This window comes from Actinacidiphila glaucinigra (genome assembly GCF_900188405.1).
In the GTDB taxonomy this organism is placed as follows: domain Bacteria; phylum Actinomycetota; class Actinomycetes; order Streptomycetales; family Streptomycetaceae; genus Actinacidiphila; species Actinacidiphila glaucinigra.
Genome location: NZ_FZOF01000003.1, coordinates 340,286 through 397,956, shown reverse-complemented (window position 1 = coordinate 397,956; position 57,671 = coordinate 340,286). Strand labels below are relative to the sequence as shown.

The window sequence follows — 57,671 nt, the reverse complement described above, 5'->3', positions numbered from 1 at the left end:
CTCCCTGATCCTCGCGGGCCGCGCCGACCTGTGCGCGCTCGCCCGCCCCCACCTCTACGACCCCAACTGGACGCTCCACGCCGCCGCCGAACAGGGCTACTCCGGCCCCGGCGCCCCCTGGCCCCTCCCGTACCAGGCCGGCAGCCGCCGCCCGCCCACGGGCCGCACGGACGCCCCCCGCCCCCGGCTCACGCTGGACGTGTGAGGGGCGGCCGGCCGCGGGTCAGGCGAAGAGGGAGGTGTCGAGGGCGAACGCGAACGGCTCGGGGAGGTCGAGTTCCTTGCCGAACAGCACCCGCACATCCTGACGGTAGTCCTCGGCGTCCGGCTCGCTGTACAGAGTGACGGTGCCCTCGGTGCGGTCCACCAGCAGGTGGAAGGGGATGCCGGCAGCGGCGTAGCCGCCCCGTTTCGGGCCGCGGTCCTTGTCCGGGCCGGAGGACGTCACCTCGACGGTCATGACGACGCCATCCGCGTCTGCCCACGAGTCGAGACCACGGAAGAAACCCCGGGGAGCCACCGAGGCGTCGGGGACGAATCGGCCGAGCGGGGTGATCAGCCCCATGGTGCCCACGCCGTACAGCTCTGCGGCGGACTTCCTGGCGATCTGCCAGAGCAGTTCGCCTACGGCGTCCTCGTGGTCTCCGTCGGGCGGCGGGGTCACGACGATCTCCCCCTCGATCAGCTCGGCGCGGTACCCCTCGGGCACCGTGAGGTCGAGGAAGGCGGCGAGCACGGCGTCGCCGCCGGAGCCCGAGCGTTCGGTCGCGGGCAGTGCCATCTCGCGTACCTCCTCGACCGTCATGGTTCCGCTCCGACGTGGTCAGGTTATGCCCCGCCGGGTGGCATGGGCCTACATCCTTCCAACGATCATCCGAGGAGGCCGGTCACGCCGCGGGGTCGGCGGACCGCGCGAACTGCGCGCCCGCGTCGCGCAGCCGGGTGTGCAGCTCCTCGAAGACCGCCGCCGCGCGGGCGCCGGGCCAGTCGGGCGGCAGCAGGGCGGACGGCAGGCCCGGGTCGGCGTAGGGGAGGCGGCGCCAGGAGTCGAGGGCGCGCAGGTAGTCGGCGAAGGCCTCCTGCGGCGGGGTCGCCTCCCGGGCGGCCCAGGCGCGCAGCACGGGCTCGTGGGAGTCGAGGAAGGCGTGGTGGCGCTTGGCGACGGCGTCGAGGTCCCACCAGCGGCGCACGGCCGCGGCTGTCGGCTCGAAGCCGAGGTGGGTGCCGGCGAAGAGGTCGACGTAGGTGTCCAGCCCGAGCCGGCGCAGGGTGTGCAGGGCCTCCTCGTGGAGGCGGGCGGGCGCGATCCACACGCCCGGCGCGGCGGTGCCGAAGCCCAGGCGGGCCAGGCGAGAGCGGAGCAGGTGCCGCTTGTGGCGCTCGCTCTCCGGGACGGAGAAGACCGCGAGCACCCAGTCCGGGCCGCCCGTTGCGCCGGCCGGCTGACCGTAGATGCGCCGGTCGCCGTCGGCGAGCAGCTGCCGGGCGTCCTCGGACAGGGCGTAGCCCGCGGCGCCGCCGACCCGGTCGGGTTCCAGCAGGCCGCGGCGCTTGAGCCGGGAGACCGCCGAGCGCACCGACTGCGGGTCCACGTCGACGGCGCCCATCAGCCGGATCAGCCCGGCGACGGGTATCCGCCCGTCCCAGCCGTCGGCCCGGCCGTAGGCGCCGAAGAAGGTCAGGATCAGTGAACTGGGGGTGTGCTCGGTCACGCGATCACTGTAGGTCGCGCAGCCGGAAGCGCTGCAGTTTCCCGGTGGGCGTGCGGGGCAGGGCGTCGATGAAGACGATCTCGCGCGGGCACTTGTAGCTCGCGATCTCCTCACGCGTGAAGGAACGCAGCGCCTCGACCGTGTGCTCGTCGCGCGGCGGGCCGTCCCGCAGCACGACGAAGGCCCGGACGATCTGGCCGCGCTGGTCGTCCGGTACGCCGATGACGGCCGCCTCCCGCACGTCCGGGTGGCGCAGCAGCGCCTCCTCGACCTCGGGGCCCGCGATGTTGTACCCCGACGAGATGATCATGTCGTCGGCGCGTGCCACGTAGCGGTAGTAGCCGTCCGCCTCGCGCACATAGGTGTCGCCGGTGATGTTCCAGCCGCCCCGCACGTACTCGCGCTGCCGTTCGTCCGCCAGGTAGCGGCAGCCCGTGGGGCCGCGCACCGCCAGCAGCCCCGGCTCGCCGTCCGGCAGGGGGGACAGCGTCACGGGATCGACGACCCGGGCCTGGTAGCCCGGTACCGGCAGGCCCGTGGTGCCCGGGCGGATCACGTCGTCGGCGGCGGAGATGAAGATGTGCAGCAGCTCCGTGGCCCCTATGCCGTTGATGATCCGCAGACCCGTCGACTCGTACCAGGCGTGCCAGGTCGCCTCGGGCAGGTTCTCGCCCGCCGACACGCAGCGCCGCAGCGAGGACAGGTCCCGGGAGCCGTGCGAGGCGAGTATGGCCCGGTAGGCGGTGGGCGCGGTGAACAGCACGGTCACCTTGTGCTCCGCGACGGCCCGGGCGAGCTGCTCGGGGCCGGCCTGCTCCAGCAGCAGCGCGGACGCCCCCACGCGCAGCGGGAAGACGACCAGGCCGCCCAGCCCGAAGGTGAAGCCCAGCGGCGGGCTGCCGGCGAACAGGTCCGCGGAGGTGGGCCGCAGTATGTGCGCGGAGAAGGTGTCCGCGATCGCCAGCACGTCCCGGTGGAAGTGCATGCACCCCTTGGGCCGACCGGTCGTGCCGGAGGTGAAGGCGATCAGCGCGACGTCGTCGGACGAGGTCTCCACCGCGGCGAAGGAGTCCGGCCGGCCGGCGGCGAGCCGCAGCAGGTCGTCCGGCGCCTCGCCGCCGTACGTGGCGATGCGCAGTCCGGGCGCCTCGCACTTGGCGAGGTCGTCGACCGCGCGGATGTCGCACAGCGCGTGCCGGACGGAGGCGATCTCGCAGATCGTCGCCAGCTCGTGCGGGCGGTGCGCCGCGAGCACGGTCACCGCGACCGCGCCCGCCTTCATGACGGCGAACCAGCACGCCACCAGCCAGGGCGTGGTGGGCCCGCGCAGCAGCACGCGGTTGCCGGGCACCACCCCGAGGTCGTCGGTCAGCACGTGCGCGATGCGGTCGGAGGCGGCGCGCAGGTCCGCGTACGACCAGACCTCGCCGCCCGGCATCCGCAGGCAGGGCGCCTCGGGCCGTCCGGCGGCGAGGAGTTCGGTACCGCAGTTGAGCCGGCCCGGATAGGCCAGCTCGGGGAGGTCTTGGGTCAGGACGGGCCACTGGTCACGCGGCGGGAGGTGATCCCGCGGGAAAGTGTCCACGTGAGCTGATGGCAGCAGGTCCATGGCGGGTTCGCCCCTCGTTGGCCCCTGGTTGCGGACGGATTCAGCGTAACGTGTTTGTGACGGCAGTCAACGGTACGCGATACGGGAGGTGCCGAGTGGCATCGTTCGCGCTCGACCCGGAACAGCTCAAGTGGTGTGCACAGGTCCGTGATTGGGCCGCCGAACGGCTGCGGCCGCTGGCGGAGGCCGGCGAACCCGGGCGGGTCAACCGCCCGCTGCTCGCCGCCCTCGGCGAACTCGGCCTGCTGGCACGCCTCTTCCCCGGCACCGCCCTGGAGCTGTGCCTGCTCCGGGAGTCCCTGGCCCGCGAGTGCACCGAGGCCGAGACGGCACTCGCCCTGCAGGGCCTGGGCGCCCACCCCCTGCTGGAGTCCCCGGAGCTGGCCGCCCGCTGGATCCCGCGTGTCGTCTCCGGCGAGGCCGTCGCGGCCTTCGCGCTCACCGAGCCTGGCGCCGGTTCCGACGCGGCCGCCCTCGAACTGGCCGCGGAGCCCGCGCCCGGCGGCGGATGGCGGCTCACCGGCGAGAAGTGCTGGATCTCCAACGCCCCCGAGGCCGACGTCTACACGGTCTTCGCCAGGACCACCCCCGGTGCCGGGGCCCGCGGCGTCACCGCGTTCGCCGTCCCCGCCGACCGCCCCGGCCTCGGCGGCGAACACCTCGACATGCTCTCCCCGCACCCCATCGGGCGGTTGCGCTTCGACGCCGTACCGGTCGGGGAGCAGGACGTGATCGGCGAGGTCGACCGGGGCTTCCGGGTCGCCATGACCACCCTCAACCGCTTCCGGCCCAGCGTCGGCGCCTTCGCCGTCGGCATGGCGCAGGCCGCCCTCGACGCGGCCACCGCCCACGCCGCCTCCCGCACGGCCTTCGGTGCGCCCCTGAAGGAGCTCCAGGCCGTCTCCCACTCCCTGGCCGAGATGGCCACCCGCACCGAGGCCGCCCGCCTGCTGGTCTACGCCGCCGCCGAGGCCTACGACTCCGGCGCCGCCTGGACCGCCCGCAGCTCCGCCATGGCCAAGCTCTTCGCCACCGAGACCGCCCAGTACGCCGTCGACGCCGCGGTCCAGATCCACGGGGCCCGCGCGCTGGAGCGCGGCCACCTCCTGGAGCACCTCTACCGCGAGGTCCGCGCACCGCGTATCTACGAAGGCGCCACCGAAGTCCAGCGGTCGATCATCGCCAAGGAGCTCTTCGCATGACCCTCAACCGGATCAACCCGCCCGAGCTGTCCCCGCCCACCGGCTTCAGCCACGCGGTCACCGCCACCGGGCACACCCTCGTCCTCCTCGCGGGCCAGACCGCGCTGGACTCCGGGGGCAAGGTCGTCGGGGAGACGCTTCCGGCCCAGTTCGAGCACGCGCTGATCAACCTGCTCACCGCCCTCCAGGCCGCCGGCGGCACCCCCGCCGACCTCGCCCGGCTCACCGTCCACACCACCGATGTCGCCGCCTACCGCGACCACGCGCCCGAACTCGGGCGCATCTGGCGCGCCCTGGCCGGCCGCGACTACCCGGCGATGGCGGTCATCGGCATCACCCGCCTGTGGGACGAGGAGGCCATGGTCGAACTCGACGGCCTCGCCGTGCTGTCCTGACCGGTCCGGTGAACCGGGCGCCAGGGGCATCAACAGCCCCTGGCGCCGTGCCCGGTGCGACCACGCGAGGCCCCGCGGGCCGCGGTCCCGGCGGCCCGCACGCTCGCGCCGTGGAGGTCAGCCCCCGCGGCGCGAGGACACCTCGTCGCGGACCCGGGCAAGGATCCCGGCCGCCTGGTCGAGCCCCGCCTCCCGGCAGCGGTTGATGGCGGCGCGGAGCCGTGACAGGGCCGCGTCCGGCCGGCCGAGGCCGTTCGCCTCGACCAGCGCCGCGACCCGGACGGCCTCGGCGCGCGGCGCCTCGCCGCGAGGCCCGCCCTCCTCGTGGGCGGCGATCGCGAGCTCCAGTTCGGCGAGCGCCTCGGGAAAGCGCTCGGCGCCCGCGTAGGCCCGGCCGCGCTGGTAGTGCGTGGCGCCGCTCTGGTACCAGCGGGCGACGTCCTCGTCGTCCCCGGTCAGGGCCGCCAGGACCTCGTCGGCCCGGCGCAGGTGCTCCAGGGCGTCCTCCAGGCCCTCGGCGCCCCCGGCCGACACGGCGTACGCGGCGAAGTCCCGCATCATCTCCGCGACCGCGTGCGGGTTCGGCCCCTTGGCGTGCGAGGCGACGGCGCGGTCGTACGCGGAGCGCGCCGCGTCCTCGTTGCCGGCCCCCAGCAGGGCGACGGCGGCCTCCGAGGCGACGAGCGTGTGCGTGAACTGCTCCTCCCACGGCTCGACGGCGTCGGCCAGCAGCAGGAACTGCTCGGCGCTCGCACGGTGCTCCTCCAGCTCCCGCAGGCCCCGCGCCAGCAGCAGCCGGGCCTGGGCCAGGGCGCGTTCGTCCATACCGGCCGCGGCCTCGTCCGTGACCAGCGACTCCAGCACGGCGACGGCGTCCGCCTGGCGGTCGGCGCGGGCGAGCACGTCCGCCAGCTCCACCCGCAACTCTGCGGCGCCCGACGCGTCGCCCTCGCGGTCCAGCCGTGACGCGCCGTCGGACAGGTGGCGCACGGCCGCGCCCGGGTCGCCCGCGTGGTCGGCGGCGTGGCCGAGCAGCGCGTGGGTGCGCGCCACCGGGAACGCGGTGTCGCCGTGCGCGGCGGCCGAGGCGAGCGCGCCGTGGAACTGCTCCATGGCCTCCTCGGGGCGGTGCTGCTGCAGCAGCACCTGGCCGAGCAGCCCTCGCGGGCGCGTGGCGCGCCAGGGCGTCGCGGCCGCCTCCACGACCCGCAGCACGTTCCGCAGCTCCCGCTCGGCCCGCTCCGGATCACCGGAGCGGGCCGCGATGTCCGCGGCGTACACCCGGGTGTTGACGGTGCGCTCCGGGGCGCCGAGCCGTTCCGACTCCGCCACGGCCTCGGCCACGGCGGCCTCGAAGCGCTCGCGCAGCTCCGCCGGGACGTCGGGCAGCGCGGCCATCGCCTCGGTGTGCGCGAGGAACGCACGGCACTGCAGCACGACGAAGTAGGCGCGCCGGACCTCGGTTGTGGCCGTGCCCTCGTCCGCCAGAGCGCGGGCCTCGGCCAGTACGGTGTCCAGCTCCGCCCGGCCCTCGTCGGCCTCCGGGCCGGGCTCCACGCCCACCGAGGCCAGCCGCGCGCGGGCGGTCAGCACGCGCTCGGGCATGCCGGCCAGGGCGAACAGCTCGCGTGCCTCGGCGAGGGCGGCCTTGACCGCCGCCTTGTCCTCGTCCTCCATGGCCGCGAAGGCGCGGTGCTCTGCCAGTTCGCCCCGCAGCCGCTCCTCCGGGCCCAGCCGGGCGTCGTGGACATGGCCGTCGGCTCCGACGCGCTCGGCGATCCGCAGCCACAGCTCCTCGTCGCCGGGACGGCCCGCGTCGGCCAGCTCGCGTGCCTTCTCGACCAGTTCCACGAAGTCCTCGGGCACCTCCCGTGCGGAGGCGGCCACGGGCGGGGCCGTCACCACCGGCTCGCCCTCCGGCGACGGCACCGCCGCGGTGCGCAGCCCGAGCGCCAGCGGTTCGGCGAGCGGCGGCCGCCGGGCGAGCCGCGCCCGGCGGCGCTCGCCGACGGCGCCGGTGCCGTTGCGCCGGTCGAACGCGGCGGCCAGGGCGTCGCCCCGCTCGCTCACGTGGTCCAGCAGTTCCCGCGCCGTCCAGGTGCGCCCCACCGGCCCGGCGACGGGAGTCGTGTCGTACCCCTGCTCGACCAGGCGCCGGGTGAGGACCTGGACACCGGTGAGGAAGCCGAGCAGCGAGAGCGGGGCTCCGGCGGTGTCGAACAGGGCGCGGTTCTCGGCGAGGATCTCCAGCGCCCGCCCCTCGTTGCCGGACAGCGCGCAGAACTCCACGTGCAGTCCGGTCTCCTCGGCCATGCCGACGCGGCCCCGGGCGTGCCGGTAGCCGGTCAGGTGGTACGAGCGGGCCTCGTCGGTGCGGCCGAGGCGCAGCAGCGGCAGCAGGGCATGGGCCTGGGTGACCCAGGGCTCCTCCTCGCAGCTCTGGACGCCGCCGAGGACCGGTTCCCAGGTGCGCAGGGCCTGTTCGTCGTCGCCCGCGTCGAGGTGGTGCAGCCCCTGGTGCCGGGTCTCGCAGGCCAGGCAGTCGCTGAGCCGCTCCCGGGGCCGGGTGACCCACAGGTCCCAGGCGCTCTCGCGGTCCGCGCCGGTGTGGGCGGCGATCCGGTGCCGCATCGCCGCCACCGGCTGCAGGCCCTCACCGGCGGCGCGGTAGCGGTCGCCCATCCGGCCGACCCACCCGTCGACCGTCGCCAGCGGGACGTCCGGCACCTGGAGCAGCGAGGTCGTCACCCACTTGTGGCGCCACAGCACCTGGCGGGCCTCCCACTCGCTGAAGGAGCCGGGCACCTCCTCCCACAGCGTGAGGATCCGCGCGAAGACGACCGGGGACTTGCGGTGCTCGGCGGCGTACTCGTACGCCGACATGAGTTCGAGCAGCGCCGTCACGAGGACGTCCTTCTCCTCGAACTGCTCGGCCGCCTCGACCAGTTCCTCGGCGGTCACGGTGCGGGGCGTTCCGTAGGGGCGCTCGTTGTTCTCGCGGAGCGCCTCGAACACGGCCTCGGGGGTGTCCAGCATCAGTGCTCCTTGGCGTCCGGCCCGGACCCGGGGGTGTCCTGGTCGTGCATGGCGTGGGTGAGCAGGCCGATGAAGGCCCGGTTGAGCAGCGCGCTCTCGGAGGACTTCAGCGGCCGCCGGGTGAGCAGCAGTGCCTGCCCGTACAGGGCCTCGGCGGTGGTGAGGGCCAGCCCCCGCTCGGTGACGGTGGCGGCCCTGCGCACCAGCGGGTTGAGGTGGTTGAGGACGAGCTGGGCCCGCGGGGCCTCCGTGCGCAGCGAGCCGAGGATGTCCGCCCACAGGCCGTCGCTGCTCTGCGCGAGACCGGCCCGGGTGCGTTCGTGGCGTGCCTCGCGGTCGTCCAGGAGCAGCGCGGGCGCCGTGACCGGCTGGAAGGCCCGCAGGACGACGTCGCAGTCGTACTGGCCGACGACCTCTCGGGCGACCGCGAGGAAGGCGGCTGCGGCGAGTTCGGCGGCCGAGTCGGCGGGGTCGAGGTGCGCGGTCACGGTGGCCGGGTCCAGGTCGGTGACCGTGGTGCCCGGACGGATCTCGGGCAGCCGGTGCACCAGGTCCCGGTCGTAGGTGTAGCCGCCGTTGACGACGCCGAGGCCGGCGGCCGCGGCGATCGGGGCGACCTGCCGGAACTCGTCGACGCTGCGGGTGACCAGCACCGTGGGGTGGGCGCGGGCGAACTCCTCCAGCGTGACGTTGCCGTCCGTCGTCTCGAAGGGCAGCCACGGCAGCAGCATCCGCAGCAGCGCGTCGTCGTAGCGGGCCAGTGCCTTGACGGCGAGGTGGTGGCTGTCGATGAAGCGCCGCAGCAGCACCGGGTCGCTGGCGGCGAGCCCGGTCAGCCAGTCCCGGATGCGGGCGCCGAGGGCGTCGCGGACTGCGGCCAGCGTCTCGTCCTCGTACAGCGCCTCGCGCGAGGCGGTCGGGCGCAGGCTGGTGACGTCCACGACGCAGCGGACGAAGAAGGCCCATTCCGGGAGGAGTTCGGCGGCCCGGTCCGAGAGCAGCATGCCCTTGAGGTGCACCCGGTGCCCGGCCCGCTCCGACGGGTTGACGGCGGTCGGCAGCACATAGGCCACGCCCCGCAGCCCGGCGACGGGCAGGTCGAGGTCGATGGTGTCGAGCGGGGTGAAGCCGAACGTCGCGCGGCAGTGCTCGGCGAGCGCCTCGGCGCGGGCCAGCGGGGAGCCGTGGCGGCGTTCCCACGGCGGGGTCTCGTTGACCGTGGTGCTCTCGCCGCGCGGGTCGACGACGGTGACCTCGTGCCGCAGCAGACTGCCGTAGTGCCGGGCCAGGGAGGTCACCCGCTCGGGCTCCGTCCACTCGCCGGCGTCGGCGCGCGGGGTCAGCGTCACGCGGGTGCCCGGCTCGGGCAGCGCGTCGGCGGGGAGGGTGCGGATCGTGTAGCTGCCGTCGGAGCGTCCGCGCCATTCGACGGCCGGGGCGCCGGGCGAGGCCGCCGGGCGGCTGACGACCGTGATCTCGTCGGCGACCACGAAGCAGGCCAGCAGGCCGATGCCGAACTGGCCGATGAAGTCGCCGCGGGCGGCCTCGATCTCCCCGTCGGCGGCGCGCTTGGAACTACGCCCGATGGTGGCGAGGAAGGTGTGCACGTCGGCCTCGCTCAGCCCGACTCCGGTGTCGGTGACGCTGAGCGTGTCACCGGTCCGTACGGTGATCCTGGCCGGTGCGCCCGGCTGGACCGCCTGCCGGGCGGTGATCGCGTCGACGGCGTTCTGCAGCAGTTCCCGCAGGTAGACGCGGGGGCTGGAGTAGAGGTGGTGGGAGAGCAGGTCGACCAGGCCGCGCAGGTCGACCTGGAACGTGTGCGCTGACGGGGACTGGGACACCGAAGGGGCCTTCCGGGCGGTGCGCGGACGGGGAACGGGACGCGTGACGGTCAGGGACGTCCGGCGCGGAACCGCATGGTGCGGTAGGGCGACACCGGGACGTCGCCGTCGAGGTACTGCCACGGGAACTCCGTGACCAGCCCGCCGGTGGCGGTGAAGGCGGCCGCGGCCGCCTTCTTCTCGCCGGCCAGGACGAAGGCCAGGGCGAAGGTGTTGAGGGTGCCCAGCCGGCTGACCGGCTCCCCGTACGCGGCGTGGCGGTACGAGCGGTCGGCGGCCTCGTGGAGTTCCGCGACGACGCGGCCCGACCGCATGTACGGGCTGTCGGTGGCGCCGTGGTCGAGGTCGAGCCAGTGCTCCAGGTGCGCGACCGCGACCAGCACGCCGAGCGCGCTCCCCTCGGGGGCGTTCAGCGCGGACGCGCGCGCGAACGCGTGCATCTCGTCGTGGGAGCCGCCCCATTTCGCGCAGACCTGCTGCAGTTGCTGCTGGTGCGCGCCCAGGTGCTCCGGGAACCGCCGGGTGGCGGCCTCGAAGCGCAGGCGGGAGATGTCCTGGCCCAGCTGCAGTCCTCGGGCGGACATCTGCAGGAAGTACCAGGGGGACGCCCAGCCGGGCTCGAGCTCGGCGGCCCGGTAGAGCAGGTCCTCGGCGACCCCCAGGCGCTCGTGGAAGATCTGGAACTGCTCACGCGAGACGTGCTTCGCCCGCAGTCCGGTCCGTGCCTCCCAGGCCCAGACCACCTGGCGGGCGCCGGCCACGAGCAGCGCAAGGCCCGACTCGGGTTCGTCCGCGACGGCCTTGGGCATCCACTGCTCGTAGCCCGCGACCTCCGTGGCGTTGGCGATCAGCCAGCCGCGCTCCCCGTCGTCGGAGACCGCCGACAGCTCGTCGCGCATCGCCGGCCAGTCGGCCGCCTTGGCCGCCGCGAGCAGCCGCGCGAGCCGCGGGTTCCCCATCGCTGGGCTCATCCGCGCCACGGGACGTGGCGCCCACCGCTTCAGCGAGAGACCCGATCCGCTCCTCGTACCGCCGCCGATCGTCCCGTCCACGGGACCACGTCGGACCGCCACCATGAAGACCCCCTCCTGGCCTGGCCGTTTCTCCCCCATGGGCCATGATCCGCGGCCCGGAGCATGACTATCACGGCCACCTTGCGGGGGAGTAGCCGGTTTGCCGGCCAGGAGGGGCGGGACGGGTCAGATGTCGCGGAACGTCTCGATCTGCGCCCCGATGGAGTTGAGCCGCTCGGCCAGCTCCTCGTAGCCGCGGTTGATGACGTACACGTTCCGCAGCACCGAGGTGCCCTCGGCGGCGAGCATCGCCAGCAGCGTCACGACGGCGGGCCGCAGGGCCGGCGGACACATCATCTCGGCGGTGCGCCAGCGGGTCGGGCCCTCGACCAGCACCCGGTGCGGGTCGAGCAGCTTGACGTTGGCGCCGAGCCGGGTCAGCTCGGTGAGGTAGATGGCGCGGTTGTCGTAGACCCAGTCGTGGATGAGGGTCGAGCCCTGCGCCGTGGCGGCGATGGCCGCGAAGAAGGGCACGTTGTCGATGTTGAGGCCCGGGAAGGGCATGGGGTGGATCTTGTCGATGGGGGAGCGCAGCTTGGAGGGGCGGACGGTGAGGTCGATCAGCCGGGTGCGGCCGTTGTCGGCGGGGTACTCGGCCGAGCGCTCGTGGTCCAGCCCCATCTCCTCCAGGACGGCCAGCTCGATCTCCAGGAACTCCACCGGCACCCGGCGGATGGTCAGCTCGGACTCGGTGACCACGGCCGCGGCCAGCAGGCTCATAGCCTCCACCGGGTCCTCCGACGGCGCGTAGTCCACGTCCCGGTCGATCTCCGCGACGCCGTGCACGGTCAGCGTGGTGGTGCCGATGCCGTCCACCCGCACACCCAGCTCCTCCAGGAAGAAGCACAGGTCCTGGACCATGTAGTTGGAGCTGGCGTTGCGGATGACGGTCACCCCGTCGTGCCGGGCGGCGGCCAGGAGCGCGTTCTCGGTCACGGTGTCGCCGCGCTCGGTCAGTACGATGGGCCGCCGCGGGGCCACGGAGGGGGCGACCCGGGCGTGGTACATCCCGCTGGTGGCGGTCACGTCCAGCCCGAAGTGCCGCAGGGCGGTCATGTGCGGCTGGACGGTACGGGTGCCGAGGTCGCAGCCGCCCGCGTACGGGATGCGGAAGCGGTCGGTGCGGTGCATCAGCGGGCCGAGGAACATGATCACGCTGCGCGTGCGGCGGGCCGCGTCGGTGTCCATGGCGTCCAGCTCCAGCCGCGCGGGCGGGACGATCTCCAGGTCGTTGCCGTCGTTGATCCAGCGGGTGCGCACGCCGATGCTGTTCAGCACCTCCAGGATGCGGTAGACCTCCTCGATCCGCGCGACGCGGCGCAGGGTGGTCCGCCCGGAGTTCAGCAGCGTGGCGCACAGCAGTGCCACGCAGGCGTTCTTGCTGGTCTTGACGTCGATGGAGCCGGACAGGCGGCGCCCGCCGACGACGCGCAGGTGCATGGGACCCGCGTAGCCGAGGGAGACGATCTCGCTGTCGAGCGCCTCACCGATTCGGGCGATCATCTCAAGGCTGATGTTCTGGTTCCCGCGTTCAATGCGGTTCACCGCGCTCTGGCTGGTCCCGAGCGCCTCCGCAAGTTGCGACTGGGTCCAGCCCCGGTGCTGTCGGGCGTCACGGATGAGCTTGCCGATGCGTGCGAGGTAGTCGTCTCCCATGGGGAGAGACTATCTCACATATGAGATGTCAACCCGAGTTCGAGGTCAAGGAGGTACCGCTTGCGCTCCAGACCGCCCCCGTATCCGGTGAGACCGCCGGAGGCGCCGACCACCCGGTGGCAGGGCACGATGATGCCGACCGGGTTCCGTCCGTTGGCGAGCCCGACGGCGCGCGACGCACCGGGGCTGCCGAGCTTGTCCGCCAGCTGACCGTACGTCATCACCGTGCCGTACGGGATGGCCCGCAGACCCGCCCAGACACGCTGCTGGAAGGGGGTGCCGCGCAGGTCCAGCGGCAGGTCGAAGGCGGTCAACCCGCCCGCGAAGTACGCCTCCAGCTGTTCGGCGGCGAGCGCGAACGGTGACTCGTCCGGGGCGCGGCGCGCGCCGAAGGACTCCTCCGGTGGCCGGTGGCGCTGCGCGGTCATGTAGAGACCTGACAGGACACCGCCGGTCGCGACCAGGGTCAGCGGCCCGACCGGGCTGTCGACGAGGGCGTGTGTGCGAAGGGACATGATCATTCCTCAGACTCGGTCGGCGGGCAGGACGTTGACGGGGTGGTCGCCGGTGGCCCACAGGTGCTGCACGGCGTACGCGCGCCACGGCCGCCAGGCCGCGGCCCGCCGGACGAGGGCCGCGGGGGTCGTCGGGAGGCCGAGTTTTTCCGCGGCCAGCCGTACGCCCAAATCGGTGGCGGGGAAGGCGTCCGGGTCGCCGAGCGCCCGCATCGCCACCACCTCGACCGACCACGGGCCGAAGCCCGGGAGCGCCTCGAGCTGCCGCCGCGCCTTCTCCCAGTCGCTGCCGACGTCCAGGTCGAGGCCCCCCTCGGTCAGCGCGGCGACCAGGGCAGTCAGCGTGGCCCGCCGGGTGCGCGGCATCGCCAGGGACTCCGGGTCCAGGCCCGTGAGCGCCCACGGGGAGGGGAACAGGTGGGTCAGCCCGCCCCCGGGGTCGGCGACGGGCTCCCCGTGCGCCGTCACCAGCCGGCCGGCCAGCGTGCGCGCCGCGGCGGTCGACACCTGCTGCCCCAGCACCACGCGCACCGCGAACTCCGGCCCGTCCACCGTACGCGGCACCCGGCGCCCGGGATTCGCGTCCACGTACGGGGCGAGCAGCGGGTCCTGCCGGAGCAGCCCGTCGACGGCGACCGGGTCGGCGTCCAGGTCGAGCAGCCACCGGCAGCGGCTGATCGCGTGCGACAGGTCCCGCCAGTCGGTGAGGGAGAGCCGGCAGGCGACGTGGTCGGGCTCGGGCCGCAGGGACACGGTTCCGTGGCCGTGGGGCAGCCGCAGCGTGCGGCGGTAGGCCCCCTCCCGCCACTCCTCCACACCCGGCACGGCGGTCGAGGCCAGGTGCCCGAAGAGGTTGCCGGGGCACAGCGGGGCCCGGAAGGGCAGCCGCAGCGTCAGGGAGCCCGAGACGTCGGCGGCGGGGACGGGGTGCCGGCCCCGTGCCGCCCGCGTCCGCAGCTCGCTCGGGGTGAGTGCGAAGACCTCGCGCACGGTGTCGTTGAAGGCGCGGATGCTGCTGAACCCGGCGGCGAAGGCGACGTCGGCCATCGGCAGCGCCGAGGTCTCGATCAGCAGCCGGGCCGTCTGCGCCCGCTGCGCCCGGGCGAGGGCGAGCGGCCCGGCCCCGAGCTCGGCCCTCAGCTGCCGCTCGACCTGCCGTGTGCTGTAGCCCAGACGCGCGGCGAGTCCCGGCACGCCGTCCCGGTCGACGACCCCGTCGGCGATCAGGCGCATGGCACGGGCCACCAGGTCCGCCCGCTCGTTCCACCGCGGGGAACCGGGGGCGGCGTCGGGGCGGCAGCGCTTGCAGGCGCGGAAGCCGGCCTGCTGGGCGGCGGCCGCGCTCGGGTAGAAGCTCATGTTCTGCGGCTTCGGCGGCACCGCGGGGCAGCCGGGCCGGCAGTAGATGCGGGTGGTCAGCACCGCGGTGAAGAACCACCCGTCGAAACGGGAGTCCTTCGACTGCACGGCGCGTACACAGCGCTCGAAGTCCTCATGCACATCCCCAGCATCCGTGGCGGGCGCGGGCCGGGGCTAGCGAGAATCCGACATGGACGTGCGGGCGGGCGGCGCGGGACGTAGGTGTCGGAAATCCGCCGGACCCGCCCCCCGGCCGGTGATGGACTGCGGTCCGTGAACAGCGAACTCAAGGCCAAGGCCGAACTCTTCCGCTCCCTCCACGTCCCCGGGCGCCCGCTGCTGCTGGCCAACGCCTGGGACGCCGCAAGTGCCCGCGTCGCCGAGCGTGCCGGGGCGGCCGCCGTCGCCACCACCAGTTCCGGGGTCTCCTGGACCCTGGGCACCGCGGACGGCGACCACGTCGATCGCGGCCTCGCGCTGGAGCTGACCGCACGGGTCGCCGCGGCCGTCTCCGTGCCCGTCAGCGCCGACATCGAGGGCGGCTACGCGGCCGACCCCGAGGGCGTCGCGCGGACGGTGCGGGGGGTGCTGGCCACGGGCGCGGTCGGCATCAACATCGAGGACTCCCACGACGGCGGCCCGGCCCCCCTGCGCGCCGTGGACGACCAGGCCGCCCGCATCGCCGCGGCCCGCCGCGCCGCCGACGAGGAGGGGGTGCCGCTGTTCGTCCACGCCCGCACCGACACCTACCTGCGGGGCGCCGGCGACCTGGGGGAGACCCTGGAGCGCGCCGCCGGGTACCTCGCGGCGGGGGCTGACGGCGTCTTCGTGCCCGGCGTGGGCGACCCGGCCGTCGTCGCCGCCCTGGCCGAGGGCATCGACGCCCCCGTCGGCATCCTCGCAGGCCCCGGAGCGCCGCCGGTGTCCGTCCTGGCCTCCGCCGGCGCCGCGCGCGTCAGCCTCGGCAGCGCGGTCGCCGAGGCCGCCTACGCCCTGGTCGACCGGGCCGCCCGCGAGCTGCTCGCCACCGGCACCTACGCCTCCGTCGCGGGCGGCATCCCCTGGGGCGAGCTCAACGCCCTGATGCTCCGGGAGGGGTGACGGCGGGGCCCCGCCCCCGGTGTGACGTCCGGGGATCACGCCGAGGACCCTGTTCCCGCGCAGGCTGCGCCTGCGCGGGAACAGGGTCCTCGGCGTACGGAAGGGGCGTGATGCCGCACACAGACGGCCCGGCGCATGACCCGGCAGCGGTGATGTATTAGAGTTATCTCGACATCGAGATATCTGCCAAGGCGCACCGCTGCCGCCAGGGGTAAGGCTCCCCTTAGTTAGCCTTACCTTAGCGGAACGGCCAGGGGTCGAAGCGGCAGCATTGCGGTGGTACGCGCAAAGTTACGAAGGAGACTGTCGTGTCGGCGAACAGCTTCGACGCCCGCAGCACCCTGCAGGTGGGCGACGAGTCGTACGAGATCTTCCGGCTGGACAAGGTCGAGGGCGCCGCGCGCCTCCCTTACAGCCTGAAGGTGCTGCTGGAGAACCTGCTCCGCACCGAGGACGGCGCGAACATCACCGCCGACCACATCCGCGCGCTCGGCTCCTGGGACTCCCAGGCGCAGCCGAGCCAGGAGATCCAGTTCACGCCGGCCCGTGTGATCATGCAGGACTTCACCGGTGTGCCGTGCGTGGTCGACCTCGCCACCATGCGTGAGGCCGTCAAGGAACTGGGCGGCGACCCGTCCCGCATCAACCCGCTGGCCCCGGCCGAGCTGGTCATCGACCACTCGGTCATCGCCGACAAGTTCGGCACCCCGGACTCCTTCGCGCAGAACGTGGAGCTGGAGTACGGCCGCAACAAGGAGCGCTACCAGTTCCTGCGCTGGGGCCAGACCGCGTTCGACGAGTTCAAGGTCGTCCCGCCGGGCACCGGCATCGTCCACCAGGTGAACATCGAGCACCTGGCCCGCACCGTCATGGTCCGGGGCGGCCAGGCGTACCCCGACACCCTCGTCGGCACCGACTCGCACACCACCATGGTCAACGGCCTCGGCGTGCTGGGCTGGGGCGTCGGCGGCATCGAGGCCGAGGCCGCCATGCTCGGCCAGCCGGTCTCCATGCTGATCCCGCGCGTCGTCGGCTTCAAGCTGACCGGCGAGCTGCCCACCGGCACCACCGCGACCGACCTCGTGCTGACCATCACCGAGATGCTCCGCAAGCACGGTGTCGTCGGCAAGTTCGTCGAGTTCTACGGCGAGGGCGTCTCCGCCACCTCGCTCGCCAACCGCGCCACCATCGGCAACATGTCGCCGGAGTTCGGTTCCACCGCGGCGATCTTCCCGATCGATGCGGAGACCATTAACTACCTGAAGCTGACCGGCCGTTCGGAGCAGCAGCTCGCGCTCGTCGAGGCGTACGCCAAGGAGCAGGGCCTCTGGCTGGACCCGGCCGCCGAGCCGGACTTCTCCGAGAAGCTGGAGCTCGACCTCTCCACGGTCGTACCCTCCATCGCCGGTCCCAAGCGCCCGCAGGACCGCATCGTCCTCGCCAACGCCGCCGAGCAGTTCGCGAGCGACGTGCGCAACTACGTGGACGACGCCGACGAGGCGGGCAAGGAGTCCTTCCCGGCCTCCGACGCCCCGGCCGCCACCAACGGCGTCCCGACCCGCCCGACGGTGGTCACCGCCCCCGACGGCTCGACCTACGAGATCGACCACGGCGCCGTCACCGTCGCCGCGATCACCTCCTGCACCAACACCTCGAACCCGTACGTCATGGTCGCCGCCGCCCTGGTGGCCAAGAAGGCGGTCGAGAAGGGCCTGACCCGCAAGCCGTGGGTGAAGACCACCCTGGCCCCGGGCTCCAAGGTCGTCATGGACTACTACGACCGGGCCGGCCTGACCCCGTACCTGGACAAGATGGGCTTCAACCTGGTCGGTTACGGCTGCACCACCTGCATCGGCAACTCCGGCCCGCTGCCGGACGAGGTCTCCAAGGCGGTCAACGAGCACGACCTGGCCGTGACCTCGGTGCTGTCGGGCAACCGCAACTTCGAGGGCCGGATCAACCCGGACGTCAAGATGAACTACCTGGCGTCCCCGCCGCTGGTCGTGGCGTACGCCATCGCCGGCTCCATGAAGGTGGACGTCACCAAGGACGCCATCGGCACGGACACCGACGGCAAGCCGGTCTTCCTGCAGGACATCTGGCCCTCCGAGCAGGAGGTCAACGAGGTCGTCGCCTCAGCGATCGGCCAGGACATGTTCAGCACCTCCTACCAGGACGTCTTCGCCGGCGACGCCCAGTGGCAGTCGCTGCCGATCCCGACCGGCAACACCTTCGAGTGGGACCCGCAGTCGACCTACGTCCGCAAGCCCCCGTACTTCGAGGGCATGGCCATGGAGCCGGCCCCGGTCACCGACATCGCCGGTGCCCGTGTGCTGGCGAAGCTGGGCGACTCGGTCACCACCGACCACATCTCCCCGGCGGGTGCGATCAAGGCCGACACCCCGGCCGGCACGTACCTCACCGAACACGGTGTGGAGCGCCGCGACTTCAACTCCTACGGCTCCCGCCGCGGCAACCACGAGGTCATGATCCGCGGCACGTTCGCCAACATCCGCCTGCGCAACCAGATCGCGCCGGGCACCGAGGGCGGCTACACCCGCGACTTCACGCAGGAGGGCGGCCCGGTCGCCTTCATCTACGACGCGTCGCAGAACTACCAGGCCGCCGGCACCCCGCTGGTCGTCCTGGCGGGCAAGGAGTACGGCTCCGGCTCCTCCCGCGACTGGGCCGCGAAGGGCACCGCGCTGCTGGGCGTCAAGGCGGTCATCGCCGAGTCGTACGAGCGCATCCACCGCTCCAACCTGATCGGCATGGGCGTACTGCCCCTGCAGTTCCCCGAGGGCGCCACGGCGGCCTCGCTGGGCCTGACCGGTGAGGAGACCTTCGCGTTCTCCGGCATCACCGAGCTCAACGACGGCACCACCCCGCGCACCGTCAAGGTGACGACCGACACCGGCGTCGAGTTCGACGCCGTGGTCCGCATCGACACCCCCGGTGAGGCGGACTACTACCGCAACGGCGGCATCATGCAGTACGTCCTGCGCTCCCTGATCCGCAAGTAGGGATCACCGCGTCCGGACCCGGTGAACGGGCCCGCACCCCTGCCGGGGGTGCGGGCCCGTTCGCGTTACCGGCAGGTCTCAACTAGGGAAAGCTGTCCGTCAAAAGCGCGCATGACCTTGCCCACCTCGCGGGAAGTGGACTATACCTGTCGGCGTCCAGGAGGCCCGCTGAACGTGGGCTTGCGCGGGGGGAACAACGGGTGCGTGGCCCGTGCACAGATTCAACTCCGCACCGCATGGGTCCTGGAGAAGGTGAGGACTTGAGCATGAGATCCGACGTCAACCGGCGTGATCTGATCAAGCGGGCCGCAGCGGTGGGCCTGTTGGCCGCTCCCGCCGCGGGTCTGCTGAGTGCCTGTGCGTCCAGCGGCAGCGGCAACGACAAGGGCACCGATAAGGGCGAGAAGTCCAAGGAGAACCCCTTCGGCGTGGCCAACGACGCCCCTCTGGACGTCGTGATCTTCAAGGGCGGCTACGGGGACGCGTACGCCATCGAGTTCGAGAAGATCTACAAGAAGAAGTTCTCCGGGTCGAAGGTCAGCCACCTGGGCACCCAGGAGATCACCGGCAAGCTCCAGCCCCGCTTCAACGCCGGCAACCCGCCGGACGTCGTCGACGACTCCGGCGCCCAGCAGATCAAGCTGGACGTGCTCTACAAGAGCGGCCAGCTCACCGACCTCACGCCGCTCCTCGACGCGCCCTACATCGACGACCCGAGCAAGAAGATCAGGGACGTCCTGCAGCCCGGCACCATCGAGACGGGCAGCTTCGACGACGGCAAGATGTACCAGCTGTCCTACATCTACACCGTCTGGGGCCTGTGGTACTCCGGCAAGCTCTTCAAGGAGAAGGGCTGGACCGCGCCGAAGACCTGGGCCGACTTCATGTCGCTGTGCGAGGAGATCAAGAAGTCCGGCATCGCGCCCTTCACCCACCAGGGCAAGTACCCGTACTACATCAACATCGTGGTCATGGACCTCATCGCCAAGCACGGCGGTCCGGACCTGGTGAAGCGGATCGACGACATGGACGCGACCGTCTGGGACGATCCCGCCGCCAAGGCGGCCGTCGAGGCCGTCTACCAGATCGCCGACAAGGGCTACCTGCTCCCCGGCACCAACGGCATGACCCACATCGAGTCGCAGACCGCCTGGAACGAGGGCAAGGCCGCCTTCATCCCCTGCGGTTCGTGGCTGGAGAACGAGCAGCTGAAGGCCACCCCCTCGGACTTCGAGATGACCTTCCTGCCGATCCCCTCGCTGGACGGCGACAAGCTGCCCTTCGAGGCGATCCGGGCCGGCGCCGGTGAGCCCTTCATCGTCCCGAAGAAGGCCAAGAATCAGGCCGGCGGCCTGGAGTTCCTGCGGATCATGCTCACCAAGGAAGCGTCGAGCAAGTTCGCCCAGACGGCCAACTCGCTGACCGTGCTCAAGGACGGCGTCGGCTCCGACGTCCAGCTGCGCCCGGGCACCGCGTCCACCGTCACCGCGCTCACCGCGGCCGGCACCAACGTCTTCAACTACAACTACATCAACACGCAGAGTGCCTTCGACACCGACGTGCAGAACGCCAGTGCCGAGCTGATGGCCAAGCGCATCAAGCCCGCCGACTGGCTCAAGCGGGTCAAGGCGGCGGCCGAGAAGGCCAAGAAGGGCTCTTAGTACGCACCGGCCCTTGCGCACCGGGGCCCCGGTGCCCCCTGATGGTCCAGGGGGCGTTCGGGGCCCCGGTGCGACGGTCTACCCGATGGCAGGAGCAGCGCCATGCGTTACCGCAAGTACCCGTTCATCGCGGGATTCCTCGTCATTCCGGTCGTGCTCTACGTCGTCTTCGTGATCTGGCCGTACCTCCAGACGTTCGGGTATTCCCTGACGGACTGGTCCGGCCAGTCCCAGGAGATGCACTTCGTCGGCCTGGAGAATTACACCAAGCTCTTCGGGGACCACGTCTTCCTGCAGGCGCTCCAGCACAACGTGCTGCTGCTGGTCTTCCTGCCGGTGATCACGATCCTGCTGGCGCTCTTCTTCGCCTTCATGCTCAACGTGGGTGGCCGCGGCGGTACCACGGGCGTGCGCGGAGTGCGCGGATCCGCCTTCTACAAGGTGGTCTTCTTCTTTCCCCAGGTGCTTTCCGTCGCCATTCTCGTCGTGCTCTTCCAGGCGGTCTACCGCAGTGACGGAAGCGGCCTCCTGAACGGCATCCTCATCAAACTGCACCTTCAGGACCCGAGTGCCCCGGTCGAATGGCTGAACAGCCCCAACCTGGTGATGTGGTGCCTGCTCGGCGTGCAGATCTGGGCGGGTGTCGGTTTCTACCTGGTGCTGTTCTCGGCGGCCATGCAGTCAGTTCCGAAGGACATCTACGAGGCCGCGCTGCTGGACGGCGCCGGCCGCCTGCAGACCTTCTTCAAGGTGACGCTCCCGCTGCTGTGGGACAGCGTCCAGACGGCCTGGGTGTACCTCGCCATCGCCGCGATGGACTTCTTCGTGCTGGCCTCGGTCCTCACTCCGGGTTCGAGTTTCGGCGGCGGCCCGGACTACCACGGTGAGGTCATGGCGACCTACCTGATGCGCAACTTCCTCACCTTCGGAAAGAGCGGCTACGCCTGTGCCATGGGCGTCGTCATCCTCTTCCTCACCCTGATCCTTTCCGCCATCGCGCTGCGGGTCTCCCGCCGCGATCGCATCGAGTACTGAGCGGGGAGCGCATCCCATGGCCACTCCCATCAAGCAGCCCACTCCGGTGCCGGTCTTCAAGGGGCAGCCCACCACGATCGGCAGCAGGAAGACGGACCGGGAACGTTTCGCCGACGGCGGCACGACGCTCAACGTCTTCTCGCACGGTTTCCTGATCCTTTGGGGCGTGATGATCCTCCTGCCGCTGGCATGGATCGTCCTCGGCTCCTTCAAGAACAACACGGAGATCGGCGCGAGTGCCTGGTCCTGGCCCTCGCACTGGTCCTTCGACGCATTCTCCCGGGCCTGGGAGAAGGGCATCGGCGAGTTCTTCGTGAACACGGTGATCGTGCTGGTGTTCTCGGTCCCGCTGACCATGCTGCTGGGGTCGATGACCGCGTACGTGCTGGCGCGCTACGAATTCCCCGGCAACCGGATCATCTTCTACCTGTTCGTCGGCGGCGCGATGTTCCCGGTGTACCTCGCCCTCGTGCCGTTGTTCTTCATGGTCAGCAACCTGGGCATGCTCAACACCTACCAGGGCCTGATCCTGGTCTACATCGCCTACTCGCTGCCCTTCACCGTCTTCTTCATGCACTCCTTCTTCAGGACCCTGCCCACGGCGGTGCACGAGGCGGCCATGATCGACGGCTGTTCGCACTCCCGGGCCTTCTTCCAGGTCATGCTGCCGATGGCGAAGCCGGGCCTGATCAGCGTGGGCATCTTCAACGTGCTGGGCCAGTGGAACCAGTACATCCTGCCGATGACCCTCATGCAGCAGCAGTCCAGCAGCGACCCGGACCGCTCGATGCTGGCCCAGGGCCTGGTCAACCTGGCGCAGCAGCAGGGGTACTCCGGTGACTACCCGGCGCTCTTCGCGGGCATGACCATCGCGATGCTGCCGGTGCTCGTGGTCTACCTCTCCTTCCAGCGGCAGGTGCAGGCGGGTCTGACGGCCGGCACTTTGAAGTAACCGGAAGGTCACTCCACGTGGCCGCCGTCCGGTCGTCCGGACGGCGGAGCGGAAGCGGTCCCGCCGTATGCGGGGCCGCTTCTGGATTTTTCGGGCATTCGGTCAGCGGTCTGGTTCTGCCCCTTGACGGGAAGCGAGCCTAAAGGCTTGCTTAGAGTTCACATGTTGTAGACGACGGGGTCTCATCGGCGTGGCTCCCGTCCGGTTCGGCAGGAGTGGAATGGTCGTGGAGACTCCGGGATCCCAGTCGTCGCTGCACCGGGCCAACCTCGAGCGGGTGGTCCGGGCCGTACGCCTTGCGGGTTCGCTGACGCAGGCGGAGATCGCCCGTACGACGGGGCTGTCCGCCGCGACGGTCTCCAACATCGTCCGCGAACTGCGGGACAACGGGACGGTACAGGTCACCCCCACCTCCTCGGGAGGGCGCCGGGCCCGCGCGGTCGCGCTGTCCGGTGACGCGGGCGTCGTCGTCGGCGTCGACTTCGGGCACTCCCACCTGCGGGTGGCGGTCGGCAACCTGGCCCACCAGGTGCTCGCCGAGCAGTCCGAGCCCATCGACGTGGACGCCTCGGCCTCCGAGGGCTTCGACCGGGCCGAGCAGCTGGTCGCGCGGCTGATCGAGTCCAGCGGCATCGGCGCCGACAAGGTGATCGGCGTCGGACTCGGCGTGCCGGGCCCGATCGACGTGGAGACCGGCGCGCTGGGGTCCACCGCCATCCTGCCGGGGTGGGGCGGCATCAACCCGCGCCAGGAACTCGCCGAGCGGCTGCGCATGCCGGTCCAGGTGGACAACGATGCCAACCTCGGCGCCCTCGGCGAACTCGTCTGGGGCGGCGGCCGGGGGGTGAAGGACCTGGCGTACATCAAGGTGGCCAGCGGCGTGGGCGCCGGGCTGGTGATCGACGGCCGCATCTACCGCGGCCCCGGCGGCACCGCGGGCGAGATCGGCCACATCACGCTGGACGAGTCCGGCCCGGTGTGCCGCTGCGGCAACCGCGGCTGCCTGGAGACCTTCACCGCCGCCCGCTACGTTCTGGACCTGCTGCGCGGCAGCCACGGCCCCGACCTCACCCTGGCGCGCATGGTGCAGCTGGGCCGGGAGGGAGACCCGGGCTGCCGCCGGGTCATCGCCGACGTCGGCCGGCACATCGGCATGGGCGTCGCCAGCCTCGCCAACCTCTTGAACCCGAGCCGGGTGGTGCTCGGCGGCGATCTCGCCGAGGCCGGGGAGCTGGTCCTCGCGCCCCTCAGGGAATCTGTGGCACGCTACGCGATCCCCAGTGCGGCGCGCCGCCTCTCCGTTGTCTCGGGGGGCCTGGGGGCCCGCGCCGAGGTGCTGGGCGCCCTGGCGCTGGCCCTCAGCGAGGTGGGGGATTCGACCCTTTTGGATGCTAATGTTCCCGCAGCGGTTGCTGTGTCGTAGAGATCACTCTGCGTTCATCTAGATAACGAAACGCACCGTTGCCATCTCGTTAAGTATTTACTTCTTGACGTCAAGGCTGTTGCCGAGTTGACTCACGCTCACCTCGGCCGCTGTCTTTTGCGGCCCTGTCAGGGAGGCAACCCCACATGAACGCAATGATGCGTCGCGTCGTGATCGGCACCGCGGCCGTCTCCATGGCCCTTTCCGTTGCTGCGTGCGGCAAGGCCGGCGACGACAAGGCGGACGGCGGCAGCAGCAGCACCGGCAGCAAGAGCAAGACCATCGGTCTGCTGCTTCCCGACAGCGTCACCGCGCGCTACGACAAGTTCGACAAGCCGCTGTTCGAGGCCAAGGTCAAGGAGCTGTGCGCCGACTGCGACGTACAGTACGCGAACGCCGCGGGCGACTCCGGCAAGCAGGCCCAGCAGGTCAGCACCATGATCACCAAGGGTGTCAAGGTGATCGTGATCAGCGCCCAGGACGCCGCTGCCATCAAGACCTCCGTCCAGTCGGCCGTCGACAAGGGCATCAAGGTCATCGCCTACGACCGCCTCGCACAGGGCCCGGTCTCCGCGTACGTCTCCTTCGACAACGAGAAGGTCGGCGAGCTGCAGGGCCAGGCGCTCCTCGACTCGCTCGGCGCCAAGGCCAAGCCGTCGGCGAACGTCGTCATGATCAACGGTGACGACGCCGACCCGAACGCCGCGATGTTCAAGGCGGGCGCCCACAAGGTGCTCGACGGCAAGGTCAAGATCGCCTACGAGCAGAGCGGTCTGTGGAAGGACACCGTCGCCAACCAGAAGGTGACGGCGGCCATCACCCAGATCGGCGCCAAGAAGATCGCGGGCGTCTACGCCGCGAACGACGGCATGGCCGGCGGCATCGCCACCGCCCTCAAGGGCGCCGGCATCAGCGGCATCCCGCTGACCGGTCAGGACGCCGAACTCGCGGGCATCCAGCGGATCATCGCGGGCACCCAGTCCAGCACGGTCTACAAGGCGTTCAAGCCCGAGGCCGACGCCGCTGCCCAGCTCGCGGTCAACCTGATCGAGGGCAAGGCCATCGACTCGCTGGCCACCACCTCGCTGACCAGCGGTTCCGGTGACAAGGTCCCGTCCCAGCTGCTGACCCCGGTCTCGGTGACCAAGGCCAACGTCAAGGACACGGTCGTCGCCGACAAGCTGTGGTCCGTCGAGGAGATCTGCACGGCCGAGTTCGCCAAGGCCTGCAAGGCCGCCGGCCTCCAGTAACACGGCAGGCCCTCCCCCCGGAGGCCGCCACGCGAACCTGTCCGGTGCCCGCCCCGTCCAACAGACCCCGCTGACGGGGCGGGTGCCGGACAGACAGTCCGCTCCCGTTCATGTAAAGCTGTGCAGTTTGCACAAAACTCCGCGCCCCTCCAAGCGCGGCATCCCCGCCGGTCAGGCGGCGAAGGAGATGGTTCACGTGTCCGCTACGCCCGTGCTGGCGTTGCGCGGAGTCTCCAAGCGATTCGGTGCGGTCCAGGCACTCACCGATGTCGACCTGGAGGTCCACGCCGGTGAGGTCGTCGCGCTCGTCGGCGACAACGGCGCAGGTAAGTCGACCCTGGTCAAGACGATCGCGGGTGTCCACCCCATCGATGAAGGCGTCATCGAGTGGGAGGGCGAGGCGGTCAGCATCAACAAGCCGCACGACGCCCAGGGCTTCGGAATCGCGACGGTCTACCAGGACCTGGCGCTCTGCGACAACCTCGATGTCGTTGCCAACCTCTACCTCGGCAGCGAGATCAAGCGCGCCGGTGTGATCGACGAGGTCGCCATGGAGGCGCGTTCCAGGGAGCTGCTGAGCACCCTGTCGATCCGCATCCCCAGCGTGCGCATCCCGATCGCCAGCCTGTCGGGTGGTCAGCGGCAGGTCGTCGCCATCGCGCGCGCCCTGATCGGCGACCCCAAGCTGGTCATCCTCGACGAGCCGACCGCCGCCCTCGGTGTGGAGCAGACGGCCCAGGTGCTCGACCTGGTGGAACGGCTGCGTCAGCGTGGCCTCGCCGTCATCCTCATCAGCCACAACATGGTGGACGTCAAGGCCGTCGCCGACAAGGTGGCGGTACTGCGGCTCGGTCGGAACAACGGTGTGTTCGACGTCAAGAGCACGTCCCAGGAAGAAATCATCTCCGCGATCACGGGCGCCACGGACAACGCCGTGACCCGCCGTCAGGCGCGGCGCACGGAGGATGCAAAGTGAGCGACACGTCGAAGACCGTAAAGAAGGACGCGGTGGCAGCGGTCGAGGACGCGTCCTCGGCGGCCGTGCCCGTGGTCGACCCGCGCCTGCTCGTCCGTGAAGAGGGCTTCAAGGGCTACCTCACCGAGTTCAAGCGCAAGGTCCGCGGTGGTGAGCTCGGCGCGCTGCCGGTCGTCATCGGCCTGATCATCATCTGGAGCATCTTCCAGACCCAGTCCAGCGAGTTCCTCAGCGCCGGCAACCTGTCCAACATCGGCTTCTTCCTGGCCGCCACGGGCATGCTGGCCATCGGCCTGAACTTCGTGCTGCTGCTGGGCGAGATCGACCTCTCGGTGGGCTCGGTCAGCGGTCTGGCGTCGGCCATCTTCGCCATCTTCGTGACCAATCACGGAATGAACCCCTGGCTCGCCCTGATCCTGACGGTCCTGACCGGCATCGTCATCGGCGCGTTGCACGGCTGGTTCTTCGCGAAGATCGGTGTACCCGCCTTCATCGTCACCCTCGCCGGCCTTCTCGGCTGGAATGGCCTGATGCTGCAGCTGCTCGGCGACAGCGGAAGCCTCTCCATCCCCGACGAGGGGCCGCTGCACATTCTGGGCCAGCGCTCCTTCTTCATGGACCAGGACATCGCCGGCGCCTACCTGCTTGCCGGTCTCGGCACCGCGGCCATGCTCGCGGGCTCGTTGATCGACCAGCGCCGCCGCCGCGCGGCCGGTGTCCCGTTCCGGCCCACGAGCGAGATCGCGCTGCGCGTCGGCGCCCTCGCGGTGGTCTCCTTCGTCGCCGCGTACGTGCTGAACCAGGCGTTCGGTGTGCCGAACGCGCTGGTCATCTTCCTGGCGGCCCTGGTGATCGTCGACTTCGTACTGCGGCGCACCTCGTACGGCCGCAAGGTCTTCGCGGTCGGCGGCGGCATCGAGGCCGCCCGCCGGGCGGGCATCAACGTCGCCCTGGTGCGGATCTCCGTGTTCGCCATCTCCGGCGCGTTCGCGGCGATCGGCGGTCTGTTCTTCGCCGCCCAGACCTACACCGCGACGCTGGGTGCGGGTACGGGTGACGTCCTGATGCTGGCCATCGCGGCCGCGGTCATCGGCGGCACCAGCCTCTTCGGAGGCCGGGGCAGCGTCTGGTCCGCCCTGCTCGGCATGCTGGTCATCCAGTCCATCCGGACCGGCCTGGACCTGCTCAACATGAACACCGCGCTGCAGTACATGATCACCGCCGGCGTTCTGCTGGCCGCCGTGATCATCGACTCGGTGTCCCGCAGGAGCCAGAAGGCCGCCGGCCGCGGCTGAGGGTTCGCACCGCACACCAGTGGCGTGACGTGCCCGGCGCAGGGAAGATCATCCCAGCGCCGGGCACAGGTGTGTGCGGAGCTGAAAACGCGAACACATACACTCGGGTAACCGGCAAGCGACAACAAGGAGGCACGGGTGGCGCTGCTGACCCGTATCAAGGGACCGCGCGACCTCGACCGGCTGAGCCCGGAGCAGCTGGTCGAGCTGGCAGGCGAGATCCGTACCTTCCTGGTCGACGAGGTCTCCAAGACGGGCGGGCACCTGGGGCCGAACCTCGGCGTCGTCGAGCTGACCATCGCCCTGCACCGCGTCTTCGACTCGCCGAAGGACAAGGTGCTGTGGGACACCGGGCACCAGTCCTACGTCCACAAGCTGCTCACCGGCCGTCAGGACTTCTCCAAGCTCAAGGGCAAGGGCGGCCTGTCCGGCTACCCCTCGCGCGCCGAGTCCGAGCACGACGTCATCGAGAACAGCCACGCCTCCACGGTGCTCGGCTGGGCCGACGGACTGGCCAAGGCCAACGAGCAGCTCGGCAAGCGCGACCACACCGTCGCCGTCATCGGTGACGGCGCCCTGACCGGTGGCATGGCCTGGGAGGCGCTGAACAACATCGCCGCCGCCAAGGACCGCCCGCTGGTCATCGTCGTCAACGACAACGAGCGCTCCTACGCGCCCACCATCGGCGGCCTCGCCAACCACCTCGCCACGCTGCGCACCACCGACGGCTACGAGCGCTTCCTCACCCGCACCAAGGAGCTGCTGGAGCGCACCCCCGTCATCGGCCAGCCGCTGTACGAGACCCTGCACGGCGCCAAGAAGGGCTTCAAGGACTTCATCGCCCCGCAGGGCATGTTCGAGGACCTGGGCCTGAAATACGTCGGCCCGATCGACGGCCACGACCTCGCCGCCCTGGAGTCCGCGCTGCAGCGCGCCAAGCGCTTCGGCGGCCCGGTCATCGTCCACTGCCTGACGGAGAAGGGCCGCGGCTACACCCCCGCCCTGCAGGACGAGGCGGACCGCTTCCACGCCGTCGGCAAGATCCACCCCGACACCGGGCTGCCCATCGCCGCCTCGGGCGCGGACTGGACGTCGGTCTTCGCCGAGGAGATGGTCAAGCTCGGCAAGGAGCGCAAGGACATCGTCGCCATCACCGCGGCGATGCTGCAGCCCGTCGGCCTGGACAAGTTCGCCAAGGCATTCCCCGAGCGCGTCTACGACGTCGGCATCGCCGAGCAGCACGCCGCCGTCTCCGCTGCGGGACTGGCGACCGGCGGCCTGCACCCGGTGGTCGCCGTGTACGCGACCTTCCTCAACCGCGCCTTCGACCAGGTCCTGATGGACGTCGCGCTCCACAAGTGCGGTGTGACCTTCGTCCTGGACCGGGCCGGCATCACCGGCACCGACGGCGCCTCGCACAACGGCATGTGGGACATGTCGATCCTCCAGGTCGTCCCCGGCCTGCGGATCGCCGCCCCGCGCGACGCCGACCAGGTACGCGCTCAGCTCCGCGAGGCCGTTGCGGTCGAGGACGCCCCGACCGTGGTCCGCTACTCCAAGGGCGCGGTCGGCCCGGCGGTCAAGGCCGTCGGCAAGGTCGGCGGCATGGACGTGCTGCGCGCCCCCGAGCCGCAGGGCGACGGTGCCAAGCCGGACGTCCTGCTGGTCTCCGTCGGCGCGCTCGCTCCGATGTGCCTGGAGATCGCCGGCCTGCTCGACGCCCAGGGCATCACCACCACCGTCGTCGACCCGCGCTGGGTCAAGCCCGTCGACGCGGCCCTGCCCGGTCTCGCGGCCGGCCACCGGGTCGTCGTCACGGTCGAGGACAACGGGCGTGTCGGGGGTGTCGGCTCCGCCGTCGCCCAGGCTCTGCGCGACGCGAACGTGGACGTGCCGCTGCGCGACTTCGGCATCCCGCAGGAGTTCCTCGACCACGCCGGCCGCAAGGAGGTCATGGCCGAGATCGGCCTGACCGCCCCGGACATCGCGCGCCAGGTGACCGGCCTCGTCAGCAGGCTCGAGGGCCGCTACGCCGACGAGCCCACGCCCCAGGTCGCGAGCGACTGACGCCCGCTTCACCCCCTCGGCACCATCGGGCCGGGCGACACCCGGGCGGGTGATCGCCCGGCCCTTCTGCCGATGTGTAGGCGCGCCAGATCCGGTCACAAGCATCTGCGGATGCTGTGATGCAGGAACAACTGTGGAGGTGCGCCGGTGGACGTGGGCGGTAACGCTGCGAAGGGTCGAAGCGGGTTCTTCCGCACCAAATCGGTCGAGGAGTCCCTGAGGGACACCCAGGAGCCGGAGCACGCGCTCAAGAAGTCGTTGTCGGCACTCGACCTCACGGTCTTCGGCGTCGGCGTCATCATCGGCACCGGCATCTTCGTCCTCACGGGCAAGGTGGCGAAGGAGAACGCGGGCCCGGCGGTCGCGCTGTCCTTCGTCGCCGCCGGCGTCGTCTGCGCGCTCGCCGCCCTGTGCTACGCGGAGTTCGCCTCCACCGTCCCGGTCGCCGGGTCGGCCTACACCTTCTCCTTCGCCACCCTCGGCGAACTGCCCGCCTGGATCATCGGCTGGGACCTCGTGCTCGAACTGGCGCTGGGCTGCGCCGTGGTCGCGGTCGGCTGGTCCGGGTACCTGCGCTCGATCATGGACAACTGGGGCTGGCACCTGCCGTCCGTGCTGTCCGGCGGCGAGCAGAGCGGCTTCCACTTCGACCTGCTGGCCTTCCTGCTGGTGGCCGTGCTCACCGCCGTCCTGGTCGCCGGGATGAAGCTGTCGGCCCGGGTCACCGCCGTGGTCGTCGCCATCAAGCTGGCCGTGGTCCTGATCGTCATCGTCGTCGGCGCGTTCTTCATCAAGGGCCACAACTACACGCCGTTCGTCCCGCCCGCCGTGCGGTCCGAGGGCGCGGAGGCCGGTATCAAGGCCCCGCTCATCCAGCTGATCTCGGGCTTCGAACCGTCCCAGTTCGGCGTCATGGGCATCTTCACCGCGGCGGCCGTGGTCTTCTTCGCCTACATCGGCTTCGACATCGTCGCCACCGCGGCCGAGGAGACCAGGAACCCCCAGCGGGACGTGCCGCGCGGCATCCTCGGCTCGCTGATCATCTGCACCGTGCTCTACGTCGCCGTGTCCATCGTCGTCACCGGTATGCAGCACTACAGCCAGCTGTCGGTGGACGCGCCGCTGGCCGACGCCTTCAAGGCGGTGGGCCACCCCTTCTGGGCCGGACTGATCGCCTTCGGCGCCGTGGTGGGCCTGACCACGGTCTGCATGATCCTGCTGCTCGGGCAGAGCCGGGTCTTCTTCGCGATGAGCCGCGACGGGCTGCTGCCGCGCTTCTTCTCCCGGGTGCACCCCACGCGGGGCACCCCCTACCGCTCGACGATCCTGCTCGGCGGCATCGTCGCGATCGTCGCGGGCTTCACCACCATCGAGGAACTGGCCGAGCTGGTGAACATCGGCACCCTCTTCGCCTTCGTCGTCGTCGCCGTCGGCGTCGTGGTGCTGCGCCGTACCCGTCCGGACCTGCCGCGCGCCTTCCGCACCCCGTTCGTGCCGTGGCTGCCCGCGGTGTCGGTGCTCGCCACCCTGTGGCTGATGCTCAACCTGCCGGCCGAGACCTGGCTGCGGTTCGCCGTCTGGATGGCCATCGGCTGCGTCGTGTACTTCCTCTACGGCTACCGGAACAGCCGGGTGCGCAAGCCGGCCCGCCAGGACTGAGCTGACGCGGCGGGAGGGCGCCCGGTACGTTGGGCGCGTGCCGACCCGTCCCGAGACCGCCCGCGCTGCCGCGCCCGCGCCTCCGGAACGAGGTACGGGCGCGGCAGCGCGGGCGGTCTCGCGGCCCCGCCGGTTCTCTTGGCCCGTGCTGCTCCCGCTGCTGACGCTCGTGGCGGCCCTGGTCCATCTGCCCTCCTTCGTACGCCCGGTCTGGAACCCCGACGAGGGGTTCCTCGCGACGCAGGCGCGTGTGCTCGCCTCCGGCGGCGTCCTCTACGACACCGTCGTGGACCGCAAACCCCCGTTCCTGCCGTGGCTGTACCAGGGCGCGTTCGCGCTCTTCGGCGACGGCTCGCTGTGGCCCCTGCGGGTGGCGGCGGTCGTCGCCCACGTGGTGACCGCGGCGCTGCTCGTGGCCCTGGCCCGGCGCCGCTGGGGCGACCGGTGGGGCGCGGCCGCCGGGTTCGGCTACCTGCTGCTGTCCGTGGGCCTGGCGCCCGAGGACACGCAGGCGGCCTCCTTCGAGGTCTTCACCCTCCCGTGGACGGTTGCCGCCGTGCTGTGCGCCGACCGCCGGCGCTGGGGCGCGGCCGGGGTGGCGGTGGCGGGGGCGGCGCTGACCAAGCAGACCGGCGCGGTGGTGCTCCTCCCGGTGGTCTGGATGCTGTGGCGGGCCGCACGGGAGGGCAAGGCCGCGCCCGCGGGCGCGTGGGTCCGGCTGGCGGCGGGCTGCGCGCTGCCCGTGGCGGCCGTGGCCCTGGCCACCGGTGCGGGACGCTTCGTCTTCTGGACCGTCACCGGGTCGGGCACCTACATCTCGCCCGAGGGCGCCTGGCTGCTCGCCGCCGGACGGGGGCTCGGCAACGCCGCGATCCTCGCGGCGGCCGGAGCGGGGTTCGTACTGCCGGCCGTCCGGCTCGCCGCGCGCCGGCGGGCCGGCGCCGGGGCCGAGCTGTGGATCTGGCTCGGCGCGTCCGCCGTCGCCGTCGTGACGGGCTTCCAGTTCTACGGCCACTACTACCTGCAACTGCTGCCGCCGCTCGCGCTGGTCGGGGTGGCCGCGCTGCGCCGGCTGCCCGCCCGCGGGCCCGCCAGGAGGGCCGCCGCCGTCTGGACGGTGCTGGCGGCGACCGTCTTCACCGGCTGGGGCTTCGCGGCCCCGCGCGCCGAACTCGACCACGCCCGGACGGTCGCCGCCGCGATCCGCGCCCGCACCGACGCTGACGGGACCGTCCTGGTCTGGGGCATGCACCCGGAGCAGTACTGGCTCTCCGGGCGCGCCCCGGCCGGCCGTTTCCTCACCGCGGGATTCCTCACCAACTTCAGCGGCGGCCGCGGCGGGGCCCGCGTCGGCGAGCGGTACGCCGTGCCGGGCGCCTGGGCGGACTTCCGCCGGGAGTTCGCCGCCGCGCCCCCCGACGTCGTGGTCGACGACTCCCGGGGCGCCCCCTACGGCGCGGCGCACGTCCCCGGCCTGCGCCGCCTGCTCGACCGGGGCGGCTACGAGCGCGCCGGCACCGCCGACGGCGCCGTGCTGTACGTCCGGCCGCCGCACGGGTAGTCAGTCGCGCACCGCCCGCGGGCCGGCGACAGCCGCGCCGTGGGCGGTCACCCGGCGGCGCAGCTCGCGGTCGGCCGTCACGACCAGGCACGGCCGCTCCGGGGCCCGCGCCGCGACGAGTTCGGCGACGAGGTCGTCCCCGCTGCCCGGCGCCGCCTCGACCCGTACCCCCGGCACGGGCGTCACGTCCCGGGCCGCGCCCTCCACGACGAGCACGATGTCGAGCGGCGCCCGGCGGGCCCACTCGGGCACGTCCGCCCGCTCGGGCAGGCCGGTCCGCGCGAGCCCGGCGAGGGCGTCCCGTACACGCTCCGTCGCCCCGTGCCGGTCCCGCCACCATCCGTCGGGCACGGACCCCACGGTGTTGGCGGCGTCGACCACGACCAGGGGCGCTGTCCCATCGTTCACCGGCCCACCCTCCCACGGCCGGCCCGGAACCCGCCCGGCCCGGCGTCGCTCGCGTGAGGACCCACCCCCCAGGGGGCGTGGTCGCACACGGTGGTAGAAAGTCCCGGTGAAGCAGACGAAGTCCAAGCGCTGGCGGTCCTATGCCGGGACGGTGATCGTCCTGGGTGTGGTGTTCGGGGGTTCTGCCGTCCTCGGGGCGCATGTGCGCAGTGAGAAGCAGCACGAGGTCAAGGTGCCGGCCGGTGCCTCGGGCGAGGAGAAGCTGGCGGTGCCGGTCAGGCCCGCGAAGCTGCCGGTGACGCTGACCGTGTACGAGGACCTGCGCAGCCCGGAGTCGAAGGCCTTCGCCGCCGAGTACGCGGACACCCTCGCGAAGCTGGTCGCCACCGCTCAGGTGGGGATCGACTACCGCCTGGTGACGCCGACCGACACCGCGGACGGCGGCAGCGGCTCCCTTGCGGCGGCCAACGCGGCCGCGTGCGCGCAGGACGTGGGCCGGTTCCGGGAGTTCGTCGAGCAGGTCTGGGACGCCCAGCCCGCCGACGCCCAGGACGATCCGTTCACCAGCGACGTGTTCCTGAAGAGCCTGTCGAGGAAGGCCGGCGGCGTGGACGAGACGCACTTCGTCCCGTGCGTCCAGGGCGGGGACCACGACGGCTGGGTGCGACGGTCCCAGGAGGAGTTCGCCGCGGCCGGGTTCACCTCCGCGCCGGTCGTGCAGGTGAACGGCGAGACCGTCACCGACCCCGCGGGCGGCGCGTCCGGGCTGACCCCCGCCAAGCTGACGCAGCTGGTCGACAAGGCCGTCGCCGAGGTCGTGGACGGCACCACCGCGAACGGCTGACCACACCGCCCACGCTGCCATTCCGTCAGATTTATGTGGAAATCGGGTAATAAGGGCATGTGGCACTCGATCGCGAGGAGTGGTGGTGCACATGTCCACACCGGTGTTCGACGAGGTCGGGCCGCTGCCGGGCTGCGTCTGTGAGGACTGCGCACGGCGGCGCCTGATCCGGGCGGCGACCCGCGTCACCCCGCCGTGCGCGCCACCGGCGGCGGCCTCCGCCGCGCTGGTCGTGCTGGCCACGACCGGCGCGGCCGTCCTGGCGCCCGCCGCCGTGGCGGCTCCCGCGGAGGACGCCGGCCAGGCGATGTCCGCCGGCCGGACCGAGCAGGCGCAGCCGGACCTGATCGGTTCCGCGGCCCCGCTCCGCCTGAGCCGCGACCAGATCCTGGAGCGGGCCAGGCGCTGGATCGACGCCAAGGTCCCGTACGACATGCGCCGCCGCTGGCGGGACGGCTACCGGCAGGACTGCTCCGGATTCGTCTCCATGGCCTGGGGCCTGGGCACCAGCCAGTGGACCGGCACACTGCCCCGCTTCGCCGAGCGGATCGGCCGCGACGAGCTCGAACCGGGAGACATCCTGCTCTTCCACAACCCGAGCGACCCGGTCGACGGCTCCCACGTCACGATCTTCGGGGGCTGGGCGAACGCCGCGCACACCCGCTACACGGCCTACGAGGAGACCCGGCCGCGCGCCCGGGTGCGCACGACGCCGTACGCCTACTGGGACCACTCCAAGCGCTACGTCCCCTACCGCTACAAGTACCTGCGGGGCGAGGGCTTCGACGACCTCTACGACGACCTCTACGAGGACCTCGACGGAGATCTGGACCTCGGGGACCTGGCCTCCCTCGCCTATCCGGGGAGCCGCTCCTTCGGCCCCGGCGCCGCCAACGGCTACATCACCCGGCTCGGCACGATGCTGCGGCAGCGCGGCGCGGGGGAGTACTACCACGACGGGCCGGGGCCCCACTGGAGCGACGCCGACCGCCTCGCCACCCGCGCGTTCCAGCGCGCGCAGGGCTGGAAGGGGGATCAGGCCGACGGTTTCCCCGGCCCCCTGACGTGGCGTTACCTCACCCAGGGCGCGGGCTCCGACGTCGGCGGCGCCGGCCGCCCGGCGGCACCGGCATCCGCAACGGCACCGCCGGCCTACCCGGGCATCGGTGGCTTCCGGCCCGGCCAGTCGGGCCCGCACGTGCTCGCGCTGGGACGGAGGCTGGCCGCCAAGGGCTTCGGCCGGTTCTACGCGAAGGGGCCGGGCCCCCGCTGGGGCGAGGCCGACCGGCGCGCGGTGGAGGCCTTCCAGCGGTCCCAGGGCTGGTCCGGCAGCCGGGCCGACGGCTACCCGGGCCCCGAGACGTGGAAGCGGCTCTTCTCATGACGGTCACCGTGCAGGGGAGCCCTGCCGATCTCCCCGTCCCCGCCCGGGCGCCCGCCGTGCACGGCGCCCCCGGACCGGCCGCCGCGGCGGTGCCGCCCGAGATCGCCGAACGTCCGGGACGCTGCCTGCCCGGCGGCGTCGCCGTGCTCGCGGCCCTGGCGGCCGCCGGCGGCACGGCCGCGCTCCTGCTGGGTCCTGTCGGGTCCTCGCCCGTCGTCCGCGGCAGTGCCGTGGCCGTCCTCGCGGCGCTCACGGCCCTCACCGCGCTCGGCCTGGCCCGGGGCCGCCCCGGCTCCGTCTGGATGCTCTCCCGGCACGGCGCCTACCGCGGCACCGTACGCCGCACGGGACTGCTGTGGATCAGCCCGCTGCTCGTCCGCCGCCGTGTCGACACCAGCCTGCGCCACTGGCGTAGCAGCCCCATCGAGGCCACCGACGCCTGCGGCACCCCGCTGCAGGCGACGGTCCTGGTGGTGTGGCGGGTCAGGGACACCGCGCGGGCCGCCTTCACCGTCCACGACCACGTCCGCTACCTGCGCGAACAGGTCGAGGCCGCGGTCACGCGCTGTGTGTCCCGGCTGCCCGCCGACGACTTCCGCGGCCCCGGTCCCACACTCCGCCACACCGACCGCCTCGCGGACGACCTCACCCGGATCCTCGTCGAGGACCTGCGGCCGGTCGGCGTCGAGGTGTTCTCCGCCCAGCCCGTCCGCGTCGACTACGCGCCCGCCGTGGCCGCCGCGATGCGCCGCGCCCAGGTGGCGGCGCTCGACGCCCGCCACCGGCGGGCCGCGCTGGACGAGGCCCTCACCGCCGTCGGCGAGACCGTGCGCGGCCTTCTCGACCGCGGACTGGTCGACCTCGACGACTACGAACGCAAGGCCCTGGTGCGGGACCTGACGGTCGCCTACTGCACCGCCCGTCCCGCGGAGGGCGCCGCTCCCCCCGTCTGAGGCTCAGTCGGAGGTCGTGGACTCCAGCACCGACCGGGGGATCCCGGTGTCCTCCCGGATCGCCTTCCACAGCCGGGAGGCCTGCGGCTCGGCGGCCACCACGCGGTTGGGGTCGACCTTGTCGTAGGCGACGGGCAGCATGACGGTGCGCAGGTTGCCCGGGTCGAGGCCCTTCAGGCTGCGTCCGAAGTCGCCCAGTTTCACCAGGGAGCCGAGCCCGGAGTCGGTCGTCAGGGAGCGGGTGGCCGAGTCCGCGATCCGGTAGGCCTTGGCGGGGCTGCCCAGAAGGTCCTGCCGCTTGATCTCGTCGAGGGTCGCCAGCAGGAACTGCTGCTGCAGCCCGATCCGGCCGAGGTCGCTGCCGTCGCCGATGCCGTGCCGGGTGCGGACGAAGGCGAGCGACTCGGTGCCGTCGAGCCGGTGCGTGCCGGCCTCGAGGTCCAGGCCGCTGGACGTGTCGTGGATGGTCTTGTCGATGGTCACCGTGACCCCGCCGAGGGAGTCCACGAGGTCCTGGAAACCGGCGAAGTCCACTTCGACGTAGTGGTCGATCCGCACGTCCGAGATGTGCTCGACGGTCTTCACCACGCAGGCCGGACCAGCCGTCGTGTAGACCGAGTTGAACATCACGCGCTTCGCGGACGGCAGTGCGCTCCCGTCGCGGGCGGTGCAGTCGGGGCGGGTGACCAGGGTGTCGCGCGGGATGCTCACCGCGACCGCGCTCCTGCGGCCCTCGGGTATGTGGATGACCATGGCGGTGTCCGAGCGCGCGGTGCCGCCGGTGTTGCCGCCGGCCAGGCCCTTGTTCGCGCCCGAGCGGGAGTCGGAGCCGAGCACCAGGATGTCCTTGGCGCCGGTGGCGAGCTTCTCGGGCCGGTCCGGGCCGAGTTCCTGGTCCAGGTCGATGCTGGTGAGGTTGGAGTTCAGGTGGGCGTAGGCCCACCACGCCGTGCCACCGGCGAGCAGGACGAGGACCAGCAGTGTCCAGGCGACGATCCTGCGGATCCGCTGCCCCCGGGTGCGGGATCCGCGCGCCTTCGGCGGTGCGTTGACCGTGGCGGCCTCGTGGTCGGTGTCGACGGCGTGCGGCATCGCGTGCGTTGTCCTCCGTGGTGCGCGGTCCGGGAACCGGTCTCGACGCACCGCGTCGCGGCCGCCTCCCTCTCGTGATCGAGATCCGCGAAAGTGTAGCCCGCATGCATATCATGTGAAGAATTGGGGGCCCGGATCCATGGTGGGCCACGGGGGCGAAGGGGTGGGCGCACGTCATGAGGGGTGGAGCGGCGCGCGCGGCGCAACGGCGGGAGTCCGGCAGGCGCCCGGACGCACCGGACGCCGGGAAGGCGGCCACCGGCACGGCCGCCGGCACATGGCTGGTGCTCGGCGCCGACGGCCGGCTCACCGCGTACGCCCCGTGCCAGGGCGGCCTGTTGCGCTGGACGGAGACCGCGGCGGGCGGCGGCGGGTGGAGCGGACCGGACTTCTTCGCCGCGCCCGGCCTCACGCATCTGTCGATCGCCCAGGGCGGCGACGGCTTCGTGCACTTCCTGGGCCGCCGCGAACGACCGCGCGCCGACGGCCGGGTGGCCGTGGACGTGGTCTACGCCCTGCAGTACCAGAGCGGGCGCCCTCAGACGGAGTGGGTGCCGGTGGGCAATCCGCACAAGGAACCCGAGCGGGCCGGGCTGTTGGGAGTGCCGGTGGGGGCCGTCGACACCTCCGGGGCGGTCCATGTCTTCGTACGCAACGCAGGCGGCGGTGTGATGCTCCGGCGCGAGGGTAAGGGCGGCCGGTGGGAGCCCTGGAGCGACCTCCAGGGCAGCCAGGTGCAGGACGGGCTCGCTCCGACCGCCATGTCGTCCGGCCATGTGGAACTGCTGGCGTCCACCGGGACCTCGGCGCTGCGCTGGATCCAGCCGGAGGCCGGCGGCGTCATGCGCCGGACCCCCGACGTCCGGTCGGCCCCCGTCCCGGGGTCCGTCGCCGCGCTGGAGACCGCGCCGGGCCGGCTCACCTACTACTGGGCCGACGCCGGATCCGGCCTCGTCGCCTACCGCGCCGGGAACTGGGCGATCCCGTTGGGCGGCGACCCCGCCGGTGACGCCGTCGCGGTGGTCCGCACGGCGCTCGACGGATACGACTGCACCGTGCTGGCCTACCGGGACGTCGAGGGCCGGGTCATGCTCGCGGCCTGCGGCACGGAGAACGAGGCGGCGGGAGTGTGGTGGTCGCCGGCCGCCGAGCGGTCCGTGGGCTGTCCGGGACTGGCCCTCGACGTGTACGGCCGCGTCGTCCTGGCGACCATCGGTGCCGACGGGGCGCTGTACATCTCCAGGCAGCGCGCTGAGCAGGGACTGGCCATGGGCCCGTCGGCCCGTGTCTGACGGGTGGCCGCGGGCGATCACCGGCCCCGCTCCATGAGCCTGGGACAGGCCGGGAGCGCTTCGCCGCGGGCATGAATGGACGATGCACGCGCTCGTTCGGGGAGCCATTCTCGGCGCAACGGGTGTTTGCCGACTGTTTACCTGCCCTGGGTGGAATCGTGCGTTTTTTGTCATTTATCGCTGCTGTTGACATCTAACTGTTCACTCGGTGAAGATGTGCCCGGCCTGTGAATGTTTAATTTTTGATGTAAAGCGCACCGGCGGCCTGCCGGCGCGCTGGGGGCGCGGCTCGGGTGGGGACCTGAGGCGGACGGCGTGGTGGCGCCGCCCGCTCTGCAGAGGCCGCGGCAATGGAGAAGGGGCGGGGTGGCACGGTGCTGCTGCATGGGTGCGCCCGTGAAGGGCGGAGGGCGTGACGACCTTCTCCGAGCCCGCGGTTCGTGAGGCCGAAGGCGGTTCCGGACGGACACCGCCGGACCACACGGGACTGCCGCACCAGAGCGAGCCGCCCCGCGAGTACGGGCCGGTGAACCACGAGCGGGGCGACGTATACGTCGAGGAGCGGCTCTCACCGCTGGCGGCCAGGGAGGCCAATCGCGCGGCGGTCCTCAACCTGCTGGACGCCGTCGATGTGAAGGCCTTCGCGGTGCGCGGAACCTCCGACCACGGCACCGTCGTCGCCGTCGCCGAGGAGGACCGTGAGCGCGTGCTCTCCGTCCTGTTCCGCGGCCTCGGCCAGTACCCCGGTCAGCTGAGCGTGATCGACCCCGACGCGCCGCGTCCGGCCCGCCCTGTCTCCTCGCGGGACCCCCGGGCCTGGCACGACGTCGCCGGCGCGCCGGCCCTGCAGGTCAGTTGGTACCGGACCGACCCGGAGCAACGCCTGCTGCTCGGGCACGAGTACGGCTGCGCCATCGAGTTCTGGCGCAGCCACGGCAGCCACCTCGTCGCGCCCCGCCCCAACCGCGTCACCTGGGCCGTGCCGGCCGACGGCGCGGCCGTGCCGGGTGCCGCACGACTGTTCAGCCGCTTCGTCTCCGACTGGACCCCCAGGGACCAGGCGCCACCTGTCGAGACGCGTCCGGAGTTCCTCGTGAACACCGCGGACGACATCACGTTCCCGATCGACGCCGTCTACACCTGGGTGGACGGGAACGACCCCGCGTGGCAGCGGCGCAAAGCCGAGGCGAAAGGCGAGGTGTACCACACCGAGTCGGCGAGCGACGCGCGCTTCATCAGCCGTGACGAGTTGCGCTACTCAGTGCGCTCGCTGCACCTGTTCGCGCCCTGGATCCGCAACATCTACATCGTCACCGACGACCAGGTCCCGGAGTGGCTGCGCGAGGACGTCCCCGGCATCCGCATCGCCACCCACCGGGAGATCTTCCGCGACCCCGCGGATCTGCCGACCTTCAACTCGCACTCCATCGAGAGCCAACTGCACCACATCGAAGGGTTGTCCGAGCATTTCCTGTACTTCAACGACGACATGTTCATGGGCCGCCCGGTCGCGCCGCACGCCTTCTTCACACCGAGTGGCACCGCGCGCTATTTCCCCTCACGCAACCGCATTCCGCAGGGACCGGTGGCGGAGACCGACACCCCGGTCGACGCCGCCTGCAAGAACAATCGCGCGCTGCTCCAGGAGCGCTTCGGCCGAGTGATCACTCAGCCCATGGAGCACATCCCGTACGCCATCCGCCGCTCGGCGATGGAAGAGGCGGAACGCGACTTCCCCGAAGCCTGGGCGCGCACGTCGGCCAGCCGCTTCCGCGCGATGACCGACCTGTCGCCGACCTCGTCCTTCGCCCTCTATTACGCGGCTCTCACCGGTAGGGCGCAGCCGGGTTCCATGCCCTTCACATATCTGCATCTGTCGGTGCCCGACCTGGCGGACCGGTTGCAGCGATTGCTGGACGGGCGGGACCAAGACTCCTTCTGCCTCAACGACGCCTTCTCGACACCCGAGGACATCGAGGTGCAGCAGGAGTTGCTGGACGGATTCCTCACGTCCTATTTCCCGACCCCCAGCCCCTACGAGAAGTGAACCGGAGTTCTTGACGTGTCCGACTCGCCGTCGATGAGCTCTGCCGCGCACGTCTACAAGCGGCTCGTCCCGCAGCCGATGCGCAGCGCCGCCGCCAGCACGGTGCCGGGGAGCGTCCGGCGCAAGGTCAAGCGCCGGATCGCCCGGACCCTCAGCCGCCGTGAGGCCCGGCTGCACCTGCGCGCCCTGAGCCGGGTGCGCAAGGCCGACTTCGGCCGCTCGGAGCGGCGGGTCCGGACGCCCGACGGCCGCGTGGGGCACGTCCACACCGGGCTCACGGTCGACCTGGCCCGGCGACTCGACCACGACCTGGTCACCAACGCGCTCGACGCCGCCGAGATCCCGTGGTTCGCGGTTCCCGCGCTCGACGACCGGCGCGTGTGCATCGCCGTGGAGCACCGGGACAAGGGTGCCGTGCGGCGTGCTCTGCGCGCGTTGCTGGAGGAGCACACCGGCTATGTCGTGTCGGTCTCGCCGGGGAACAACGACACCGCGATGATTCCGGGCAGCCATGTGAGGGCCTGGAAGAACTACGGCAAGGCCACCGTCGTCCGCATCACCTGGCTGCGCACCGAACCCACCGAGAACCACTGGGTCGGCGAGGACCAGGGGATCGAGATCGAGTTCTGGACGGTCAACGCCGATCTGCCCCACGAGCGGCTGATCGGCCCCCGTCCCAACAGGGTGCAGCGCGCCGTCCCTCGTGATGCCCTCGGTGTCGAGATCGGCTTCAACCGGCTCTGCGGCTACAGCGACGTCGATGCGAGCCTGGAGCCCAGCATCACCCTGGAGGGCTTCGACATCCCCCGGCTGGAGGAGATCGCCTTCCCCGTCGACGTGGTGCTCGAGTGGCAGCACGCCACGCCCTGGGGCGAGGAACTGCTGAGGGCCGCGCTGCGCTCGGTGCACCAGTACGCCCCGTGGATCGACGTCGTCCACGTGGTGGCGCAGGCGCCGGTGCCGCAGTGGCTGCACCGCGGCGAGCATCTCACCGTCACCCCGGGCCTCCTGGGCGCCGAGCACCGTCTGCACCGGCTGCCCGACCTCGCGGACCATTTCCTGCTGCTCCGACCGGGGGCCCTGCTGGGCCGTCCCGTCCGGCCCTTCGACTACTTCACCCCGCACGGTTCCACGCGCCCCCGGCGCGGACCGTGGACGGCCGAGGAGTCCTTCTCCCCCTGGGCCGGCGCCGCGTACGCCGCCACCGGTTGCACGATCGGCCACGGCTACGCGCCGGGACCGCAGCCCCACAGCACGGCGATCCTGGGGCGGCTCGACTCGACCGATGCCGGCGCGCTGTCGCCGCCGGACGGCCAACTGCACTCCGTGGTGCCCGGAACCCACCCCGTGGACGGTCTCGCCCACCACATCGGATACGTCGCGGGGCTCGCCGACCTCTCCGGTGAGGCGTCCGCGGCGCTGCACGCGGCGCACCCCCACATCGGGAACCACCTGGAACGGCTCCTCGCGCGCCGGGACTCCCAGCAGATGCACTTCTTCGGCCTCGGTTCGGAGGCGGCTCTCAGCGGTGACGGCACCGAAGCCGTCCTCGGCTTCCTGCGCCGCTACTTCCCCGTCGCGAGCCCGTTCGAGCGCCAGGCCCCCGACCACATGGACGCCCGCCCGTGAGCACAGGCAATCCCGAGGCGTCGGCCGCCGTCGGGCTCTACCGCACCATCGTCCCCACGGCACTGCGGCGCCGGATCGCGCGGCATGTGCCGATACGGCTGCGCATGGCGCTCAAGCAACTGCTCCGCAGCCTGCAGTCCTTCGGGGCAGGGGGCCGGATGGTGCGCGGCGCCGTGGCACGGCGGCGCTGGCCGCAGCTCTTCCGCGGGGACGAGCGGCTCGCGGTGCTCACCGGAGGCGGCAGGCGGATCGCGCTGGTGCGGCCCACGACCTCGCCGCTCGGGCTGCGCGAGGCCAATCTCGAACTGGTGGTCACCCTGCTCGAGGAAGGGGGCGTCGACTACTTCGCGATCCGGGGGAACTCCGACTTCCGTTCCTGTGTGGCCGTCTCGGAGGCCGACCGGGGGCGGCTCCGGCAGATCCTGCAGGAGGTCGCGCTCAAGGAGCCGCTGTACCTGGTGGCATGTCAGGGCGACAAGGCCCGCGGCGGGGTCGCGGCGTGCGGATCGCGGCGTGCCCGCAGGATCACACGCGACGCCTCGGTGCTCCGCGTCGGCATGCTCTGGAGCGATCCGGGGAGTTCGCTGACGCTGGGCCTCGAACACGGCTGCGACATCGAGTTCTGGCGACCGCAGGAAGGCCGGCTGGTCGCGCCCCGGCCCAACCGCGTCACCCAGGACGTCGCGCTCGACGAGCCGCGGATCGCGGTCCCGGTCAGCCGCCTCACCGGCTTCGCGGCCCTGCACACCCGTCGCACCCGTTCGGTGCGGACGATCGCGCCGTGCGCCCAGCCCCTGCCGGAGGACGTCCGTTTCCCCATCGACGTCGTCTACACCTGGGTCGACGGCTCGGACCCGATGTGGCAGCGGCGGCGCAGCGCGTACGAGGGCGGCGGCTACCACGTCGAGTCCGCGAACGCGGCCCGCTACATCAGCCGCGACGAGCTCCGCTACTCGATGCGGGCCCTGCAGCAGAACGCCCCGTGGGTGCGGAACGTCTACGTGGTGACGGACCGCCAGCGACCCGGCTGGCTCAACGACAGCCATCCCCGGATCACCGTGGTGGACCACTCCGAGATCTTCGACGACCCGTCGGCGCTGCCGACGTTCAACTCCCATGCCATCGAGAGCAGGCTGCACCACATAGAAGGCCTGTCGGAGCACTTCCTCTACTTCAACGACGACATGTTCCTGGGCTGCCCCGTGACGCCGCAGACGTTCTTCCTGTCGAACGGCATGACCCGCACCTTCCTGTCACCCTCCCAGCTGCCCGGGTGGGAACTCACGCTCGGCGACAGGCCGGTCGACGCGGCGGGCAAGAACAACCGCAGACTCATCCTCGACAACTTCGGCTCGGCCATCGTGCAGAAGATGCGGCACGCGCCCTACGCGCTGAGGCGCAGCGTGCTCCACGAGATCGAGCGCGAGTTCGCCGAGGCCCACTGGGGGACCTCGCACAGCCGTTTCCGGAGCCCGACCGACATCTCGATCCCCTCCTCGCTGTACCACTACTACGCCTACTTCACCGGCAGGGCCGTGCCGTCGGAGATCAGCTTCGCCTATCTCGACCTGGCCAGACCCGAGATCCAGCGGCGGCTCGGCATCCTGCTCGCCCGCCGCGACCGCCAGGCCTTCTGCATCAACGACACGTTGTCCGACGGCATGGACGTGGCCCGGCAGACCGCCATGCTCCGAGGGTTCCTGGACGCGTACTACCCCGTCCCGAGCCCCTTCGAGCACAAGGAGCGCGAGGTCCGGTGAAGATCTCCTTCCTGATCAACAACATCTACGGCATCGGCGGAACCAACCGCACGGTCATCAACCTCGCCGAGGCGCTCGCCGTCCACCACGAGGTCGAGATCGTCTCCGTGTTCCGCCGGACGACCGCCACGAAGTTCGGGATCTCCCCGCGCATCACCGTGCGCGCCCTGGTGGACCTGCGCCCCGGCGCCGCCGACCACGGCGCCGCCGGCAGCGACGAGCCAAGCGACGTCGTGCCGCGCCAGGAGGAGTTCTCCGCCCAGTACAGCAAGTTCACCGATGCGCGCATCATCCGGGAACTCCAGCGGACGGGTGCCGATGTCGTCGTCGGCACCCGCCCCAGCCTGAACCTCTTCGTCGCCGCCCACACACGCGAAGGCGCGCTGCGCGTGGCCCAGGAGCACATGACCCACCTGGCCATCCCGGCCGCCGTCCGCGCGGAGATGGCCCGCGTCTACCCGCGCCTCGACGCCATCACGACGGTCACCGAGGCGGACGCCGGTTCGTTCCGGGAGAACACCCCCATCGACGGTGTCCCCGTCGTGGGAATCCCCAACAGCGTGCCCAAGCCCGCCGTTCCTCCGTCCGACTGCGCGCACAAGGTCGTCGTGAGCGCCGGCCGCATGCACCGCGTCAAGCGGTACGACCTGCTGATCCGTGCCTTCGGCCGGCTGGCCGAGGAGTTCCCGGACTGGCAGCTGCGCATCTATGGCGACGGCGGCGAGGCGGCCGGTCTGCGCGCTCTCGTCACCGAGCTGGGGCTGACCGGCCGGGCACTGCTCATGGGGGGCTTCTCGCCGATCGAGTCGGAATGGGCCAAGGGGTCGATCGCGGCCGTCACCTCCAGCGCGGAATCCTTCGGCATGACGCTGGTGGAGGCCATGCGCTGCGGTCTGCCCGTGGTCTCGACCGACTGCCCGGTGGGCCCCCGGGAGATCCTGCAGGACGGCGAGGACGGCATCCTCGTGCCGAACGGGGACGTTGCGGCGATCGCCGAGGGGCTGCGCCGCCTGATGGCCGACGACGCGCTGCGCCAGGGCATGGGAGCGGCCGCGCTCCGCAACGCCGCCCGGTACGACCCCGCGGCCGTGGCGGCCCGCTACGTGGACCTCTTCGAGGACGCCGCACGCCGCCGCGCCTCGGCGGGTCGCGGCTACCGTGCGCCGGCCGGGCCGCGGAAGACCGCCGCGGTCCAGATCACGGTCACTCCGGCCTCCATCGGCACGGCGACCGTGGACGTCACGGCGGACGGCGCGGGCTGGCTGAGGTTCTCCACCGAGGGCCCCGCCGATGGCAGGCAGCGCTGGGAGTTCGTACTCCGCGACAAGCCCTCCGACGGGGCGGCCCGCCCCGAGCTGGCCCTCGACACCACGCGGACCGCGCTGGGGAACGGCGGCACCCGCTACACGGCGGCGATCACCCCGTCGGACCTCGAACGGCTCGGCGACGGGCGCTGGCAGGTGACCATGCGGTCCCCGAAGGCGGCGGGAAGGGCCGTGCACATGAAGGCCGGAATCCGTGACACCCGCAGACTCATCGACGCACGCGGCGGGCTGCTCGACCGGCCGGTGACCGGTGCCGTCGGCTGGAGCCTGCCGTACGCGGATTCCCGCGGCCGGATCATGCTGCGCACCGTGTCGCGGCAGGAGCACGTCGAATGCATCGGCGTGGAGGTGACCGACACCGGTATCGCGCTGGAGGGCGTGCTCTGCGGTGAACGGCCGATCAGGCCGGGTGCGCTCTTCGTGGTGAGCCGGCGCGGCGGGAACAGGGTGGACCTCGAAGTCCCCGTCCAGCTCCTGGGCCGTCGGCGGTTCCGGGCCGAGGCACCGCTACGGCAGGTGGTCGACCGGCGGCTGACCCGCTGGGAGGACTGGGACTGGTGGTTCCAGCCGGATCCGGCCGACCGGCGCAAGGTTCGCGTGAGCCACATCCTGGAGGACTTTCCCGACGTCAAGGGTGCCCACGCATATCCGGCCGTGCCGCTCGCCGGGGACGAGCACGCGGAGTACGCCGTCGTCCACCCGGCCCGTCCGGTGTGGGTGCGGCCCTACTGCGCGGCTTCGGGAGCCATGGCCATGAACGTGGTCGATCGCTGAAGGAATGAGAAGATGAACCAAACGATCTTCGTACTCGGAGATTCGGTGGCCGCCCCCCGAACCGACGAAGAGTTGCCCATGGCGGGCTGGGGACAGAAGATCAAGGATCTCGTGGTCGGCCCGATCGAGGTGGCCAACTACGCCAGAAGCGCCATGACCTCCCGGAAGTACTTCACCGAGCGGTTTCCGGCGATGCTCAACCGGATGAGGCGCGGCGACGTCGTCCTCATCGGCTTCGGCACCGTGGACCGGGTGATCCAGGACGGAACGCGCTACGTCCCGGTTCCCGAGTACAAGGAGCTGCTCCGGCTCTTCACGCGCCACATCCACGAGGAGGGGGGAGTACCGGTCCTGGTCACCCCCTGCGCCCGCTACGCGTTCTCCGCCTCCGGCGAGGTGCTCCACACCCTGGGGGAGCACCCGCGCGCCATGCAGGAGGTCGCCGCCGAACTCGGCGTACCGGTGATCGACCTGACGAGCCGCACCATGGAGCTGTGGGCACAGATCGGGCCCACGCGCCTGCGGCAGTACTTCTGCTGGACGGACCCGGGGGAGCACCCCCAGCGCAGCGACGGCATCATCGACTCGACCCACTTCAACCACACCGGTGCGTTCGAGGTGGCCCGCATGGTGGTGGCCGCACTCTGCGACCTCCACATCCTGGACAAGCGAGACGTCGACGGCGCCGCGCTCATGGCGCCACCCGTGCTGCCCCCGGTCTCCGGGGAGTTCACGGTGCAGTCGCCCGAGTCCGCACTGCACTACACCGAACCCTCGGGTGAGGGGCCCGCCATCGCCAAGCCCGCCGCGGGCGGTCTCGCCGGCCCCATGGTGAAGCTCTCCGGCACCGCCGCCCCCGGCACCGACTACCTCCTCTTCTTCGAGGAGGGGCAGTACATCGGCGGTACGGGCGTGGGCGGCAACGGCCAGTGGGCATGGCGGCGTTCGGTCAACTGGGAGGCGGGGGAGCACGTCCTGCACTGCGTCGGACTCCGCGCCGACGGCTGCTCACCCGTCGTCGAGCACCGCTTCTCGGTGATGACCGAGGTGTCCCCGCCACGGGTCACGGCGCCCGCCGAGGGCGCCTTCGCCGGACCGCGCCCGCGATTCGCCGGCAAGGTGCAACCCGGCGCGACCAAGGTCGTCCTGATGGAGGACGGGTTGCTCATCGGCGCCACCGGAGTGGACGCGAACGGCGACTGGGCCTTCACCCACGCCCACCGCTGGCACCCCGGCGCGCACACCGTGGAGGCGATCGCCCTCTTCAGCACGGCGGAATCCGAGCCGGCCGTCCGGAACTTCAAGGTCGTCGGCGTCCCGGAGACCAGCCCGATCAGGACCTTCGGTGCCTCCCGCCACGACTGCGGCGAGGTGTGCGAGCACCGGCCCTTCACCGGCGACTGGTAGCCGCCGCGGCGCACGGAGAGACGGGAAACGGGCCGTACGGGAGCATCTCCCGTACGGCCCGCAGCTGTTCGTCCGCAGCCGGTGTTATGCCGGCACGCTCGCCACGCCCGCGGCCAGGAACGGCTTGCCGTGCACCCGCTCCGAGACGCCCTCACGGTCCAGGTACGGCGTGATGCCGCCCAGGTGGAAGGGCCAGCCGGCACCGGTGATCAGGCAGAGGTCGATGTCCTGCGCCTCGGCGACGACACCCTCCTCCAGCATGATGCCGATCTCCTGGGCCACCGCGTCCAGGACGCGGTCGCGCACCTGCTGCTCCGTCAGGACGCTGTCGCCCTGCACCAGGAGCGCGGCGACCTCGGGGTCCAGCTCCGGCTTGCCGGAATCGTAGACGTAGAAGCCGCGCTTGCCCGCCTTGACGACGGCCGCCAGGTTCGGGGAGACCGTGAAGCGGTCCGGGAAGGAGCGGTTGAGCGTCTCGGAGACGTGCAGACCGATCGCCGGGCCGACCAGCTCCAGCAGCACCAGCGGGGACATCGGCAGACCGAGCGGCTCGATGGCCTTCTCCGCGGTCGCGACCGGGGTGCCCTCGTCGATGACGTTCTGGATCTCGCCCATGAAGCGGGTGAGGATGCGGTTGACGACGAACGCCGGGGCGTCCTTGGTCAGCACCGCGGTCTTCTTCAGCTTCTTCGCCACGGCGAACGCGGTGGCCAGCGACGCGTCGTCGGTCTGCTCGCCGCGCACGATCTCCAGCAGCGGCAGCACCGCGACCGGGTTGAAGAAGTGGAAGCCGACGACCCGCTCCGGGTGCTCCAGCTTCGAGGCCATCTCGGAGACCGACAGCGAGGACGTGTTGGTGGCCAGGATCGTCCCCGGCTTCACCACCGCCTCGACCTCGGCGAAGACCTGCTGCTTGACGCCGATCTCCTCGAAGACCGCCTCGATGACGAAGTCCGCGTCGCCGAAGGCGGCGGCCTTGTCGAGGGAGCCGGAGACCAGGGCCTTGAGGCGGTTCGCCTTGTCCTGGTTGACGCGCCCCTTGAGCAGCAGCTTGTCGATCTCGCCGTGGACGTAGCCGACGCCCTTGTCCACCCGCTCCTGGTCGATGTCGGTGAGGACCACCGGCACCTCCAGGCGCCGCGCGAAGAGCAGCGCCAGCTGGGAGGCCATCAGACCGGCGCCGACGACGCCGACCTTGGTGACCGGGCGGGCCAGGTTCTTGTCCGGGGCACCGGCCGGGCGCTTGCCGCGCTTCTGCACCAGGTTGAAGGCGTAGATGCCGGAGCGCAGCTCGCCGCCCATGATGAGGTCCGCCAGGGCCTCGTCCTCGGCGTCGAAACCGGCGGACAGGTCACCGTCCTTGGCGGCGGCGATGATGTCCAGCGCCCGGTACGCGGCCGGGGCGGCGCCGTGCACCTTGGAGTCGGCGAAGGCACGGCCCTTGGCGACGGCCTCGTCCCATGCCGCGCCGCGGTCCACCTCGGGGCGGACGATCTGGATCTCGCCCTTGAGGACGGCCGCGGTCCAGGAGAGGGACTGCTCCAGGAAGTCCGCGCCGTCGAACAGCGCGTCGGCGATGCCCAGGTCGTAGACCTGACCGCCCTTCAGCTGCTTGTTCTGGTTGAGCGAGTTCTCGATGATGACGCTCACCGCGCGCTCGGCGCCGATCAGGTTCGGCAGCAGCGCACAGCCGCCCCAGCCCGGGACGAGGCCCAGGAAGACCTCGGGGAGGGAGAACGCCGGGATGGCCGAGGAGACGGTGCGGTAGCCGCAGTGCAGGCCGACCTCGACACCGCCGCCCATGGCCGCGCCGTTGTAGTACGCGAAGGTCGGGACCGCCAGGGACTGCAGGCGGCGGAAGACGTCGTGGCCGCCCTTGCCGATGGCCAGCGCGTCCTCACGGCGCTTCAGCAGCTCGACGCCCTTGAGGTCGGCGCCGACCGCGAAGATGAACGGCTTGCCGGTGATGCCGACGCCGACGACCGAGCCGTCCGCGGCCTCCTTCTCGACCTGGTCGAGGGCGGCGCTGAGGTTCGCCAGCGACTGCGGGCCGAAGGTGGTCGGCTTGGTGTGGTCCAGGCCGTTGTCCAGGGTGATGAGCGCGAAGCGCCCGGCGCCCAGGGGGAGGTCGAGGTGGCGCACGTGCGCCTGCGTCACGACCTCGTCCGGGAACAGCTCGGCCGCTCCCTTGAGGAGCTCGGCGGTCGTGGTCACTTGGTGCCTCCGTCGAAGTGCGGGTTCTCCCAGATCACGGTGCCGCCCATGCCGAAGCCGACGCACATCGTGGTCAGGCCGTAGCGGACGTGCGGCTGCTCCTCGAACTGGCGGGCCAGCTGCGTCATCAGACGGACGCCGGAGGAAGCGAGCGGGTGGCCGAACGCGATGGCGCCGCCGTACTGGTTGACGCGCGCGTCGTCGTCGGCGATGCCGTAGTGGTCCAGGAAGGCCAGGACCTGGACGGCGAACGCCTCGTTGACCTCGAAGAGGCCGATGTCGGAGATGGACAGGCCCGCCTTGGCGAGCGCCTTCTCGGTCGCCGGGACCGGGCCGATGCCCATCACCTCGGGCTCGACGCCCACGAAGGAGTACGAGACCAGACGCATCCTCACCGGGAGGCCCAGCTCCCGGGCGACGTCCTCGGCGGCGACCAGGGAGGCGGTGGCACCGTCGTTGAGCCCCGCCGAGTTGCCCGCCGTCACGTTGCCGTGGGCGCGGAACGGGGTCTTGAGGCCCGCCAGGTTCTCCAGCGTGGTGCCCGGGCGCATCGGCTCGTCGGCGGTGGACAGGCCCCAGCCGGTCTCGCCGCCCTCGGGCGAGGTGCGGCGCACCGAGATCGGCACCAGGTCCTGCTGGATCCTGCCGTTCGCGTACGCCTTCGCCGCCTTCTCCTGGCTGCGGACCGCGTACTCGTCGGCGCGCTGCCTGGTCAGGTGCGGGAAGCGGTCGTGCAGGTTCTCCGCCGTCATACCCATGAACAGGGCGGACTCGTCGACCAGCTTCTCCGACACGAAGCGCGGGTTCGGGTCCACGCCCTCGCCCATCGGGTGCCGTCCCATGTGCTCCACGCCGCCCGCGAGCGCCACGTCGTACGCGCCGAAGGCGATGCCGCCGGCGACGCTGGTCACCGCGGTCATCGCGCCCGCGCACATGCGGTCGATGGAGAAACCGGGCACCGACTTGGGCAGCCCCGCCAGGATCGCGGCCGTACGGCCCAGGGTCAGGCCCTGGTCGCCGATCTGGGTGGTCGCGGCGATGGCGACCTCGTCGATGAGCTCCGGGGAGAGCGCGGGGTTGCGCCGCAGCAGTTCCCGGATGGACTTGATGACCAGGTCGTCGGCACGGGTCTCGTGGTAGATGCCCTTCGGGCCCGCCTTGCCGAACGGGGTACGGACGCCGTCGACGAAGACGACGTCCCTAGCGGTACGAGGCACGTTGGCTCTCCTCAAGGTGCGGGTTCGCTTGCCGCGGGCAGAAGACGGCGGCTCCGCCGTACATGCTACTCGTGGGTAACCGATGTGCACAGTGCGGGTGTGCGGCGTCACACGTTCGGTCGTCCCCGGGGTTCCCGCGTGCGGGTGCGTCGTGGTGGGCGTGGGGGTTTTCCCGCCCTCCCTCCCGTTTGCCCGGCGCGGTCAGTGACCGCCTCGCACCGTGTGCGTGGGTCGGGGCCGCGCCGGCGCACGTCCTCAACGCTCGCGGTTTACGTCCACATCGTTCGGCGCCGGGTCCGCCGCTCGTCGTTTCCGGGCGCACCCCGCCACACCCCCTCCGGTGGTGTGGGCGCATGACGGCCGGTGGGGGGTGATGGGGTGCGCCCCTCCCGGCGCCGCCGGGAGCTGCCCCCAGCAGGGGGTCTTTCGGCCGCAGGTCGAGACAGGGTGCGCCTACTGGTGGTGCGGCCGACTCGGCGCTCACCGTGCCGCTGGCATCGAGCCGGATTGTGTGGGCGTTCGGTGAGGCGAGTGCGGCAACCCCGGACCGCCTTCTCACCCCCCCTCCGGCCGTCATGCGCCTACACGACGGGAGGGGGTGTGGCGGGGTGCGCCCGGAGACGACGAGCGGCGGACCCGGTGCGGAATGACGTAGGGCCAAACCGCGAGCGTTCTGGGGGTCCCCCCGGCCGAAGGCTGGGGGAGTGCGCCGGCGCGGCCCCGACCCCAACCCGACAGAGCGCAGACCCGCACTGACCGTGCCGGGCAATCGGGCGGGAGGGCGGGGAATGCCCGCCGCAGGCGCAACGCACCCGCAGACACCCACCGGCCGCAAGGGGCACCCCCCGCACCCCGCATCGCGGACCGCGTCAGGGCGTCGCGGACAGCGCCGCCGTGAGGATGGGCGTCGTGAGCTCGACCTGCCAGGGGCGCGCCCCCGCGTCCTGGAGGAAGACCGCCACGGACTCGCCACTGCGGTCCCGCGGCGGCGCCCAGCACAGGCGGCGGACGGTGTCCGGGGTGATCAGATTCTCCTGGGGGAGGTTCAGCTGCTCCGCCAGTGCCGAGACCGCCGCCCGTGCCGCGGAGAGCCGGGCCGCGGCGGCGGGGTCCTTGTCGGCCCAGGCCCGCGGCGGCGGGGGACCGGCGTAGGCGGGGCCGGGCTGCGGCAGGTCCCGCTCGGGGATGCTGCGGGCGTGGTCGATCGCGGCCTGCCACTGCTCCAGCTGGCGCCGGCCCATGCGGTGCCCGAATCCGGGGAGCGCGGCCAGCGCGTGCGCGTTGGGGGTGGCCTCCAGCGACGCGGTGACGATCGCGGCGTCGGTGAGGACGCGGCCCGGGGAGACGTCCCGCTCGCGGGCGATCCGGTCCCGGAGGTTCCACAGCTCGCGTACGACGGCCATCTGGCGGCGCCGGCGCACCTTGTGCATGCCGGACGTGCGGCGCCAGGGGTCGACGCGGGGCGGGGGCGGCGGGGCCGCGGCGATGGCCGCGAACTCCTGCAGCGCCCATTCCAGCTTGCCCTGGGCGCGCAGCTCCTCCTCCAGGGCGTCGCGCAGGTCGACCAGGAGCTCGACGTCGAGCGCGGCGTACCGCAGCCAGGGCTCGGGCAGCGGCCGGGTCGACCAGTCGACGGCGGAGTGGCCCTTCTCCAGGGCGTACCCGAGGACGTTCTCCACCATCGCGCCGAGCCCGACCCGGGCGAACCCTGCGAGGCGGCCGGCCAGCTCGGTGTCGAACAGCCGGTCCGGGCGCATGCCGGCCTCGTCGAGGCACGGCAGGTCCTGCGTGGCGGCGTGCAGCACCCATTCCGTTCCGTCGAGCGCGGCGCTGAGCGCCGTCAGGTCCGGACAGGCGACGGGGTCGATCAGCGCGGTCCCTGCTCCGGTGCGGCGCAGCTGGACCAGATAGGCCCGCTGCCCGTAGCGGTAGCCGGATGCGCGCTCGGCGTCGACGGCGACAGGTCCGGAGCCCGCGGCGAAAGCCGCGACGACGTCGGCGAAGGCCTCCGGGCTGGCGGTCACCGGCGGGATGCCCTCGCGCGGGTCCAGCAGCGGGACCGGCGCCGGGGGTGCTTCTGTTGCGGTCTCTCGGGCGTCGGTCACCAGTCAAGAGTATCTGTGTACAGCAGGGGCCCGCCGACGGAACGTTCCGGCGGCGGGCGCACCCGGGATATGACTTCGATCAGTGGATGATGCCGGTACGCAGCGCTACCGCGACCATGCCCGCGCGGTCACCGGTGCCCAGCTTGCGGGCGATCCGGGCCAGATGGCTCTTCACGGTCAGCGCGGACAGCCCCATCGAGACCCCGATCGCCTTGTTCGACTGGCCCTCCGCGACCAGCCGGAGCACCTCGACCTCGCGGCCCGACAGCTCGCGGTAGCCGCCGCCGTGGCCGGGGGCGCCCGGGGGGCGGCGCTGCAGCCGCTGGCCGGCCGGGCCGAGGGGGACGGCGCCGGGGCGGCCCGGGATGCCGAGGTTGGTGCGGGTGCCGGTGACGACGTAGCCCTTCACGCCGCCCGCGAGGGCGTTGCGAACGGCGCCGATGTCGTCGGCGGCGGACAGGGCCAGGCCGTTGGGCCAGCCCGCCGCCCGGGTCTCGGCGAGCAGGGTCAGCCCGGAACCGTCGGGGAGGTGTACGTCGGCGACACAGATGTCTCGGGGGGTGCCCACCCGGGGCCTGGCCTCGGCGATGGAGGACGCCTCGATCACGTCGCGTACCCCGAGCGCCCACAAGTGGCGCGTGACGGTGGAACGTACGCGGGGATCGGCGACCACCACCATCGCCGTCGGCTTGTTGGGGCGGTAGGCGACCAGGCTTGTGGGGTGCTCGAGAAGAACCGACACCGGGCCTCCTGGGACATTGGCTGGAAGGGTCACAGGTTCCTTCGGCAGCAACTTCGCCCGGCTTTAGAGAATGATCACGACTTGTTTAGTAACAATTCCGGCAATTCGGACGCGCTGTCGACCAGGGTCGATCGAAGGTGTGAAGATCGCGGTCACCGGGTGTCAGAGCTCGTTGACGGCGGTAAAGCGAATGGTCAGCGCGGGCGCGGCGGCCCTCAGCGGGTCTGCTGCGGACCGCGCCGCTTCGGCAGCGGCACCACCGAGGGACCGCCGCCGCCGCCGCCGGGCGGGGGGCACGAGGGCTCGGTGGGCGCGGGCGGCAGTCCCGCGCAGATGCACAGCAGGTCGCACCAGGCCGCCAGGTGGGCGGCCATGTCCGGTACGCCGCCGCTCACCGCGAGCGGCGTCCACGAGGCGCGGATCTCGATGCGGGTGGAGTCCTCCCGCCCGGCCAGGGCGCCGAAGTGGTGCGAGGAACTGCGCGAGACCGTGCCGCCCACCTCGGTGAAGGCGGCGCCGCGCCCCTCCAGGGCGCCGGTCAGCCACGACCAGCTCACCTCGGGCAGCAGCGGGTCCGCCGCGATCTCCGGCTCCAGCTCCGCCCGCACCAGGGTGACCAGCCGGAACGTGCCGTGCCAGCCCTCCTGCCCGTCGGGGTCGTAGAGCAGCACCAGGCGCCCGTCCCCGAGCTCCTCGTCGTCGTCGACGACGACCGCCGCCTCCAGGGCGTACGCGTGCGGCGCCAGGCGTTTGGGCGGGGGCACCGGATCGAGCTCCACCTCGTGCCGTACCCGGGCGCGCAGCAGTGCGTCGACCGCGTGCTGGAACGGGAGGGGGGCGTCGTTCCCGTCCGAGAGGTGCCCATGAGCCGCTGCCATGCCCGGAAGCGTAGGCCGAAGGGGGCCCGCAGTGAGGGAGGACACCCGGTCGGGCGGGTCGCCCACTTGGCGCATGCGAAGATTCGGGGGTGAGTGCGCACCAGCAGACCGCTGCTTCCCCCTTCATCCTGGCGTGCCGGCGCCGGCCCGTGCCGCACACCCCCGTGTGGTTCATGCGCCAGGCCGGGCGCTCCCTCCCCGAGTACCTCAAGCTGCGCGAGGGCATCCCCATGCTCGAGTCGTGCATGCGGCCCGACCTCGTCACCGAGATCACGCTGCAGCCGGTGCGGCGGCACAAGGTCGACGCGGCGATCTACTTCAGCGACATCGTGGTGCCGCTCAAGGCCATCGGGCTCGACCTCGACATCAAGCCGGGCGTCGGCCCCGTCGTCGAGCAGCCGATCCGCAGCCGCGAGGACCTGCAGCGCCTGCGGCCGCTCGACCCGGACGACGTCAAGTACGTCACCGAGGCGATCGGCATGCTCACGGGTGAACTCGGCGAGACGCCGCTGATCGGCTTCGCCGGCGCGCCCTTCACCCTGGCCAGCTACCTCGTCGAGGGCGGCCCGTCGCGCAACCACGAGCGCACCAAGGCCCTCATGTACGGGGAGCCCGAGCTGTGGGCGGAGCTCCTGGACCGCCTCGCGGACATCACCTCGGCCTTCCTGAAGGTGCAGATCGAGGCCGGTGCCAGCGCGGTGCAGCTCTTCGACTCCTGGGTCGGCGCGCTCGCCCCCGAGGACTACCGGCGCCACGTCATGCCGGCCTCCGTCAAGGTCTTCCGGTCCGTCGCGGACTACGGCGTGCCCCGCATCCACTTCGGCGTCGGCACCGGTGAGCTGCTCGGGCTCATGGGCGAGGCCGGCGCGGACGTGGTCGGCGTCGACTGGCGGGTCCCGCTGGACGAGGCCGCCCGCAGGGTCGGCCCGGGCAGGGCGCTCCAGGGCAACCTGGACCCCGCGGTGCTCTTCGCCCCGCGTGAGGCGATCGAGAAGAAGACCCGTGAGGTCCTGTACTCGGCCGGGGCGGCCCCCGGCCACATCTTCAACCTGGGCCACGGCGTCCTGCCCACCACGGACCCCGACGCCCTGACCCGCCTGGTGGACTTCGTCCACACCGAGACGGCCCGCTGAGACCGGTGACCCCGCGCCGCCCGGCGCGGGGTCACCGTGTCCGCGGCTACTCCCGCGGCTGCGCCTCGCCGTCGCCCGCCCCGGCCGGCGCGGGCACGGGCAGCGGCTCCGGCGGCGCGGCGACGGTGCGCCGGGCGGGCAGCGCACGGCGCAGCAGGCGGAAGCCCAGGTAGCCGAGAAGGGCCAGCGCCGCGAACGGGGCCACCACGGCGAGCGCGACGAGGATGCCCCGCAGGGTCAGGTAGAAGGCGTGCCAGCCGCTGCCGAGGGCGTCGCCCACGGCGGCCCAGAAGCCGTCGTCCCTCTTCTGCGGTGCCTCCTTGACGGGCGGTTCCTGCACCTCCAGCGTGATCGTCGCCATCCCGGTCCGCGCCTTCAGCGAGGCCTGCTGGGCCTCGAGCGCCTCCAGGTCGGCCTGGCGGGCGCTGAGTTCGCTCTCCAGCGAGACGATGTCGCTGAGCCTGGTCGCCCGGTCCATCAGCTCCCGCACCCGCGCCACGCTCGCCCGCTGCGTCTTGAGCCGGCTCTCGACGTCCACGACCTGGCCGGTGACGTCCTGGGCGTCCACCTTGCGGTTGCGCAGCGTGCCCAGCTCGGAGAGGTCCTTCAGCACGCGGTCGTAGCCGTCCGGCGGCACGCGGAGCGTGATGGTGGAGTACTCGAGACCGTCCTCGTCGAGGCTGGTGCTCTCGCTGCCGACGTAGCCGCCCGAGCCCTCCACCAGCGTGCGCGCCTTGGCCACGGCTCCGGAGACGTTCCGGGCCTCGACCGTCAGCGTCGCCGTGCGCACGATGTACGACTGCGCCAGGGTCGGGGTCCGCCCCGCCCCGGTGCCGGGTCCGCTGCCGGAGCCCTTGCCGGTGGCGTTCTGCGCGTCCGCGTCCGCCCGGGCGGGCTCCCGCGCGTCCGGCTGCTCGGCCAGGCCCGGGGCGGCGGCCCCGGCCTTGCCGTCCGCGGTGTCGGCGCTGCTCTCGCTGCCGCCGCCGGCGCCGCAGCCGGTGAGCATGAGGGCGGCGGCCAGCGCCAGGGCGCCGAAGGCGGCGGCAAGTGGTCTGCGCGCGGCGGTGGTTGACGTGCTCACAGGGTATCCCCCCGGGTCCGTTGCATGTGTTGCCGATTCGACGCGGGGGGCGCGGGGCGGGTTTCGGGTCCGTGATCCCGAAGAGGTCACGGTTAGGGCTCGTTCCGGCGTCTGAGACAGTGGAGGCATGAGCAATACGCAGCCCCTGGCCGGGCACGTGGTGGTCGTGGGCGGCGGGGTCTCCGGACTCGCCGCGGCGCATTTCCTGCTGGAGGGCGGGGCGGCACGGGTGACCGTGCTGGAGTCCTCCGGACGCCTGGGCGGGAAGCTGTACGCGGACGAGATCGCGGGCGTCCCCGTCGACCTGGGCGCCGAGTCGATCCTGGCGCGCCGCCCCGAGGCGGTCGACCTGGCCCGCGCGGTCGGTCTCGGCGACGACCTGGAGGCGCCCGCCACGACGAACGCGGGCCTGTGGACGCGCGGCCGGCTGCGCCCCATGCCCAAGGGCGGCGTCATGGGCGTTCCCGGCGACCTCGGCTCGCTCGCCGCCTCCGGGGTGCTGTCCGCGGCCGGGCTCGCGCGGCTGCCGCTCGACCACGTCCTGCCCCGCACCAAGGTCGGCGAGGACGTGGCGGTGGGCGCCTACGTCGCCGCCCGGCTGGGCCACGAGGTCGTCGACCGGCTCGTCGATCCGCTGCTCGGCGGGGTGTACGCGGGCAACGCCTACGAGATCTCGCTGCGCGCCGCCATCCCGCAGCTGTACGAGGGCGCGCGCGGCGGCCGCTCCCTGATCGAGACCGTCCGCGAGAGCCAGCGCAAGGCCGCCGCCGCCCGGCAGGACGGCCCGGTCTTCGCCGGCATCCGCGGCGGCGTCGGGCGGCTCCCGGTCGCCGTCGCCGAGGCCTGCCGCTCCGCCGGGGCCCGCATCGAGACCGACGCCCCGGTCCGGACGCTGCGCCGCACCCCCGACGGCTGGGAGGTCGCCTTCGACCACGACGGCACCCGCGAGACGCTGGCCGCGGACGCGGTCGTGCTGGCCGTG

Annotated in this window: 43 protein-coding genes (2 of these 43 running past the window's edge); 26 read left to right on the top strand and 17 right to left on the bottom strand. The window is 72.0% G+C overall.

The genetic code is table 11. The features are described from left to right. Positions 1-205, top strand: partial view of a bifunctional salicylyl-CoA 5-hydroxylase/oxidoreductase gene (locus CHF15_RS08470; protein ID WP_089223017.1) — the 3' portion only. Its footprint begins 2,063 nt before the window's first position; only the last 205 of its 2,268 coding nucleotides appear in the window; its start codon lies off the left edge, out of view; its stop codon occupies positions 203-205. 18 nt (positions 206-223) lie between these two features. Here the strand turns inward: CHF15_RS08470 and CHF15_RS08465 are convergent, their stop codons facing one another. The 3 genes from CHF15_RS08465 to CHF15_RS08455 all read right to left on the bottom strand — a co-directional run bounded on the left by CHF15_RS08465 (position 224) and on the right by CHF15_RS08455 (position 3,321). Continuing rightward, positions 224-805 (bottom strand): Uma2 family endonuclease, encoded by a 582-nt coding sequence (locus tag CHF15_RS08465; protein ID WP_089223016.1) that lies wholly within the window; start codon positions 803-805, stop codon positions 224-226. 82 nt (positions 806-887) lie between these two features. Beyond that, the gene (locus CHF15_RS08460) at positions 888-1,712 is read right to left on the bottom strand and encodes a PaaX family transcriptional regulator (RefSeq protein WP_089223015.1); all 825 of its coding nucleotides are present in this window, start codon (positions 1,710-1,712) and stop codon (positions 888-890) included. A 4-nt stretch (positions 1,713-1,716) separates the two neighbouring features. Next, the gene (locus CHF15_RS08455) at positions 1,717-3,321 is read right to left on the bottom strand and encodes an AMP-binding protein (protein WP_089223014.1); all 1,605 of its coding nucleotides are present in this window, start codon (positions 3,319-3,321) and stop codon (positions 1,717-1,719) included. A gap of 95 nt (positions 3,322-3,416) precedes the next feature. Between CHF15_RS08455 and CHF15_RS08450 the strand changes: the two genes are divergently transcribed. Next, positions 3,417-4,523, top strand: coding sequence for an acyl-CoA dehydrogenase family protein (locus CHF15_RS08450; protein ID WP_089223013.1), 1,107 nt, complete (start codon positions 3,417-3,419; stop codon positions 4,521-4,523). Continuing rightward, positions 4,520-4,918: a RidA family protein gene (locus CHF15_RS08445; RefSeq protein WP_089223012.1), complete on the top strand. Its 399-nt coding sequence runs from the start codon at positions 4,520-4,522 to the stop codon at positions 4,916-4,918. Before CHF15_RS08450 ends, CHF15_RS08445 begins: the two co-directional genes overlap by 4 nt. A gap of 117 nt (positions 4,919-5,035) precedes the next feature. On the opposite strand, the gene CHF15_RS08440 is transcribed toward CHF15_RS08445, so the two are convergent. The 6 genes from CHF15_RS08440 to CHF15_RS08415 form a co-directional block, all read right to left on the bottom strand. Next, positions 5,036-7,954 carry a tetratricopeptide repeat protein gene (locus CHF15_RS08440; RefSeq protein WP_089223011.1) on the bottom strand — a complete coding sequence of 973 codons (2,919 nt, stop codon included), beginning with the start codon at positions 7,952-7,954 and terminating at the stop codon, positions 5,036-5,038. Continuing rightward, positions 7,954-9,798 carry an HSP90 family protein gene (locus CHF15_RS08435; protein WP_089223010.1) on the bottom strand — a complete coding sequence of 615 codons (1,845 nt, stop codon included), beginning with the start codon at positions 9,796-9,798 and terminating at the stop codon, positions 7,954-7,956. Before CHF15_RS08435 ends, CHF15_RS08440 begins: the two co-directional genes overlap by 1 nt. Before the next feature lie 50 nt (positions 9,799-9,848). Next, positions 9,849-10,769 (bottom strand): hypothetical protein, encoded by a 921-nt coding sequence (locus CHF15_RS08430; protein ID WP_245938727.1) that lies wholly within the window; start codon positions 10,767-10,769, stop codon positions 9,849-9,851. A gap of 228 nt (positions 10,770-10,997) precedes the next feature. Further along, on the bottom strand, positions 10,998-12,527 hold the full coding sequence (locus tag CHF15_RS08425) for a helix-turn-helix domain-containing protein (protein WP_089223008.1): 1,530 nt from the start codon (positions 12,525-12,527) through the stop codon (positions 10,998-11,000). A gap of 14 nt (positions 12,528-12,541) precedes the next feature. Further along, the gene (locus tag CHF15_RS08420) at positions 12,542-13,048 is read right to left on the bottom strand and encodes a methylated-DNA--[protein]-cysteine S-methyltransferase (protein ID WP_089223007.1); all 507 of its coding nucleotides are present in this window, start codon (positions 13,046-13,048) and stop codon (positions 12,542-12,544) included. A 3-nt stretch (positions 13,049-13,051) separates the two neighbouring features. Beyond that, positions 13,052-14,542, bottom strand: coding sequence for a DNA-3-methyladenine glycosylase 2 family protein (locus CHF15_RS08415; protein ID WP_089223006.1), 1,491 nt, complete (start codon positions 14,540-14,542; stop codon positions 13,052-13,054). A 132-nt stretch (positions 14,543-14,674) separates the two neighbouring features. Between CHF15_RS08415 and CHF15_RS08410 the strand changes: the two genes are divergently transcribed. The 12 genes from CHF15_RS08410 to CHF15_RS08355 all read left to right on the top strand — a co-directional run bounded on the left by CHF15_RS08410 (position 14,675) and on the right by CHF15_RS08355 (position 32,404). Then, positions 14,675-15,502 (top strand): isocitrate lyase/PEP mutase family protein, encoded by an 828-nt coding sequence (locus CHF15_RS08410; RefSeq protein WP_089223005.1) that lies wholly within the window; start codon positions 14,675-14,677, stop codon positions 15,500-15,502. 308 nt (positions 15,503-15,810) lie between these two features. Continuing rightward, positions 15,811-18,525, top strand: a complete 2,715-nt coding sequence (gene acnA, locus CHF15_RS08405) for an aconitate hydratase AcnA (RefSeq protein WP_089223004.1) — start codon at positions 15,811-15,813, stop codon at positions 18,523-18,525. Positions 18,526-18,791: 266 nt separating this feature from the next. Next, positions 18,792-20,186: an N-acetylglucosamine/diacetylchitobiose ABC transporter substrate-binding protein gene (ngcE, locus tag CHF15_RS08400; protein ID WP_089223003.1), complete on the top strand. Its 1,395-nt coding sequence runs from the start codon at positions 18,792-18,794 to the stop codon at positions 20,184-20,186. A 102-nt stretch (positions 20,187-20,288) separates the two neighbouring features. Continuing rightward, positions 20,289-21,221 carry a carbohydrate ABC transporter permease gene (locus tag CHF15_RS08395; protein ID WP_089223002.1) on the top strand — a complete coding sequence of 311 codons (933 nt, stop codon included), beginning with the start codon at positions 20,289-20,291 and terminating at the stop codon, positions 21,219-21,221. Between the two features lie 16 nt (positions 21,222-21,237). Beyond that, entirely contained in the window at positions 21,238-22,173 is a 936-nt protein-coding gene (locus CHF15_RS08390) for a carbohydrate ABC transporter permease (protein ID WP_089223001.1), read from the top strand. A 226-nt stretch (positions 22,174-22,399) separates the two neighbouring features. Further along, complete coding sequence (locus CHF15_RS08385) at positions 22,400-23,596, top strand: ROK family transcriptional regulator (protein ID WP_089223135.1); 1,197 nt, start codon at positions 22,400-22,402, stop codon at positions 23,594-23,596. 146 nt (positions 23,597-23,742) lie between these two features. After that, positions 23,743-24,846, top strand: a complete 1,104-nt coding sequence (locus CHF15_RS08380) for a sugar ABC transporter substrate-binding protein (protein ID WP_245938726.1) — start codon at positions 23,743-23,745, stop codon at positions 24,844-24,846. Between the two features lie 187 nt (positions 24,847-25,033). Then, positions 25,034-25,822: an ATP-binding cassette domain-containing protein gene (locus tag CHF15_RS08375; protein WP_089223000.1), complete on the top strand. Its 789-nt coding sequence runs from the start codon at positions 25,034-25,036 to the stop codon at positions 25,820-25,822. After that, a complete protein-coding gene (locus CHF15_RS08370; protein WP_089222999.1) occupies positions 25,819-27,117 on the top strand; it encodes a sugar ABC transporter permease in 1,299 nt (432 codons plus the stop codon). The genes CHF15_RS08375 and CHF15_RS08370 overlap by 4 nt, the downstream gene beginning before the upstream one ends. Positions 27,118-27,255: 138 nt before the next feature. Continuing rightward, positions 27,256-29,184, top strand: coding sequence for a 1-deoxy-D-xylulose-5-phosphate synthase (gene dxs, locus CHF15_RS08365; RefSeq protein WP_089222998.1), 1,929 nt, complete (start codon positions 27,256-27,258; stop codon positions 29,182-29,184). Positions 29,185-29,331: 147 nt separating this feature from the next. Further along, positions 29,332-30,843, top strand: a complete 1,512-nt coding sequence (locus tag CHF15_RS08360) for an amino acid permease (protein WP_089222997.1) — start codon at positions 29,332-29,334, stop codon at positions 30,841-30,843. Positions 30,844-30,880: 37 nt separating this feature from the next. After that, positions 30,881-32,404 carry a glycosyltransferase family 39 protein gene (locus tag CHF15_RS08355; RefSeq protein ID WP_089222996.1) on the top strand — a complete coding sequence of 508 codons (1,524 nt, stop codon included), beginning with the start codon at positions 30,881-30,883 and terminating at the stop codon, positions 32,402-32,404. Here the strand turns inward: CHF15_RS08355 and CHF15_RS08350 are convergent, their stop codons facing one another. Beyond that, positions 32,405-32,812 carry a PIN domain-containing protein gene (locus CHF15_RS08350; protein ID WP_089222995.1) on the bottom strand — a complete coding sequence of 136 codons (408 nt, stop codon included), beginning with the start codon at positions 32,810-32,812 and terminating at the stop codon, positions 32,405-32,407. A 106-nt stretch (positions 32,813-32,918) separates the two neighbouring features. On the opposite strand from CHF15_RS08350, the gene CHF15_RS08345 reads away from it, so the two are divergent. The 3 genes from CHF15_RS08345 (at position 32,919) to CHF15_RS08335 (ending at position 35,993) form a co-directional block, all read left to right on the top strand. After that, the gene (locus CHF15_RS08345) at positions 32,919-33,656 is read left to right on the top strand and encodes a DsbA family protein (RefSeq protein ID WP_245938724.1); all 738 of its coding nucleotides are present in this window, start codon (positions 32,919-32,921) and stop codon (positions 33,654-33,656) included. A 91-nt stretch (positions 33,657-33,747) separates the two neighbouring features. Next, a complete protein-coding gene (locus tag CHF15_RS08340; RefSeq protein WP_089222994.1) occupies positions 33,748-35,040 on the top strand; it encodes a peptidoglycan-binding protein in 1,293 nt (430 codons plus the stop codon). Further along, positions 35,037-35,993 (top strand): SPFH domain-containing protein, encoded by a 957-nt coding sequence (locus CHF15_RS08335; RefSeq protein WP_089222993.1) that lies wholly within the window; start codon positions 35,037-35,039, stop codon positions 35,991-35,993. The genes CHF15_RS08340 and CHF15_RS08335 overlap by 4 nt, the downstream gene beginning before the upstream one ends. 3 nt (positions 35,994-35,996) lie before the next feature. Here CHF15_RS08335 and CHF15_RS08330 read toward each other — a convergent pair whose 3' ends face one another. Further along, positions 35,997-37,085, bottom strand: a complete 1,089-nt coding sequence (locus tag CHF15_RS08330) for an LCP family protein (protein WP_089222992.1) — start codon at positions 37,083-37,085, stop codon at positions 35,997-35,999. Between the two features lie 176 nt (positions 37,086-37,261). On the opposite strand from CHF15_RS08330, the gene CHF15_RS08325 reads away from it, so the two are divergent. The 6 genes from CHF15_RS08325 (at position 37,262) to CHF15_RS08300 (ending at position 47,319) form a co-directional block, all read left to right on the top strand. Further along, a complete protein-coding gene (locus CHF15_RS08325) occupies positions 37,262-38,377 on the top strand; it encodes a PLL family lectin (RefSeq protein ID WP_089222991.1) in 1,116 nt (371 codons plus the stop codon). 412 nt (positions 38,378-38,789) lie between these two features. Further along, positions 38,790-40,424: a stealth family protein gene (locus CHF15_RS08320; protein ID WP_179279700.1), complete on the top strand. Its 1,635-nt coding sequence runs from the start codon at positions 38,790-38,792 to the stop codon at positions 40,422-40,424. Positions 40,425-40,457: 33 nt separating this feature from the next. Further along, positions 40,458-42,053, top strand: coding sequence for a sugar phosphotransferase (locus CHF15_RS08315; RefSeq protein ID WP_375815419.1), 1,596 nt, complete (start codon positions 40,458-40,460; stop codon positions 42,051-42,053). Further along, on the top strand, positions 42,050-43,813 hold the full coding sequence (locus CHF15_RS08310; protein WP_089222989.1) for a stealth family protein: 1,764 nt from the start codon (positions 42,050-42,052) through the stop codon (positions 43,811-43,813). The genes CHF15_RS08315 and CHF15_RS08310 overlap by 4 nt, the downstream gene beginning before the upstream one ends. After that, positions 43,810-45,912, top strand: a complete 2,103-nt coding sequence (locus CHF15_RS08305) for a glycosyltransferase family 4 protein (RefSeq protein WP_089222988.1) — start codon at positions 43,810-43,812, stop codon at positions 45,910-45,912. Before CHF15_RS08310 ends, CHF15_RS08305 begins: the two co-directional genes overlap by 4 nt. A 12-nt stretch (positions 45,913-45,924) precedes the next feature. Next, complete coding sequence (locus CHF15_RS08300; RefSeq protein ID WP_089222987.1) at positions 45,925-47,319, top strand: GDSL-type esterase/lipase family protein; 1,395 nt, start codon at positions 45,925-45,927, stop codon at positions 47,317-47,319. A gap of 84 nt (positions 47,320-47,403) precedes the next feature. Here CHF15_RS08300 and CHF15_RS08295 read toward each other — a convergent pair whose 3' ends face one another. From CHF15_RS08295 to CHF15_RS08275, 5 genes are all read right to left on the bottom strand, one after another. Continuing rightward, positions 47,404-49,533 carry a 3-hydroxyacyl-CoA dehydrogenase NAD-binding domain-containing protein gene (locus CHF15_RS08295; protein ID WP_089222986.1) on the bottom strand — a complete coding sequence of 710 codons (2,130 nt, stop codon included), beginning with the start codon at positions 49,531-49,533 and terminating at the stop codon, positions 47,404-47,406. Next, positions 49,530-50,750, bottom strand: coding sequence for a thiolase family protein (locus CHF15_RS08290; RefSeq protein ID WP_089222985.1), 1,221 nt, complete (start codon positions 50,748-50,750; stop codon positions 49,530-49,532). Before CHF15_RS08290 ends, CHF15_RS08295 begins: the two co-directional genes overlap by 4 nt. Before the next feature lie 869 nt (positions 50,751-51,619). Next, complete coding sequence (locus CHF15_RS08285) at positions 51,620-52,855, bottom strand: HRDC domain-containing protein (protein WP_089222984.1); 1,236 nt, start codon at positions 52,853-52,855, stop codon at positions 51,620-51,622. Between the two features lie 79 nt (positions 52,856-52,934). Continuing rightward, a complete protein-coding gene (locus CHF15_RS08280) occupies positions 52,935-53,597 on the bottom strand; it encodes a response regulator transcription factor (RefSeq protein WP_018563211.1) in 663 nt (220 codons plus the stop codon). Positions 53,598-53,812: 215 nt separating this feature from the next. Beyond that, entirely contained in the window at positions 53,813-54,475 is a 663-nt protein-coding gene (locus tag CHF15_RS08275) for a DUF3000 domain-containing protein (protein ID WP_089222983.1), read from the bottom strand. Positions 54,476-54,564: 89 nt separating this feature from the next. Here CHF15_RS08275 and hemE point away from each other — a divergent pair, with 89 nt between their 5' ends. Further along, positions 54,565-55,608, top strand: a complete 1,044-nt coding sequence (gene hemE / locus CHF15_RS08270) for a uroporphyrinogen decarboxylase (RefSeq protein WP_089222982.1) — start codon at positions 54,565-54,567, stop codon at positions 55,606-55,608. Between the two features lie 46 nt (positions 55,609-55,654). Here hemE and CHF15_RS08265 read toward each other — a convergent pair whose 3' ends face one another. Then, complete coding sequence (locus tag CHF15_RS08265; RefSeq protein ID WP_179279699.1) at positions 55,655-56,689, bottom strand: DUF4349 domain-containing protein; 1,035 nt, start codon at positions 56,687-56,689, stop codon at positions 55,655-55,657. Positions 56,690-56,816: 127 nt separating this feature from the next. Between CHF15_RS08265 and hemG the strand changes: the two genes are divergently transcribed. Then, on the top strand, positions 56,817-57,671 hold the 5' portion of the coding sequence (hemG, locus tag CHF15_RS08260) for a protoporphyrinogen oxidase (RefSeq protein WP_089222980.1). Its footprint extends 591 nt past the window's final position; the window shows 855 of its 1,446 coding nt (coding positions 1-855); its start codon is at positions 56,817-56,819; its stop codon lies beyond the right edge, outside the window.

What these genes read in the sequence shown, in the direction of transcription:
- CHF15_RS08465 (WP_089223016.1), bottom strand. Translation starts at nt 805, where the DNA reads ATGACGGTCGAGGAGGTACGCGAGATGGCACTGCCCGCGACCGAACGC.
- CHF15_RS08455 (WP_089223014.1), bottom strand. Translation starts at nt 3,321, where the DNA reads ATGGACCTGCTGCCATCAGCTCACGTGGACACTTTCCCGCGGGATCAC.
- CHF15_RS08445 (WP_089223012.1), top strand. Translation starts at nt 4,520, where the DNA reads ATGACCCTCAACCGGATCAACCCGCCCGAGCTGTCCCCGCCCACCGGC.
- CHF15_RS08440 (WP_089223011.1), bottom strand. Translation starts at nt 7,954, where the DNA reads ATGCTGGACACCCCCGAGGCCGTGTTCGAGGCGCTCCGCGAGAACAAC.
- CHF15_RS08430 (WP_245938727.1), bottom strand. Translation starts at nt 10,769, where the DNA reads ATGAGCCCAGCGATGGGGAACCCGCGGCTCGCGCGGCTGCTCGCGGCG.
- CHF15_RS08425 (WP_089223008.1), bottom strand. Translation starts at nt 12,527, where the DNA reads ATGGGAGACGACTACCTCGCACGCATCGGCAAGCTCATCCGTGACGCC.
- CHF15_RS08420 (WP_089223007.1), bottom strand. Translation starts at nt 13,048, where the DNA reads ATGATCATGTCCCTTCGCACACACGCCCTCGTCGACAGCCCGGTCGGG.
- ngcE (WP_089223003.1), top strand. Translation starts at nt 18,792, where the DNA reads ATGAGATCCGACGTCAACCGGCGTGATCTGATCAAGCGGGCCGCAGCG.
- CHF15_RS08395 (WP_089223002.1), top strand. Translation starts at nt 20,289, where the DNA reads ATGCGTTACCGCAAGTACCCGTTCATCGCGGGATTCCTCGTCATTCCG.
- CHF15_RS08390 (WP_089223001.1), top strand. Translation starts at nt 21,238, where the DNA reads ATGGCCACTCCCATCAAGCAGCCCACTCCGGTGCCGGTCTTCAAGGGG.
- CHF15_RS08380 (WP_245938726.1), top strand. Translation starts at nt 23,743, where the DNA reads ATGAACGCAATGATGCGTCGCGTCGTGATCGGCACCGCGGCCGTCTCC.
- CHF15_RS08375 (WP_089223000.1), top strand. Translation starts at nt 25,034, where the DNA reads ATGGTTCACGTGTCCGCTACGCCCGTGCTGGCGTTGCGCGGAGTCTCC.
- CHF15_RS08340 (WP_089222994.1), top strand. Translation starts at nt 33,748, where the DNA reads ATGTCCACACCGGTGTTCGACGAGGTCGGGCCGCTGCCGGGCTGCGTC.
- CHF15_RS08335 (WP_089222993.1), top strand. Translation starts at nt 35,037, where the DNA reads ATGACGGTCACCGTGCAGGGGAGCCCTGCCGATCTCCCCGTCCCCGCC.
- CHF15_RS08330 (WP_089222992.1), bottom strand. Translation starts at nt 37,085, where the DNA reads ATGCCGCACGCCGTCGACACCGACCACGAGGCCGCCACGGTCAACGCA.
- CHF15_RS08325 (WP_089222991.1), top strand. Translation starts at nt 37,262, where the DNA reads ATGAGGGGTGGAGCGGCGCGCGCGGCGCAACGGCGGGAGTCCGGCAGG.
- CHF15_RS08315 (WP_375815419.1), top strand. Translation starts at nt 40,458, where the DNA reads ATGAGCTCTGCCGCGCACGTCTACAAGCGGCTCGTCCCGCAGCCGATG.
- CHF15_RS08300 (WP_089222987.1), top strand. Translation starts at nt 45,925, where the DNA reads ATGAACCAAACGATCTTCGTACTCGGAGATTCGGTGGCCGCCCCCCGA.
- CHF15_RS08275 (WP_089222983.1), bottom strand. Translation starts at nt 54,475, where the DNA reads ATGGCAGCGGCTCATGGGCACCTCTCGGACGGGAACGACGCCCCCCTC.